This window comes from Pandoraea sp. XJJ-1 (assembly GCF_026802345.1).
In the GTDB taxonomy this organism is placed as follows: Bacteria; Pseudomonadota; Gammaproteobacteria; order Burkholderiales; family Burkholderiaceae; genus Pandoraea; species Pandoraea cepalis.
Genome location: NZ_CP113827.1, coordinates 2,869,244 through 2,926,914, shown reverse-complemented (window position 1 = coordinate 2,926,914; position 57,671 = coordinate 2,869,244). Strand labels below are relative to the sequence as shown.

The 57,671-nt window shown below is 64.4% G+C and carries 44 protein-coding genes and 2 tRNA genes (2 of these 46 running past the window's edge); 24 read left to right on the top strand and 22 right to left on the bottom strand.

Features of this window, described 5'->3' with window-relative positions:
- A protein-coding gene (cphA, locus tag OYT13_RS13260; RefSeq protein ID WP_268566361.1) for a cyanophycin synthetase crosses the window boundary here: on the bottom strand, positions 1–1,462 show its 5' portion. Its footprint begins 1,115 nt before the window's first position; only the first 1,462 of its 2,577 coding nucleotides appear in the window; its start codon is at positions 1,460–1,462; its stop codon lies off the left edge, out of view.
- A 152-nt stretch (positions 1,463–1,614) separates the two neighbouring features.
- Complete coding sequence (gene cphA / locus OYT13_RS13255; protein ID WP_150562925.1) at positions 1,615–4,245, bottom strand: cyanophycin synthetase; 2,631 nt, start codon at positions 4,243–4,245, stop codon at positions 1,615–1,617.
- Positions 4,246–4,542: 297 nt separating this feature from the next.
- Here cphA (OYT13_RS13255) and OYT13_RS13250 point away from each other — a divergent pair, with 297 nt between their 5' ends.
- The 3 genes from OYT13_RS13250 to OYT13_RS13240 all read left to right on the top strand — a co-directional run bounded on the left by OYT13_RS13250 (position 4,543) and on the right by OYT13_RS13240 (position 8,427).
- Positions 4,543–6,945: a cyanophycin metabolism-associated ABC transporter gene (locus OYT13_RS13250; protein WP_017234170.1), complete on the top strand. Its 2,403-nt coding sequence runs from the start codon at positions 4,543–4,545 to the stop codon at positions 6,943–6,945.
- A gap of 18 nt (positions 6,946–6,963) precedes the next feature.
- Positions 6,964–7,431 carry a cyanophycin metabolism-associated DUF1854 family protein gene (locus OYT13_RS13245; RefSeq protein ID WP_017234169.1) on the top strand — a complete coding sequence of 156 codons (468 nt, stop codon included), beginning with the start codon at positions 6,964–6,966 and terminating at the stop codon, positions 7,429–7,431.
- A gap of 78 nt (positions 7,432–7,509) precedes the next feature.
- Positions 7,510–8,427, top strand: coding sequence for a recombination-associated protein RdgC (locus tag OYT13_RS13240; RefSeq protein WP_026131992.1), 918 nt, complete (start codon positions 7,510–7,512; stop codon positions 8,425–8,427).
- Positions 8,428–8,523: 96 nt separating this feature from the next.
- On the opposite strand, the gene OYT13_RS13235 is transcribed toward OYT13_RS13240, so the two are convergent.
- Complete coding sequence (locus OYT13_RS13235) at positions 8,524–9,228, bottom strand: SDR family oxidoreductase (RefSeq protein WP_268566360.1); 705 nt, start codon at positions 9,226–9,228, stop codon at positions 8,524–8,526.
- A 224-nt stretch (positions 9,229–9,452) separates the two neighbouring features.
- Between OYT13_RS13235 and OYT13_RS13230 the strand changes: the two genes are divergently transcribed.
- On the top strand, positions 9,453–10,055 hold the full coding sequence (locus OYT13_RS13230) for a TetR/AcrR family transcriptional regulator (RefSeq protein ID WP_017234166.1): 603 nt from the start codon (positions 9,453–9,455) through the stop codon (positions 10,053–10,055).
- 60 nt (positions 10,056–10,115) lie between these two features.
- Here the strand turns inward: OYT13_RS13230 and OYT13_RS13225 are convergent, their stop codons facing one another.
- Positions 10,116–11,021 carry a LysR family transcriptional regulator gene (locus OYT13_RS13225; RefSeq protein ID WP_017234165.1) on the bottom strand — a complete coding sequence of 302 codons (906 nt, stop codon included), beginning with the start codon at positions 11,019–11,021 and terminating at the stop codon, positions 10,116–10,118.
- 181 nt (positions 11,022–11,202) lie between these two features.
- On the opposite strand from OYT13_RS13225, the gene OYT13_RS13220 reads away from it, so the two are divergent.
- Positions 11,203–11,919, top strand: coding sequence for an SDR family oxidoreductase (locus tag OYT13_RS13220; protein WP_174975046.1), 717 nt, complete (start codon positions 11,203–11,205; stop codon positions 11,917–11,919).
- A gap of 471 nt (positions 11,920–12,390) precedes the next feature.
- Here OYT13_RS13220 and OYT13_RS13215 read toward each other — a convergent pair whose 3' ends face one another.
- A complete protein-coding gene (locus OYT13_RS13215; RefSeq protein WP_017234163.1) occupies positions 12,391–12,579 on the bottom strand; it encodes a hypothetical protein in 189 nt (62 codons plus the stop codon).
- A gap of 349 nt (positions 12,580–12,928) precedes the next feature.
- Between OYT13_RS13215 and minC the strand changes: the two genes are divergently transcribed.
- Genes minC through minE form a run of 3 tightly spaced genes read left to right on the top strand, consistent with a single transcriptional unit; the run spans position 12,929 to position 14,804 of the window.
- Positions 12,929–13,681 (top strand): septum site-determining protein MinC, encoded by a 753-nt coding sequence (minC, locus tag OYT13_RS13210; RefSeq protein ID WP_017234162.1) that lies wholly within the window; start codon positions 12,929–12,931, stop codon positions 13,679–13,681.
- 43 nt (positions 13,682–13,724) lie between these two features.
- A complete protein-coding gene (minD, locus tag OYT13_RS13205) occupies positions 13,725–14,540 on the top strand; it encodes a septum site-determining protein MinD (RefSeq protein WP_017234161.1) in 816 nt (271 codons plus the stop codon).
- A 9-nt stretch (positions 14,541–14,549) separates the two neighbouring features.
- Entirely contained in the window at positions 14,550–14,804 is a 255-nt protein-coding gene (gene minE / locus OYT13_RS13200) for a cell division topological specificity factor MinE (protein ID WP_017234160.1), read from the top strand.
- Positions 14,805–14,988: 184 nt separating this feature from the next.
- Here minE and OYT13_RS13195 read toward each other — a convergent pair whose 3' ends face one another.
- The 7 genes from OYT13_RS13195 to OYT13_RS13165 all read right to left on the bottom strand — a co-directional run bounded on the left by OYT13_RS13195 (position 14,989) and on the right by OYT13_RS13165 (position 25,148).
- A complete protein-coding gene (locus OYT13_RS13195) occupies positions 14,989–15,987 on the bottom strand; it encodes a DUF1571 domain-containing protein (RefSeq protein ID WP_017234159.1) in 999 nt (332 codons plus the stop codon).
- Between the two features lie 14 nt (positions 15,988–16,001).
- Positions 16,002–17,717: an AMP-binding protein gene (locus OYT13_RS13190; protein ID WP_150562929.1), complete on the bottom strand. Its 1,716-nt coding sequence runs from the start codon at positions 17,715–17,717 to the stop codon at positions 16,002–16,004.
- A 117-nt stretch (positions 17,718–17,834) separates the two neighbouring features.
- On the bottom strand, positions 17,835–19,154 hold the full coding sequence (locus OYT13_RS13185; RefSeq protein ID WP_017234157.1) for an acetyl-CoA C-acetyltransferase: 1,320 nt from the start codon (positions 19,152–19,154) through the stop codon (positions 17,835–17,837).
- Complete coding sequence (locus tag OYT13_RS13180) at positions 19,151–20,098, bottom strand: MaoC/PaaZ C-terminal domain-containing protein (protein WP_261938472.1); 948 nt, start codon at positions 20,096–20,098, stop codon at positions 19,151–19,153. The genes OYT13_RS13185 and OYT13_RS13180 overlap by 4 nt, the downstream gene beginning before the upstream one ends.
- A gap of 2 nt (positions 20,099–20,100) precedes the next feature.
- A complete protein-coding gene (locus OYT13_RS13175) occupies positions 20,101–21,552 on the bottom strand; it encodes a 3-oxoacyl-ACP reductase (protein ID WP_268566359.1) in 1,452 nt (483 codons plus the stop codon).
- A gap of 45 nt (positions 21,553–21,597) precedes the next feature.
- Entirely contained in the window at positions 21,598–24,096 is a 2,499-nt protein-coding gene (locus tag OYT13_RS13170) for an acyl-CoA dehydrogenase (RefSeq protein ID WP_442796493.1), read from the bottom strand.
- A gap of 182 nt (positions 24,097–24,278) precedes the next feature.
- The gene (locus OYT13_RS13165; RefSeq protein ID WP_442796492.1) at positions 24,279–25,148 is read right to left on the bottom strand and encodes a TetR/AcrR family transcriptional regulator; all 870 of its coding nucleotides are present in this window, start codon (positions 25,146–25,148) and stop codon (positions 24,279–24,281) included.
- A gap of 404 nt (positions 25,149–25,552) precedes the next feature.
- Between OYT13_RS13165 and tig the strand changes: the two genes are divergently transcribed.
- From tig to OYT13_RS13125, 8 genes are all read left to right on the top strand, one after another.
- Complete coding sequence (tig, locus tag OYT13_RS13160) at positions 25,553–26,893, top strand: trigger factor (protein WP_268566356.1); 1,341 nt, start codon at positions 25,553–25,555, stop codon at positions 26,891–26,893.
- A 126-nt stretch (positions 26,894–27,019) separates the two neighbouring features.
- Entirely contained in the window at positions 27,020–27,673 is a 654-nt protein-coding gene (gene clpP / locus OYT13_RS13155; RefSeq protein ID WP_026131988.1) for an ATP-dependent Clp endopeptidase proteolytic subunit ClpP, read from the top strand.
- 236 nt (positions 27,674–27,909) lie between these two features.
- Positions 27,910–29,190: an ATP-dependent Clp protease ATP-binding subunit ClpX gene (clpX, locus tag OYT13_RS13150; protein ID WP_017234150.1), complete on the top strand. Its 1,281-nt coding sequence runs from the start codon at positions 27,910–27,912 to the stop codon at positions 29,188–29,190.
- 196 nt (positions 29,191–29,386) lie between these two features.
- Positions 29,387–31,807, top strand: a complete 2,421-nt coding sequence (gene lon / locus OYT13_RS13145; RefSeq protein WP_026131987.1) for an endopeptidase La — start codon at positions 29,387–29,389, stop codon at positions 31,805–31,807.
- Positions 31,808–32,109: 302 nt separating this feature from the next.
- Positions 32,110–32,382 carry an HU family DNA-binding protein gene (locus OYT13_RS13140; protein ID WP_017234148.1) on the top strand — a complete coding sequence of 91 codons (273 nt, stop codon included), beginning with the start codon at positions 32,110–32,112 and terminating at the stop codon, positions 32,380–32,382.
- A gap of 56 nt (positions 32,383–32,438) precedes the next feature.
- Positions 32,439–32,514: transfer RNA gene (locus OYT13_RS13135), tRNA-Val, on the top strand.
- A 14-nt stretch (positions 32,515–32,528) separates the two neighbouring features.
- Positions 32,529–32,605: transfer RNA gene (locus OYT13_RS13130), tRNA-Asp, on the top strand.
- Between the two features lie 82 nt (positions 32,606–32,687).
- On the top strand, positions 32,688–34,610 hold the full coding sequence (locus OYT13_RS13125; RefSeq protein WP_017234147.1) for a SurA N-terminal domain-containing protein: 1,923 nt from the start codon (positions 32,688–32,690) through the stop codon (positions 34,608–34,610).
- 59 nt (positions 34,611–34,669) lie between these two features.
- Here OYT13_RS13125 and OYT13_RS13120 read toward each other — a convergent pair whose 3' ends face one another.
- On the bottom strand, positions 34,670–35,317 hold the full coding sequence (locus tag OYT13_RS13120) for an arylesterase (protein WP_017234146.1): 648 nt from the start codon (positions 35,315–35,317) through the stop codon (positions 34,670–34,672).
- 52 nt (positions 35,318–35,369) lie between these two features.
- Here OYT13_RS13120 and OYT13_RS13115 point away from each other — a divergent pair, with 52 nt between their 5' ends.
- Complete coding sequence (locus tag OYT13_RS13115) at positions 35,370–36,092, top strand: ABC transporter ATP-binding protein (protein ID WP_017234145.1); 723 nt, start codon at positions 35,370–35,372, stop codon at positions 36,090–36,092.
- Positions 36,093–36,115: 23 nt separating this feature from the next.
- Here OYT13_RS13115 and pgi read toward each other — a convergent pair whose 3' ends face one another.
- The 3 genes from pgi to OYT13_RS13100 all read right to left on the bottom strand — a co-directional run bounded on the left by pgi (position 36,116) and on the right by OYT13_RS13100 (position 41,204).
- The gene (gene pgi, locus OYT13_RS13110) at positions 36,116–37,798 is read right to left on the bottom strand and encodes a glucose-6-phosphate isomerase (RefSeq protein ID WP_268566355.1); all 1,683 of its coding nucleotides are present in this window, start codon (positions 37,796–37,798) and stop codon (positions 36,116–36,118) included.
- 105 nt (positions 37,799–37,903) lie between these two features.
- Complete coding sequence (locus OYT13_RS13105) at positions 37,904–39,634, bottom strand: NAD(P)H-hydrate dehydratase (protein ID WP_268566354.1); 1,731 nt, start codon at positions 39,632–39,634, stop codon at positions 37,904–37,906.
- Positions 39,635–39,929: 295 nt separating this feature from the next.
- Positions 39,930–41,204, bottom strand: coding sequence for a D-amino acid dehydrogenase (locus tag OYT13_RS13100; RefSeq protein ID WP_017234776.1), 1,275 nt, complete (start codon positions 41,202–41,204; stop codon positions 39,930–39,932).
- 253 nt (positions 41,205–41,457) lie between these two features.
- Here OYT13_RS13100 and purL point away from each other — a divergent pair, with 253 nt between their 5' ends.
- Positions 41,458–45,489, top strand: a complete 4,032-nt coding sequence (gene purL / locus OYT13_RS13095; RefSeq protein WP_268566353.1) for a phosphoribosylformylglycinamidine synthase — start codon at positions 41,458–41,460, stop codon at positions 45,487–45,489.
- 107 nt (positions 45,490–45,596) lie between these two features.
- Here purL and OYT13_RS13090 read toward each other — a convergent pair whose 3' ends face one another.
- The 6 genes from OYT13_RS13090 to OYT13_RS13065 all read right to left on the bottom strand — a co-directional run bounded on the left by OYT13_RS13090 (position 45,597) and on the right by OYT13_RS13065 (position 50,187).
- Positions 45,597–46,391, bottom strand: coding sequence for a peptidylprolyl isomerase (locus tag OYT13_RS13090; protein ID WP_017234778.1), 795 nt, complete (start codon positions 46,389–46,391; stop codon positions 45,597–45,599).
- A 70-nt stretch (positions 46,392–46,461) separates the two neighbouring features.
- Positions 46,462–46,725: a BolA family protein gene (locus OYT13_RS13085; protein ID WP_017234779.1), complete on the bottom strand. Its 264-nt coding sequence runs from the start codon at positions 46,723–46,725 to the stop codon at positions 46,462–46,464.
- A gap of 22 nt (positions 46,726–46,747) precedes the next feature.
- Complete coding sequence (locus OYT13_RS13080; protein ID WP_017234780.1) at positions 46,748–47,281, bottom strand: septation protein A; 534 nt, start codon at positions 47,279–47,281, stop codon at positions 46,748–46,750.
- Between the two features lie 203 nt (positions 47,282–47,484).
- Positions 47,485–47,904 carry a YgiW/YdeI family stress tolerance OB fold protein gene (locus OYT13_RS13075; protein WP_017234781.1) on the bottom strand — a complete coding sequence of 140 codons (420 nt, stop codon included), beginning with the start codon at positions 47,902–47,904 and terminating at the stop codon, positions 47,485–47,487.
- 179 nt (positions 47,905–48,083) lie between these two features.
- Positions 48,084–48,506: a peptide-methionine (R)-S-oxide reductase MsrB gene (gene msrB, locus OYT13_RS13070; RefSeq protein WP_017234782.1), complete on the bottom strand. Its 423-nt coding sequence runs from the start codon at positions 48,504–48,506 to the stop codon at positions 48,084–48,086.
- Between the two features lie 163 nt (positions 48,507–48,669).
- On the bottom strand, positions 48,670–50,187 hold the full coding sequence (locus OYT13_RS13065) for a protein adenylyltransferase SelO (protein WP_268566352.1): 1,518 nt from the start codon (positions 50,185–50,187) through the stop codon (positions 48,670–48,672).
- Between the two features lie 278 nt (positions 50,188–50,465).
- On the opposite strand from OYT13_RS13065, the gene OYT13_RS13060 reads away from it, so the two are divergent.
- From OYT13_RS13060 to OYT13_RS13035, 6 genes are all read left to right on the top strand, one after another.
- Positions 50,466–52,094, top strand: a complete 1,629-nt coding sequence (locus tag OYT13_RS13060; protein WP_150562941.1) for a 3-(methylthio)propionyl-CoA ligase — start codon at positions 50,466–50,468, stop codon at positions 52,092–52,094.
- A gap of 291 nt (positions 52,095–52,385) precedes the next feature.
- The gene (locus tag OYT13_RS13055) at positions 52,386–53,300 is read left to right on the top strand and encodes a branched-chain amino acid ABC transporter permease (protein WP_150563003.1); all 915 of its coding nucleotides are present in this window, start codon (positions 52,386–52,388) and stop codon (positions 53,298–53,300) included.
- Positions 53,300–54,580: a branched-chain amino acid ABC transporter permease gene (locus tag OYT13_RS13050; protein WP_150562942.1), complete on the top strand. Its 1,281-nt coding sequence runs from the start codon at positions 53,300–53,302 to the stop codon at positions 54,578–54,580. The genes OYT13_RS13055 and OYT13_RS13050 overlap by 1 nt, the downstream gene beginning before the upstream one ends.
- Complete coding sequence (locus tag OYT13_RS13045; RefSeq protein ID WP_268566351.1) at positions 54,577–55,410, top strand: ABC transporter ATP-binding protein; 834 nt, start codon at positions 54,577–54,579, stop codon at positions 55,408–55,410. Before OYT13_RS13050 ends, OYT13_RS13045 begins: the two co-directional genes overlap by 4 nt.
- Positions 55,403–56,125 (top strand): ABC transporter ATP-binding protein, encoded by a 723-nt coding sequence (locus tag OYT13_RS13040; RefSeq protein WP_261938480.1) that lies wholly within the window; start codon positions 55,403–55,405, stop codon positions 56,123–56,125. Before OYT13_RS13045 ends, OYT13_RS13040 begins: the two co-directional genes overlap by 8 nt.
- Before the next feature lie 113 nt (positions 56,126–56,238).
- Positions 56,239–57,671, top strand: the 5' portion of a protein-coding gene (locus OYT13_RS13035) for a 3-hydroxyacyl-CoA dehydrogenase NAD-binding domain-containing protein (RefSeq protein WP_261938481.1). It continues 664 nt past the right edge of the window; 1,433 of the gene's 2,097 nt are visible here — the first part of the coding sequence; it begins with the start codon at positions 56,239–56,241; the stop codon falls past the right edge of the window.

The window sequence follows — 57,671 nt, the reverse complement described above, 5'->3', positions numbered from 1 at the left end:
TCAGGCGCACCGTGGTGGTCTTGCCGTTCGTGCCGGAGACGGCCACGAGCGGAATGCGGCCATCGTCACCGTCGTCGAACATCGTCGAGACGATGGCTTCGCCAACTGCGCGGCCCTTGCCGTAAGACGGCTGCAAGTGCATGCGCAGGCCCGGCGCGGCGTTGACTTCCACGATGCCGCCCGCCTGATCTTCGAACGGCTTGATGACGGTCTCGCACACGGCATCGACACCGGCGATGTCCAGCCCCACCTGCTGCGCAGCGGCGATGGCGCGCGCGGCGATTTCCGGATGGACGTCGTCGGTCACGTCGGTGGCCGTGCCGCCGGTCGACAGGTTGGCGTTGTTGCGCAGCACGATTCGCGCACCGGCCGCTGGCACGGAGTCGGCGTTCAACCCCTGCTTGGCAAGCGTGGCGAGTGCGATGTCGTCGAAACGAATCTTGGTGAGCGAGGTCGCATGGCCTTCGCCACGGCGTGGATCGGCATTGACCGTCTCGACCAACTGGCGCACGGTGTGCACGCCGTCGCCGGTCACTTGCGGCGGATCGCGGCGGGCAGCGGCGACCAGCTTGTTGCCGATCACGAGCAAACGGAAATCGTGCCCAGGAATGTAGCGCTCGATGATGACGTCGCGGCTGATGTCCTGCGCGGCTTCGAACGCTTTCTCGATCTCTTCGCGCGTGCGCAGACGCACGGCCACGCCCTTGCCCTGGTTGCCGTCGCGCGGTTTGACAACGACCGGCGCGTCGATTTCCTGCACCAGCTTCCACGCGGCTTCGATATCGCGCACGGTGCCGCCCAGCGGGACCGGCACGCCGGCGGCGTGCAGCAACGTCTTGGTCAGATCCTTGTCTTGCGCAATCGATTCGGCCACGGCCGACGTGCGGTCGGTCTCCGCCGCCTGAATGCGGCGTTGCTTGCTGCCCCAGCCGAACTGCACCATCGAGCCTTCGGTCAGGCGGCGATACGGAATGCCGCGTGCGACGGCGGCATCCACGATCGAGCCGGTCGACGGGCCGAGGCGCACGTCTTCATCGAGATCGCGCAGGCGATAGAGCGCATCGGCCAGGTCGAACGGGCCGTCGTCGAGGGCGGCGTGGATCAGTTGCTGCGCCAGTTCGAAGGCGAGGCGTCCGACAGGTTCTTCGCTGTACTGCACCACCACCTGGAACGTACCGGGTTCGATGGTCTGCGTCGTTTGGCTGAACGTGACCGGACACCCTGCAGCGGCCTGCAAATGCAGAGCCGTCGTGGCGAGGGCGTCTGCCAGCGACACCGGACGCTCTTCGGCGTCAGGCGTCAGCGCGGGCAGTTCGGGAAAGCGTGCACGCAGGCGAGCCTCGAAACCGGCCAGATTGCCGATCGAGTATTCCAGATCGGTGCACGTCACGATCGCCTCGATGGCGGTGTGACGGCTCCAGAGGTTGGGCCCGCGCAATGCGCGGATACGGGAGACTTCCATAAATTGCAATCCCTGTCTGTCCACTTCGCGTCCCTGTATGGCGGTGGGTTGGCGAGAAAAACGACTGTGGCTTGGGTATTCGGTAACGGGCTAAATAGGCGAGGGGACGGCGGCAGATAACCCTGCACGCCGCCACTCGCGGCTCACGTCGGTCAGGCCGCCAGCGCACGCATCGGCTGGCCCATCCACTGATGCACCAGATCGAGCATCGCGGCCGCTCCGCCTTCGTCGGCTTGCAACACGAGCAGGTCACCGCTCACGAGCTGGGCGAGCGCCGCTTCGGCAGCGGCACGTCGCTCGCCGGCGTCGATCACCTGCACCTTGCGCTCGGCATCGATGCCCGCGCGCAGTTGCGCACGCGACTCGGCCAGCGGGCGCTTGCGCTCGACGCTCAGGTCGTCGCACAGCACGACGTGCTCGAACGTCTGCGCCAGCAGTTTGCCCTCGGCTTGCAGGTCGTCGTCCATCCGGTCGACGCCGGGGCCGTACACCACCATGCGCCGCTCGGCGGGCAGGGTCGCCAGTGCCGCGGCCAGCGCCGTGAGCGCCGGGGCGTTATGGGCGTCGTCGACAATGACCGTCGCGCCTTGCTTTTCAAACAGCGTGAAGCGGCCCGGGGCGTCGACCTGCCCCACGTCGAACGTGGTCACGCCGGTGCGCAGGACGTCGAGCGTCACGCCCATCGACCAGGCGGCTGCGACAGCCGCGAGTACGTTTTCGATCTGGAAGCCGACACGGCCGGCATAGGTCAGCGGCATCGTGGCCGTCGCGCCGAGCGTGGTTTCCTCGGTACCGTTGGCCAGCATGACATCGCCATTGCGCACAAACACCGCGCGCTTGCCCGCCGCGCGATGCGCCACGATGGCCGGCAGGTGATCATCCAGCCCGAAGAAGATCACGTCGCCATCGCACAGCTCAGCCATTTCCACGACGAGCGGATCGCGCGCGTTGAGCACGGCCACGCCGTCGGGCAGTACCACGTCGATCTGGGTGCGCAATACGCTGAACATCCGGTCGACGTCTTCGACGAAATACTGGCCCAGATGATCCGGCCGGTCGATGTTCGTCACGATACCGACCTGGCAGCGGTCGTACGCGAGGCCTTCCGAGAGGATGGCGGTGTTGTCGTTCTCAAAGACGGCTGCCGTCACGCTGGCATTCATCAGGACACGGTGCGCGGCGTCCCAGTTGGCACGGTCGCCGGCTTGCACCAGGCGCTTGTCGAGGAACAGGCCGTCGCTGCATGCGAGGCCGGTACGCTCGCCCGCGAGTTGCAGCAGGTGCGTGAGCAGGCGCGCGGTCACGGTCTTGCCGTTCGTGCCGGTAATGCCGACGACCGGAATGCGCCCGGCGTCGCCATCGGGGAACAGATGGTCGACGATGGCGCGACCGACGGGGCGCGGCACGCCATCGGCCGGCTTCAGATGCATGAGCAGGCCCGGGCCGGCGTTGACTTCGACGATGGCGCCACGCTGTTCGACCAGCGGGCGCGAAATGTCTTCCGCCACAAGATCGACGCCGGCGATGTCCAGACCGACGATGCGGGCGGCCAGCGACGCATGCGCCGCCACGCTCGGATGCACGCGGTCGGTGACATCGAACGCGACGTTGCCGTTGCGCTGGATCAGCACGTTCTTGCCCTCGGGCGGCACGGCATCGGCGTCGAAGCCCTGGCGCTTGAGTTCTAGGCGAGCCGACGAGTCGATGCGCACGCGATTGAGCGGCTGATCTTCGGCGCTGCCGCGGCGCGGGTCGCTGTTGATCTGTAATTCGATGAGTTCCGAGACGGTGTGCTGGCCGTCGCCGACCACCGTGGCCAGTTCCCCCATGGCCGCAGCCACGACGCGCCCGCCCACGACCAGCAGACGGTGTTCCAGACCCGGCACGAATCGCTCGACGATCACGCCGCTGCCCTCTTCCAGCGCGACTTCGAATGCCGTGACGACTTCGTCGCGCGTGGTGAGATTGATGAACACGCCGCGGCCGTGGTTGCCGTCGTATGGCTTCACGACGACCGGCAGGCCGATGTCTTCGGCGGCTTCCCACGCATCGTCGGCGTTCTCGACCAGACGGCCTTCCGGCACGGGCACGCCGCACGATTCAAGCAGTTGCTTCGTGAGATCCTTGTCGCGCGAGATGCTCTCGGCGATCGCGGGGGTACGGTCTGTTTCGGCGGTCCAGATGCGACGGGCGGCGGCACCGTAGCCCAGTTGCACCAGATTGCCGTCGGACAGGCGAATATGGGGGATGTCGCGGTCGTCGGCGGCGTCGACAATGCACGCCGTGCTTGGGCCGAGGCAGTGTTTGTCGACCAGGCCGCGCAACGTTTCCACTGCGGCATCGACATCGTAGGGGCGGTCTTCGATGGCCGCCATGACCAGATCGCGGGCCGCGAACAGCGCGGCGCGGGTCACCTCTTCGTGCCAGGCCCGCACGATCACTTTATAGACGCCTGAGATCGGGGTTTCACGCGCCTTGCCGAAGCCCCCGGGCATGCCGGCGAGGTTTTGCAGCTCGAGCGTGACGTGCTCGAGAATATGGCCGGGCCAGGTGCCTTCACGCAGTCGCTGAAGGAAGCCGCCGCGCTCGCCGATGCTGCAACGGTGCTCGACGAGGGACGGCAGCCATGCCGACAGTCGCTCGGGGAATCCAGGGATCTTATTGGACGGGAACGCTTCGAGTTCGCCGATATCGACCCATGCCTCAAGCACCGGCCGATATGTCCACATATTCGGGCCGCGCAGCGACAGGACATCGAAAATCTCAATGTCTTTCTTTTTCATACTCAAGGCAAATTCACGCATCAAGGCGGGGTTCGGAGAAGCTGGTCAGGCCGCTTTCAGGCGGCACGGCCGCTTGCGCTCGTGCAGTTAACTGGTTACTTAACGTAAGAATCCGTAAACGGTTGACCGTCGCAACAATATTTCCATGCTGCACCGTGTCATCGCGGAACTCCACGCCGCAAAAGGCGTCGCTGTGGTTATACTTGCGGCAATTTCGCGGACTGACAGGGAAAGTCCGCCTCGCTATTTCCTCGTTTGCCTCGATGTCCGCCCCTTGAGGACACGTCTGCCGCAGCAATGACCGACATCCCCACTTCGACAGCGCCCCCCGCGGCGGCCCCGACTGCCCCTTTCGAGGGTGGCCCTTCCGGCGCGGCTGCCGAGTCCTGGTATTCCGACGTCGCTTCGCAACTGGCCGACGACGAAACCGTACTGACCTGGTTGACGGTCGATCTCGACGCACAACTGCATTTCGCGCATGGCGTGGTGGTTGCGACCGAGCGCCGGATCCTGGCGCTCGACGCGCGTCGAGACGCGCATGCGCAAACGGGCAGCCAGCCGGGTTGGCAGTCGTGGCCCTATCGCGCCGACCTGTCGCTGACACATACCGATCATGCGGGCGTTGGGACGCTGGAATTGTGCGACGCGCGCGAAAAGCTGGCGAGCTGGCGCTATACGCTGGGCCATAATCCGGCCGCGCTGACGCTGTTGGACACGGTGTTACGGCAGCGCGACGCGCGGGTGGCGGGCCATACCGCCAGCGAGGTACCGAACGAAGTGGGCACCTGCCCGATCTGTCAGGCGGAACTGCCGCCGGGTGCCGACGAGTGTCCGCAATGCAACCCGGAAGTCGAGCCCCCACCGTCGACATGGGCATTGCTGCGCCTGTGGCGGTTCGCGCGGCCATACCGCTTCCAGTTGCTGGCCGGCTTCCTGCTCACGCTCTGCGCCACCGGGGCCACGTTGATCCCGCCGTATCTGACGATGCCGCTCATGGACAACGTGCTGATCCCGTTCCAGAACGGCAAGCCGATCGATTACCACCTGGTGGGAATTTATTTGTCGGGCCTGATGGGGGCGGGCGTGGTCGCCTGGATATTGGGCTGGGCGCGTACGTATCTGCTGGCCAAGGTGTCGGAGCGCATCGGTGCCGATCTGCGCACCGCGACATACTCGCATCTGTTGCGCCTCTCGCTGGAGTATTTCGGCGGCAAGCGCACGGGCGACCTGATGGCGCGTATCGGCTCGGAAAGCGACCGCATCTGCGTGTTCCTCTCGCTGCACCTGCTCGACTTCGCCACCGACGTGCTGATGATCGTCATGACGTCGGTGATTCTGGTGTCGATCAATCCCTGGCTGGCTGCCGTCACGCTGTTGCCACTGCCGTTCATCGCCTGGCTGATCCATCTGGTTCGTGACCGTTTGCGCCACGGCTTCGAGAAGGTCGACCGGATCTGGTCGGAAATCACCAACGTGCTGGCCGATACCATTCCGGGCATTCGCGTGGTGAAGGCATTCGCTCAGGAAAACCGCGAGGTCGCGCGCTTCAAGGAAGCCAATCGTCACAACCTGGTGGTCAACGACCGTGTGAACAAGGTGTGGTCGCTGTTCTCGCCGACGGTCACGTTCCTCACCGAGGTGGGGCTGCTCGTCGTGTGGATCTTCGGCATCTGGCAGGTCTCGAAGCACGAGATCACCGTCGGGGTGCTCACCGCGTTCCTCACCTATATCAGCCGCTTCTACACGCGTCTCGATTCGATGAGCCGTATCGTGTCGGTCACGCAGAAGGCCGCGGCCGGTGCGAAGCGCATCTTCGATATTCTCGATCACGTCTCGAACGTTCCCGAGCCGGTCAACCCGGTGCACCTGAAGGAAGTAAAGGGTGCCATCGATCTGCGCGACATCGGTTTCCGCTACGGCAACCGAGCGGTGATCCGGGGCATGGACCTGCGCATCGCGCCGGGAGAGATGATCGGTCTGGTGGGGCACAGCGGTTCGGGCAAGAGCACGCTGGTCAACCTGATCTGCCGTTTCTACGACGTGTCCGAAGGTTCGATCCAGATCGACGGCGTGGACATTCGCGCGTTGCCGGTATCGGACTTCCGCCGCAACGTCGGTCTGGTGTTGCAGGAACCGTTTCTGTTCTTCGGCACCATTGCCGAGAATATCGCCTACGGCAAGCCGGAGGCGACGCGCGCCGAGATCGTGGCGGCCGCGCGCGCCGCACACGCGCATGAGTTCATCCTGCGTCTGCCGCACGGTTACGATTCGCTTGTCGGGGAGCGCGGACAGGCGCTGTCGGGCGGCGAGCGTCAACGCATCTCGATCGCTCGCGCCCTGCTGATCGACCCGCGCATCCTGATTCTCGACGAGGCGACGTCGTCGGTCGATACGGCCACCGAGAAGGAAATTCAGAAAGCGCTGGACAACCTCGTCAAGGGCCGCACGACGATCGCCATTGCACACCGGTTGTCGACGCTGCGCAAGGCCGACCGGCTGGTGGTGCTCGATCGCGGCAAGATCGTCGAAGTGGGCAACCACGATGCGCTGATGGCCCGCGAAGGCGCTTACTACACGCTGTACCAGGCCCAGCAACGCAACGTCGACACGGATATCGACGCGGCACTCGAGACGGTCGAAGCCGCCGCCGTGCTGGCGGCCGTGACCGCGGCACCGGCCCAGCCGCTTTCCGCCAACTGAACGTTCGCGAAGACACTCATGCAGATTGATTTCACCTTGTCTCGTAACGCCTTCGGCCGCCTGGTGCTGACCGACGCGGCTGGCGTCTCTCATGAAGGCGTGGTGCCCGTGCGCGCGTTTCCGATTGCGGCGCCGCAGGACGGCCTCGCGCTTGTGAGTCAGGAGGGGCGCGAACTGGTCTGGCTCGACTCGCTCGACGGACTGCCCGCCGCGATGCGCGCGCTGTTGCAGGACGAACTCGCCGCACGCGAATTCATGCCGGAGGTGTTGCGCATCAAGAGCGTTTCGACCTACGCGACGCCCAGCACATGGACCGTCGAGACGAATCGCGGCGAGGCGGCGTTCGTGTTGCGCGGCGAAGAGGACATTCGGCGCCTGGGCGGGCAGACGTTGCTCATTACCGATAACCACGGTATTCACTTCCTGATTCGGGACACCGGCACGCTCGACAAGCCGAGCCGGAAGATCCTCGATCGCTTTCTCTGACACGATGCGCGTTGCCGAATTTCGCCGTGCCGCCCGGCACTGGTAAAATCTCGGCTTTTGCTTTTTGCGGTGATGCCGATGTGGTTCAAGAATCTTCAGTTGCACCGAATTCCTGCCGGTTGGTCCATGAGCGTCGCGCAAATGGAAACGGCATTGGAGAAGCACGCCTTCTGCGAAGGCGGTAGCCTCGAAATGCAAGTGCAGGGCTGGGCGCCGCCGCGTGAGGGGGGCGAACTGGTGCACAGCATCAACCGTCAGTTTCTGCTCGCCTATCGTGCCGAGAAGAAGCTGCTGCCGTCCACCGTCGTGAATCAGGTCACCCGCGCCAAGGCGGTCGAGTTGGAAGAGCAGCAAGGCTTCAAGCCGGGCCGCAAGCAGATGCGTGAGCTCAAGGAGCAGGTCACCGACGAACTGCTGCCGCGTGCATTCGGCATTCGCCGCGACACGCGCGTGTGGATCGACCCGGCCAATCGCTGGCTCGTGATCGACGCCGCGTCGCCCGCCAAGGCCGACGAAGTGCGCAGCCTGCTCCTCAAGACGCTCGACATCACGCTCGAGAACGTGGAACTCAACGAGGCGCCCGTGGCAATGATGACCTCGTGGCTCGCGGGCAATGACGCGCCGGGCGGCTTCACCGTCGACCAGGACGTGGAGTTGCGCTCGAATACCGACGAGAAGGCGGCAGTGCGCTATGTGCGCCACCCACTCGACGGGGCGGACGTGCGTCAGCATATCGAGGCTGGCAAGCGCTGCACCAGGCTGGCGATGACGTGGAACGACCGGATCTCCTTCGTGCTGACCGACGCTTTCGTCATCAAACGTGTGACGCCGCTCGACGTCATCAAGGATGCCGCCGATCCGACGGCCGAAGGCGAAGCCGAGAAGTTCGACGCCGACATCGCGCTCATGACCGGTGAGCTCGCCCGCATGCTCGACGATCTGGTCGAGGCGCTGGGCGGCGAGCGTCAAATGGGTCAGATGGACAAGGCCGCCTGAAGCGCAGGCGTCGCTTGCCGCAGGACGACGAACGCCGCGAGGCCCCTGAGGGTGTCGCGGCGTTTTTTCGTGGCGTGCCGGGTTGAGCGTTGGTGGCTACGCCGCCGGTTCCTGCAGGTACGCGCCCAGCGACAGCGCTTGCTTGACTTGTCGCGTGCCTTCGTCGACGCAGACCTCCTCTTCGCCTGCCTCGATGGCGTCGTAAGCCTGACGCACCACGTCGGCCGGGTCGAGCTTGTCGGCGTCGAACCCCCGAGTCAGGTCGGTATCGATGTAACCTGCGTGCAAACCGACCACCTGCGTATTTTGGGCACGCAACGCGTTGCGCAAGCCATTGGTCAGCGACCACGCGGCCGACTTCGTGATGGAGTATTCAGGCAGCGCGTCTGCGCTGATCCAACTCACGATCGACAGGACATTGAGCAGTGCGCCACCGCCGTTGCGTCCCAGGGCCGGGGCGAACGCCTGCGTCATGCCGAGTACGCCGAACAGGTTCGTCTCCAGCGTCTCGCGCAGCAGCTCGGTGGCGCCCGGGCCGGTCAGCCCTTCGGTGAGGCGTGCAATCCCCGCGTTGTTGATGAGCAGCGTGACGTCGCCCGCCAGACTTGCCGCAGCCGCCACCGCCTCCGGGTCGTTGACGTCGAGCTTGACCGGGATGACCCCCGGCAGCGTGACCTTCGACGGATCGCGCGACCCGGCGTACACCTTCTTCGCGCCACGTTCGAGCGCCTGTTTCGCAAACGCCAATCCCAGGCCACGGTTGGCGCCGGTCACGAATACCACGGCATCTTTGATCTTCATTTCAGAACTCCAGCAGGGTCATCGAGTCACGTCGACCCTGTGGAAGACGTGAGCGTTGGGTTATACTTCATGACGATGGTGATCGTAATCGTCATCGTTGACGCATTGTGCCGAGTCTGGCATCGATATGTCAATGGTGATCGTCATTGTCTTTGTCGATGACGACGATAGTTCGATGGTGAGAGCGCGTCTGGACGAGCGTTGCGAGTCCTGAGGAGCGGGGGATGGGAATTTCAAGAGAGCAGGCTGCGGAAAACCGCGAGGCGATCGTCGCGGCGGCGGAACGGCTGTTTCGTGAGCACGGCGTTGACGCCGTGGGGCTGACGGCGCTGATGAAGGCCGCGGGGTTCACGCAGGGGGGCTTCTACAACCACTTCAAGTCGAAGGACGCACTGGTTGCGGCCGTGATGTCGCGCGCGGTGGCGGCGAGCAACGGGTTGCTGGCAGGCGGCGACGCGGCGGCGGAGGCGGTGTTGTCGCCCACGGCGCGCGTCGAGCGGTATCTGTCGATGGCGCACCGCGATGACGTGGCGTGTGGCTGCCCGATGGCTGGATTTGCGGGGGATGCCCCGCGCATCGGCGACGAAGCGCAAGCATGGTACGCGAAGGGGCTGGCCGACATGATCGAGCGAATGACGCAGGCCGGTATCGAGCAAGGCCTGAGTCGGGCGCACGCGAATCGGGCGGCGATGGCGCGCTTCGCGCAAATGGTGGGCACGCTCGTGCTGTCGCGCGCGGTCGTCAGCGCAGATCCGGCGCTCTCGGAGGCATTGCTGGCCGCCGGACGTGACGCGCTCAACGGACGCGACACCGACGGCGTCAAGTGAAAGCCGCGAGGCAGCGCGCCGTGGGGGAGACACGCCAGACGCTGCGCAAGGCGTGAATCCCTAGTGCTGGGGCCAGCGCCATGCGGCGCGCAACCCGTCCCGTAGAAAGTCAACGAAGGCGCGTGTGCGCGGTGCGAGATGCCGGCTGTGCGGATACACGGCATGCAGCGGCGACGCCGGCATTTGCAGCGAGGGCAATACGCGCGCAAGACGTCCCGCCTGGATATCGTCCCCCACGTCCCAGATGGATTTCTGTGTGATGCCCGCACCGTGCAGCGCCAATTCGTGCGCGGTATCCCCATCGTCGACAACGTAGGTATCGCGGACCTGGATGCGCAACGTTTCGGATTGCCACACGAATCGCCAGTCGCCGTGCGGCGCGTGGCCGAACAGAATGCAGTCATGCTGTTGCAGATCGCCAGCGTCATGTGGCGTGCCACGCCGCGCCAGATAGGTCGGAGACGCGACCAGCACGCGGTAGTTCGGGGCGAGTTCCTGCGCGACGAGGCTGGAATCGGGCAGGGTGCCGACGCGGATGGCCACGTCGATGCCGTGCGCGACCAGATCGACCCATAGGTCGCTGAGTTCGAGATGCACTTTCAGGGCGGGATGCCGTTCGCGAAACGCGACCAGCAGCGGCGCCAGATGACGACGGCCGAAGGCGCGCGGCGCGCTGATGCGAAGCACGCCACCGACGGTGCCCGCCTGTCGCGTCATCAGCCGCTCGGTCTCGGCAATTTCCGCGAGGATTCGCTGGCAGCACGTATGAAACACCTGCCCTTCGTCGGTGAGCGCCTGTTTGCGGGTGGTGCGATTGAGCAGGCGAACGCCAAGGCGCTGCTCGAGCAGCCCGAGCCGCTTGCTCACGACGGCAAGCGACAGCCCCATCTCCCGCGCGGCGGCCGACATGCTGCCCGTGGTAACGACACGGTCGAATACGGTGAGATCCAGCGTCTGGTCGATCATCTTGTGCAGATTCTCAATGAATTGCAGATAGTCATTCAGTTTTCAACGGGATTATCGTTCCATGAGATGAGTATCACAATAGCGCCGTGACATCGCGTGCCGGGGCTGGACGGTCAATCCACCGGCGGCCACCGGCAGGTGGCGCGATTCCGCCCTCGTTCCGATCGTTTTCAGGAGTTTCATCATGTTCAATTTCGAAGGTCAGCGTGTGTTGGTCATCGGCGGCAGCTCCGGCATTGGTCGTGCCGCCGCCCAGGCGTTCGCCAAGGCAGGCGCGGCCGTGACCATTGCCTCGCGTAGTCAGGCGAAGCTCGACGACGCGCTTGCCACGCTAGGCCCGACCGCCCGCGCTCTGGTACTGGACACGGAAGACGCGGCTGCCGTCGAACGGTGCTTCGCCGACCACGCCCCCTGGCAACACGTGGTCGTCTCGGCCGCGCAAACCCCGACCGGGCAGGTGCGCAAGCTCTCGCTGGACGACGCGCATGCCGCCTTTGACAGCAAGTTTTGGGGCAGTTACCACGTCGCGCGCTATGCGCGCATTGAAGACGGCGGTTCGCTCACGCTGACGTCGGGCTTTCTGAGCGTGCGCCCGAGCACGTCGTCGGTCGTTCAAGGCGCAATCAACGCCGCCATCGAGGCGCTGGCGCGAGGGCTGGCACTGGAACTGTCACCCGTGCGTGTGAACACCGTCTCGCCGGGGCTCACCGTCACGCCGCTATGGGACAAGCTGTCAGAGGCCGATCGCGAGGCGATGTATCGCAACGCGGCGGAGCGCTTGCCCGCGCGCCGTGTGGTCGCTGCGGAGGACGTGGCCAACACGATTCTTTATCTGGCGGGCACGCCGAGTGCCACGGGTTCGACCGTGCTGATCGACGCGGGCGGTGCGATCGCCTGACGGCGAGCCTCTCGACGATGCGAATCCTGCGTCTCGACGGCAAAAATGCCATTAAAAAGCGAACGATATGTTGCGTCGCAGCAGGTGAGCAACGCGATGATGTCGAGGCGCTTGATGTCGCGCAAACACGGTATACCCGGATCACTTTCGGGTACCTATTTCGATAGGGATTGCCTAGAATGAAAGCGTGCCATCCCGCCATGTCGAAGTTAGGAGGCCGCTATGCTGACAGGGAGCTTGATTGCCATGTTGATCATCGTGCTGGTCGTCGGCGCGGCGGTTGCGTGGCTCGTTGATCGCAATTGGTGCCGGGAGCATCCGGCGGCGCGACACACGTGGCGGCGTCACTCTCGGGACGTCCGGCACGGTTGAGCGCGCAGGTATCGAGGGGGCGATCCCCTCACCCAATGAAAAGCCCGCCTTCCGGCGGGCTTTTACATCTTACGGACACCTCAACAGCACGCTGGGCGCTCAGGCAACGGCCTGAAGGACATACTTGCCCTGGACGGTCAGTCGCGGGGACTTCTCACCCGACGCCAACTCTTCCCATTCGATCAATTTGCTTTCGAGCAATGACTCGAGGTCCAGGCGATCATGCTCCACTTGCTCAGGAGCGTCCTTGACCAGCATCAGGGTGGCAAATTCATGATGACTCAGCATCGTCGTCTCCCGGTTTGCGGTTCCACAGGGGGTCCCTCGTCAGGGAATTTAAGGATAGGTCACGAATATGGCACTTGCGCGACAAAATTCGCACTTTCGATGCTGCTTCGCAGCACGTCTTTTACGACACTTTCCCACTGCCAGCATAGCCCTTCCTCATGTCACTGGCATGTCAGCAGCCCCCGTTCCTTACTGTCGGAACCGTTGGTTCATGATACAAAATGCTGCAATGCGACAACAGTGATTTTCCCGTCAATGACGGAGGCGACCCGTTGATTTGCGGTTGGCGTCTCGTCAAGGGACGGTAGAATGGCCCAATTTGCCAGCAATTCGCGCACAACAACCTGACATGCCGCAAAAGAAAACCCCGTACTTCGAGTTACGCAGCGGTGCCATCGATACCCTGCATTTCGTGGTCAAGACGCCGCAACTGGAGACGCTGCGCACCGAACTGTCGCAACGTTTCGAAGCGACCCCGGAGTTTTTTGCCGGCGACACGGTCGCCATCGACGTTCGACGCCTGACCGGCGACGAGCGCGTTGCCGTGCCCGCGTTGGCCGACATGCTGGCCGAATTCCGCATGAAGCCGATCGGGGTGGTCGCCAACGCCGAGCAAGCCGAGTGGGCGGTGGTGGAAGGACTGCCACGGCTCGACAGCCACGAGCGGCGCCTGTCGCGTCCGGCCCGGGAGAGCGAGGCGCCAGCCGAGACGGCGGTCGAGCCAGCCCAGGCGGTATCGGAACCGGTGGTGCCTGACGCCGTTGCCGTCCCTTCGACCATCATTGACAAGCCGTTGCGTTCGGGCCAGCAGGTCTACGCGAAGGGCGATCTGATCATCCTCGATTTGGTCAGTTATGGGGCCGAGGTGATCGCGGAAGGTAATATCCACATTTACGCACCGCTGCGGGGGCGGGCGCTGGCAGGCGTGAAGGGCAAGCTCGATGCTCGCATCTTCTGTACCTGCCTCGAGCCCGAGCTGATTTCCATCGCCGGTATCTACCGGACCGGTGAGCATGCACTGCCGCCTGATGTGCAGGGGCGTTCTGTGCAGGTGCGGCTGGTAGACGACAAACTGATTTTCGAGCCCCTCGGGCTCAAATGATTCGTAGCTAAATTCATCCTCAAGTTTGGGAAGGCATCGACAGATGGCAAAAGTGATTGTGGTGACCTCTGGCAAGGGTGGCGTCGGCAAGACGACGACCAGCGCCAGCTTTTCCGCCGGCCTCGCCTTGCAGGGGCACAAGACGGCAGTCATCGATTTCGACGTCGGCCTGCGCAATCTCGACCTCATCATGGGTTGCGAGCGCCGCGTCGTGTACGACCTGATCAATGTGATTCAAGGCGAAGCGAACCTCAATCAGGCGCTCATCAAGGACAAGGCCTGCGAGAACCTGTTCATCCTGCCCGCGTCGCAGACGCGCGACAAGGACGCCCTCACGCAAGCCGGCGTCGAGAAGGTCATCAAGGATCTGGCCGACATGGGATTCGAATACATCGTGTGCGATTCGCCGGCCGGTATCGAATCGGGCGCGCTGCTCGCCATGCATTTCGCCGACGAGGCGCTCGTGGTGACGAACCCCGAAGTGTCGTCGGTGCGCGATTCGGACCGCATTCTGGGCATTCTCTCGTCGAAGACGAAGCGCGCCATCGAAGGCGGCGAGCCGATCAAGGAGCACCTGCTCATCACGCGTTACAACCCGAAGCGGGTCAACGACGGTCAGATGCTGTCGCTCGACGACATTCAGGAAATCCTGCGAATCAAGCTCATCGGCGTGATTCCGGAGTCGGAGTCTGTGCTGCATGCCTCGAACCAGGGCACGCCGGCCATTCATCTCGACGGCACCGACGTGGCTGACGCGTATCGCGACGTGGTGAGCCGTTTCAAGGGCGAAGACAAGCCAATGCGCTTTACCGACTATCAAAAGCCGGGACTGTTGCAGCGTATTTTCGGCTCGAAGTAAGGAGTGCCCATGTCATTCCTGTCTTTCCTCCTGGGGGAGAAGAAAAAGACCGCTTCCGTCGCCAAAGAGCGCCTGCAGATCATTCTGGCGCACGAACGCGCGGGCTCGTCGCCGCCGGCGGACTACCTGCCGGCGTTGCAACGTGAGCTGGTCGCCGTCATCTCCAAGTACGTCAAGATCGCACAAGACGACATCAAGGTCAGCGTTGAGCACCAGGACAACCTGGAAGTGCTCGAAGTGAAGATCGAACTGCCGCAGACCTGATCGGCCCCGGCAGGCCGGCGTTGCTGCGAGCTCGCGACCTCGCGGATGCCGGCATCCGATGTGCGCATGGGCGAAAGCCCGCCACCTCCGTTCAGAGGCAGCGGGCTTTCGTCGTTCATTTGTCGCGCACCGTCACACCGATGCGATCCACCGGTGCCAGTCGTCGCCGACATCAAGTGGGCAATCAGAACTTATAGTCGGGATTTTTCGGATCGAACGTTGCGTCGGTCCACGAGGCCTTGCGCACCTTCTCGAAGCGCATTTCCTCGACCTTCTGTCCCGACGCATTCCACGCTTCGATACCGCGCGGACGACCGGTCGTCAGGTCGAGCAGCACGCGCGACTTGTACGCGTAATGTTGCGGTGGACCGGCGGGGGCGTCCCATTCCAGAGCTAGCACGCGCATGCCATTCGATTCGGATACCGAAATTCTTGCGGGCGTCGCGGGGAGTCCTTCGGCGTGGAAGCTGCGGCCGTCATGCGCAATTCGCTCGGCAATGAACGCGAAGCCCAGATCGCGCACGGTGTGGTTGGACTGCGAGCGCGCAAGCGGGCCGTCGATACTGCTCCAGATCGATGCGAAGCCGAAAATGCCACCGAGATGGCCGTACATCTCCTTGAGATTCTTCGTCTCGTCATAAATGATTTCCTGACCCGCGTGGGCGCCGCCCGGCAGCCATTTCGCATAGATCTGCAACGGCGTCTCGCGAATCTTCACGAGCATGCGGTCGGGCGTGGTTTGCCACTGGTCATTGATACGTTCATGACGTGTTAGCTCGTACTGGTATTCGGGCAGCGCGGCCGACTCCGTCTTCAGAAACCGCACGAGCGCGTCGGCGTGGATCGCCTGCATGCGAGCGACGATCCGGTCGTCGCTCAGCTTCGCCAACTCGCCGGACTTGATCGTGTGGGACAGCCATTGGGCTTGCGCGGCGACAGGCATGGCGGCCAGCTTGGCGACCTCGGCATCCGCGACAGCGGTGTTTGCCGTCGCGTGGGGCGTGGGCGGTGCCGCAGGGGCGGAGGACGTGACGGCCGATAGGCCTGCATCCGACGAGACGTTGCTCTGGGCGAGGGCATTCGACGCACTCAGCGCGCCGGCAACGAGCACCGTGGGTGTCAAGGCGATGGCCAGTGCGACGCGGCCGAGGCGGCCGGCGTGAAACGCGTGGTGCTTGGGCATGTTGTTCGTCTCCCTTACGCGTGACCGAGCGGCGCGCGCAGTTCGCGCCGCAGAATCTTGCCGACGGTCGACTTGGGCAGTTCGCCGTCACGGAATTCGACGATGCGCGGCACCTTGTACGCCGTCAGGTGTTCGCGGCAGTGGGCGAGCAAAATCTCGGTGGTCACCCCGGGGTCTTTTGCGACGACCACGAGCTTTACGCGCTCGCCGGCAACCGGATCGGGCACGCCGACCACCGCGGCTTCCCGAACCCCTGGGTGAAGCATCACGACGTCCTCGATTTCGTTCGGGTAGACGTTGAAACCCGACACGAGAATCATGTCCTTCTTGCGGTCGATGAGCCGTACGTAACCGCGCGCGTCCATCACGCCGACGTCACCTGTCATCAGCCAGCCGTCGGCGTCGAACGTGTTGGCAGTGTCTTCCGGGCGCTGCCAATAGCCGCGCATGACTTGCGGCCCCCGCACGCATAACTCCCCCGGCTCGCCGAGATCGGCCCACGTGCCGTCATCGCGCTTGAAGCGCACGTCGGTCGACGGGGCGGGCAGACCGATGGATCCGGTGAAATCGACCTCGTCCATATGCGAGAGGTCGACCGGGTTCATCGTGACGATGGGCGAGCATTCGGTGAGGCCGTAGCCCTCGATGATCGGCTTGCCGGTGACCTGTTTCCATCGCTCGGCAATGGCACGTTGCGTTGCCATGCCACCGGCAAGCGAGAGCTTCAGCCGGGAGAAGTCGCGCGCACAGAAGTCCTGGTTCTCGAGCAGACCGTTGAACAGAGTGTTCACGCCCGTGACGCCGGTGAATGTCTCGTTGCGGATGATGTAGACGACTTTCTTCACATCGCGCGGATTTGCAATCAGGATGTTGCGCCCCCCCAGGCTCATGAACACCAGGCAGTTCACCGTGAGCGACAGGATGTGATACATGGGCAGCAGCGACAGATTCACCTCGATGTCCCCGTCGAGCTGGCCGGCGGCCCATGCCTCGGTTTGCAACAGGTTGGCCAGCACGTTCCCGTGCGTCAGCATCGCCCCCTTGGCCACGCCGGTCGTGCCCCCCGTGTATTGAAGGAAGGCGAGGTCGTCGCGCGCGAGGGGCACCGGCGCAGGCGTGTGCTTTGCGCCCTCGGCGAGCGCTCGGCGCAGCGGGATCGCCTGCGGAAGATCGTAGGGCGGCACTTGCTTCGCGATTCGCCGCATGAGGAAGTTGACGAGGCGTCCCTTGACGTTCAGGCCGGTGCCGAGCAAGTCGCCGATCTGCGTGACGAGCACGTGGCGCACCTCGGTGCCAGGGATCGCGTCCTGCACGGTTTTCGCGAAGTTCTCAAACGCGACGATCGTACGTGCGCCGCTGTCCTGCAATTGATGTTTGAGTTCGCGAACGGTGTACAGGGGATTGACGTTGACGACCACGGCCCCGGCGATCAGCGTGCCGAACAGGCCGATCGGGTACTGGAAGCAATTGGGCATCATGAGCGCCACGCGCTCTCCCTTCTGCACGCCGTGGGCTTGCAGCCACGCGGCAAAGGCATACGCCTGGCGGGCGACCTCGCCATAGGTGATTTCGCTCCCCAGACTCACGAACGCAATGCGTTCGCGGTACTTGTCGATCCATTCGTCGAACGCCTGCACCAGCGACGTGTAGCGTGTCGTATCGATGTCGGCGGGAACGCCAGGCGGGTAAGCATCTAGCCACACGCGTTCGTGCTGAACAGCTGAGTCCATCGTTGTCTCCCTTGAGGTCTTTTGGCACGGGCACCCGAGATCAGGCGGTGGCTCTGTTGGCGACTCGCCTGCTGCGGCGGGGCCGTGCTTGTGACTGCCCCTGTAACGTCGTCTGCGTTATCGTTCCAGCATGGCGACCACGCCTTGTCCGCCGGCCGCGCAAATCGAGATGAGGCCACGCCCGCCGCCACGCTCGGCGAGCTGTTTGGCGAGGGTGGCAAGCAGGCGTGCACCGGTGGCCGCGAACGGATGCCCGCAGGCAAGCGAACTGCCATTCACGTTCAGCCGCTGCCGCTCGATGGTGCCCAGCGGCGCGGCGAGGCCCAGCCGATCGCGGCAGTATTGCGGGTCTTCCCACGCTTTCAATGTGCAAAGCACCTGCGCCGCGAACGCCTCGTGAATTTCGTAGAAGTCGAAGTCCTGCAGCGTGAGGCCGGCCTGGGCGAGCATGCGTGGCACGGCGTACGCCGGCGCCATGAGCAGTCCTTCGCGCCGGGTTTCATCGGGATGAAAGAAGTCGACGGCCGCGGTTTGCGAGTACGTCAGATAAGCGAGCACGGGAATGTCGTGCGCGTGTGCCCAGTCTTCGCTCGCGAGCAGCACGCACGAGGCGCCGTCCGTCAGCGGGGTCGAGTTGCCCGCCGTGAGCGTGCCCGCGGCACTGCGATCGAACACCGGCTTGAGGGCGTTCAAGGTCTCCAGCGTGACGTCGGGGCGCAGGTTGTTGTCGCGTTGCAGGCCGCGAAACGGCGTCATCAGATCGAGGAAGAACCCGCGTTCATACGCGGCGGTCAGATGTTGATGGCTCGCGAGCGTGAGTTCGTCCTGTGCGGCGCGCTCGATTTGCCAGCGCTTGGCCATCTGCTCGCAATGCTCACCCATCGACAACCCGGTGCGTGGTTCGCCGTTACGAGGTAGCGCCGGCTTGAACAACATGCCGGGACGCGCCTTCGCTAGCGCACCGAGCTTGCCCCCAGCGCTGCGCTGTCGGTTGGCCTCCAGCAGAATCCTGCGCAGTGTCTCGTTCACGGCGATCGGGGCGTCCGAGGCGGTGTCGACCCCGCCGGCGATCGCCACGTCGATCTGGCCGAGCGCAATTTTGTTGCCGGTCAGGATGGCGGCCTCGAGGCCCGTGCCGCACGCTTGCTGAACATCGTAGGCGGGCGTTTGCGGGGCGAGCGTCGTCGACAGGACGGATTCGCGCGTCAGGTTGAAATCGCGCGCGTGTTTGAGCACGGCCCCCGCGGCGACTTCCCCCAGGCGCTGATCATGCAGCGCAAACCGGTCGACGAGTCCCTGAATCGCGGCGGTGAGCATGTCCTGATTTGACGCCGTGGCATATGCCGTGTTGGCGCGCGCAAACGGGATGCGGTTGCCGCCGAGAATGGCAACGCGGCGCAAGGCGGGGGGCGGCGCGGTAGGCGTGAAGGCGCTCATGAAGGGTCCGGGTCGAGGGGGGAAGACGACACGGTCGGCGCGTGTTGCCACCGTCCGCGCAGATGGGGCACCGTGCCTGCCGCGTCGCGCAATTCGAAGGCGCCGCCGCAAGCATCGCGCCAGAGCGTGACATCGCCCGGCAGCGGCAGCGGCCTTTTGAACTCCACGAGCAGATCGAGGCAGGGCGCGTCGGCCGGTAACACGGCCGCTAGGCTTCGGGCGAAGCTCCACATGCCGTGAATGATGGGGTGCGCAAAGCCGAACAGCCGGGCCGTGACCGGCCAGAGATGGATCGGGTTGTAATCGCCGGACACCCGCGCGTACTGGCGGCCAAGGTCGCCCGGCACATGCCATGCGGCGGTCTTCGCGAGCGATGGGTCGGCGCCCAACGCGGCGCGATACGGTGCGCCGAGCGGGTCGGGCACACCGGTGCGCAGGTATCCGCTCTCTCCCGACCACACGACAACCCCATCGCGTCGCGCCGTGGTGAGGACCGTAAAGACCTGTCCCTTGTCATGGGCGAACAGCGGGCCGCACCGGACATCCAGATCGAGCCGCTCTCCCGGCGTGAGCGAAGCGTGCTGACGAATGCGATTATCCAGATGCACCATGCCGAGCATGGCGAACGGAAATGCGCGGTCGGTCATCAGCAACATATGCAGCGGGAAGGCGAGCAGATGCGGCCACGTGGGTGGCACCCCGTGCGCCGCGGTGAAGCCGCACAAGCGCGCGTAACGGGCGATGGCGTCGGCGTCGAGCGTGACATTGCGTCGCGCGAATGCCAAGGGTGGGAGCCGTTGCGCGTTCGCTGGCTTGCGGGACGAGAGCAGTGCCCGCAGAAACAGCGTGTGCGGGGAGGGCAGGCGTGTGACGTCGATCGGGGCGAGCCCGGCGTCCGACGGCAACGCCTTGCCAAGCGGATCGCGAGGGCGGTCGTTGGGCATGGTCATGCACCTAGCAGGCTCTGGCCGCACACGCGCACCACCTGTCCGGTCAATGCGCCCGATGCGGGGTGCGCCAGCCAGGCAATGGCCTGCGCCACGTCGACCGGCTGGCCGCCCTGGCCGAGGGAGTTCATCCGGCGCCCGGCTTCGCGAATGGCGAACGGCACAGCGGCAGTCATCTGCGTCTCAATGAAGCCGGGAGCGACGGCATTGATGCTGATGTGGCGCTCGGCGAGCACCGGCGACCAGGCTTCGATCATGCCAATCACCGCCGCCTTCGACGCCGCGTAGTTGGTCTGCCCCCGATTTCCCGCAATGCCGCTGATCGACGCCACACCGACGATCCGGCTGTTGGCGCGCAGCACCCCAGCATCGAGCAGCGCCTGATTGAGGCGTTGCGGCGCACCGACATTGATGTCGAGCACGCTCTGCCATTGCGCTTCGCTCATGCGCACGAGCGTCTTGTCGCGCGTGATGCCGGCGTTGTGCACGAGGATGTCAAGGCCGCGTGGCGCATGCGTGGCCAGATGCGCGAGCAATGTCGCCCCCGCTTCGGGCGCGGCAATGTCGCACGTGAGCGCGCTGCCGTCGAGACGCATCGCCACAGCCTCGAGCGCGCTCTGTGCTTGCGCGATGTCGACGCACACGACATGCGCGCCGTCGTGTGCCAGCACGGTGGCGATCGCTTCGCCGATGCCGCGCGCCGCGCCTGTCACAACGGCGACCTGTCCGGCGAGTGGACGATCGTCGTGAGTCGGCGGCGTTGTGAATACCGGCGCTTGCAGGGTGATGGCCTGACCGCTTACGTAGGCGGCGCGCGGCGAGAGAAAGAAGCGCAGCGTGGAGTGCAGGGCGTCCCGAGCGTGCGGCGCGACGTAGAGCAACTGCGCCGTGGCCCCGCGCTTGAGTTCCTTGGCGAGCGATCGCACGAAGCCTTCGAGCGCGCGCTGCGCCACGCTGGCCTGGGGTGTCGGTGCCAGCGCGGGCGGCACGCCCAGCACGAGCACGCGGGCGCATCGGTCGAGGCAGGCGAGGGTGTCATGGAAGAACGTATAGAGCGCGCTGAGCCCGTCGGTGCTGGCGATGGCGCTCGCATCGAACAGCAACGCCTTGGCACGTACGCCTTCGCTGGGATTGAAGCGTCCGCTCATCGTACCCGCCTGGTTGGCGTGCGGGATCCAGTCGAGTCGCTCGGCGTGCGCAAGGCTAGACATGCCGAGCCGATGCAGCTCTCGTGCGAGGTCCGGCAACAGCGGGGCGTCGCCCGCGCCGCCCACGACCGCGGGCGGTGTGGGCATGGCGCGTGGCGACGCATCGGTGTCTGCCTCGGTGCGGCTGTCGTCGCGCGACGGCATCCGCTCGAGCGGCACGGGGCGCGGTAGCCCCAGCGCATTGGCCAGGCGGCTGCCCACGGCGGAGTTGGCGAAAGCCAGATATCGGTCGGACGTCGTCACGGCGCGGAAATCCTCAGAGTGATAGGCAGCGGCAGGCGGGCGAGCTCACGGCGTGAGCGCTTCGTCGGCCGCTTCCTGTTGCTGGGCGTGCTGCATGTCGGCAAGGCGACCGAAGTCGGGCGGGAAATCGTCGACGGCCACGGCCCGCGCCGCAAAGTCGGCGTACTGCGCCAGCACCTGGCGCTCGCCGTCGCTCACGAGATGCAGATGCGCGGCCTGCTCCACCCACTCGGAGAATTCGGGCAGGCTTTGGGGCATCGTCGGCAGGCGGCCCTCCTTGACCGCCGTGCGCAAACGCTGCTCGATGGCGGTGACCTGCGGCGTCATCTGGAAAACGATCTCCCCGTAAGCCAGACCGTCGATTTCGGGGCGCGGCGAATAGCTGCCGGTGATGAGGCGCTCGCGCGCGTCGCCCGGCGTTTGCATCAACTCGGCGACCTGAGTGGCCAGCGCATCGGACGGTTTGGCATAGGGCAGGCCGAGCGGCATGAGTTTCCAGCGCATCCACCAGGCGACGGCGCGCGACGGATAGTTTGCAAGCACGCCTTCGAACGCCTCGCGTGCCTGCCAGAGCGCGTCCTGCGCGGCCCAGTGCACCAGTGGCAGATCGGCGGTGGGGCGGCCTTCGTCTTCGTAACGCTTGAGCGTCGCCGTCAACAGGAACAATTGAGAGAGGATGTCGCCGAGCCGGCCCGTGAGGCGCTCGCGCCGCTTGAGCGAGCCGCCGAGCACCGCCATCGAGACGTCGGATGCAATGGCGAGCAGCGTCGATAGACGATTCGCGGCGCGGTAGTACCCATGCAACTCCGGCGCGGCGTTCGACGGCACGGCGGAGAAGCGCGCATGCGTGATGCCGTGCAGGGCACCGCGCACGATGTTGCTCGTGACGAAGCTCAGATGGCCGAAGAGGGCGTCGTCGAAGGCGCGCACGGCCGCTGCTCGATCCGCCGTTTGCGCGGCGCTCAGCTCCTTGAGCACGTACGGATGGCAGCGGATCGCGCCCTGACCGAAGATCATCAGGCAGCGCGTCATGATGTTGGCGCCCTCCACTGTGATCGATACCGGGATCTGCTGGTAGGCGCGGGCAAGGAAGTTGTTCGGGCCCATGCAGATGCCTTTGCCCGCGACGACATCCATGCCGTCGTTCACCACTTTGCGGGCGCGTTCGGTCACGTGGTATTTCGCAATGGCGGAGATCACCGAGGGCTTCTCGCCAAGATCGACGGCGAGCGCTGCCATGCGGCGTGCGGCGTCCATCGCGTAAAGGTTGCCGGCCATGCGCGCAAGCGCCTCCTGCACCCCTTCGAACTTCCCGATCGGCGTGCGGAATTGACGCCGTACCGCCGCATAAGCCCCCGTGGCACGCACGGCAAGCTTCGAGTAGCCGACGTTCGAGGAGGGCAACGAAATCGCACGGCCCGCCGCGAGACACTCCATCAACATGCGCCAGCCTTTGCCGACCTGTGCCTGGCCGCCGATCACCCAGTCGAGCGGAATGAAGACGTCCTTGCCGGCATTCGGGCCGTTCTGAAAGACGGCGTTCAGCGGCCAGTGGCGACGCCCGATCACCACGCCCGGATGGTGCGTGGGAATCAGTGCGCAGGTGATGCCTGGGGCGTCGTCGTCACCAAGCAGGTGGTCGGGATCGAGGGCTCGGAAGGCGAGGCCGAGCACCGTCGCGATCGGCCCCAGGGTGATGTAGCGCTTGCTCCACGTGACACGGAACCCAAGCGTTTCGCGGCCCTCGTGAACGCCTCGGCAGACAATGCCGACGTCGGGGATGGCGGCGGCGTCCGAACCCGCGTATGGGCTCGTGAGTGCGAAGCAAGGGACTTCGTCCCCCTTCGCCAGGCGCGGCAGATAGTAGTTCTTCTGGGCTTCGGTGCCATAGTGAAGCAGCAGTTCGGCGGGGCCGAGCGAGTTCGGTACCATGACCGAAACGGCGGCCGCCGAGCAACGCGAAGCGAGCTTCATCACCACTTGAGAGTGCGCGTACGCGGAGAATTCGAGGCCACCGTAGCGCTTGGGGATAATCATTCCCAGAAAGCCGGCATCCTTCGCGTATTGCCATGCGTTTGGCGGCAGGTCCTGCCAGACCTGGGTGCTTTCCCAGTCGTTGGACAGGTCGCACAGGTGTTCGACCTCGGTGTCCAGGAAGGCCTGCTCTTCGGCGGACAAGGTGGGCGCGGGCAGCGCCATGAATTTTTTCCAGTCGGGACGGCCGGAGAACAAATCCGCATCCCACCAGACGGTGCCGGCTTCGATGGCGTCTTTCTCCGTCTCGGACATCTCCGGCATGATCGTGCGGAATTTGGCGAGCAGCGGTGCGGTGATCCAAGCGCGCCGCAGCGGGCCAATGCTGAGGACCAGTGCCGGCAAGACGAAGATGACGGCGAGCAAGACGGTCGCCACCGCCCCCGTCAGCCCGCTCACCGCGCCTGCGCCCACCCACACCACAGTCGCCAACAACCACTGCCAGGCGTGCGCACGATAAAAGAGCAGGGCGCTTACGCCCGCGACCCACGCAAGAATCCATAGAGCCATCATGCTGTCCTCCCTCTCGGTTCACCCTCCCGGCCGGGGTTGCCGTAGCACAGGTAGGGGACGCCTCAGCGTCGATTGGGCCTCGCCTCCCGATTGGCGTTCGGGCGTCTGTTCAGGTTTGGCCTTCGTGTTCGATCGTCGTCGACTGGCTCGGACCTTCTCCGGCTGTCGGTGATCGGTATTCAGGCATTGGCGAGCGAGCGGTCGTCGGCGCCGGGGATCCGAGGCGCGGCATTCGCTTCTGCGGTTGTCGTGGGCGGGGCGGCGACGTGTCCGGCGTCGCGTGGGGGCGTAATGCCCGCGGCCTTCGCCAGCGCGAAGACGTCGGCGAAGCTCGCCAGTTGTTCCTCGCCCGGCATCGGCGCCCTGAGCGCCGCGACCATGAGGGCCGTGAGCCGTGCCACGACCTGCAGGTCGCCCATCGCCTGGCCTTGGGCGAACGTGTCGATCAGTCGAGCGGTGTCGCTGCTCGCGAGCACGCCGGACAGGGCCTGAAGCGCGAAGTGCAGACGCCAGCCCAGTTCCTGACGCGGCAGCTCAGGCAACGCGCGGGCGAAGGCGTCAAAGAAGCGCTCGAAGACGGGGGCGTAATGCTGCTGCAAATAGTCCCGGATGAACGGCGACGGATCGGCGTACACCCGCCCGAGCAGGCGCAGGAACGCTGGGCCGCCGATATCGCGATGATGCGAGATGGCAAGGGCGGGGATGAACATTGCCCCCAGCACGTGTTCGCACGTGAGCTGCGGTGCCGGCCACTCGGCTTCGGCGCGCGTCAGCAGCGCGAGCCGCTCGTCGTTGAGCCGGTCGAGCCGACGCGCCAACATGGCCTGGAGCAAGGTCTCCTTGCTGCCGAAGTGATAGTTGACGGCGGCCAGGTTGACGTCGGCTCGCGACGTGATCTGACGCAAGGACATCGCTTCGTAGCCGTATTCGATGAAAAGGTCTTCCGCGGCATCGAGGATGCGTAGCTTGGTGTCGCCGACGTGCCGGCCGGCGGAAAGGCGTGGGCTCACGAAGCACCTCCAGTGTGATGCGGCGCGAGGCCGCGCCATCGGATGGAACCGATGTTTCATTCAAACGTACGAATGAATCCTAAGCCGTAAGTGGGCTTCCCCCAAGATCTTTTTCTGGACGCGATCCTCTAAAGCGTAATGCCGGCCTGTACCGACCTGTTGCGACATGCCCGGCAGGGCGGGCGGCGTCGGGAAGGCACGTGAAGGCAAAATGGTCCGATTTCCCTGATATCGGGGCGGAAAGTCTGGAGGCGGGGCAATAGTTTGCTAAAATGTTCCGCTTTGTGTTCAAAACCGTTTTGGCGCTACCCCGCATGTCGGGGGCGGAGGGAAGCCGGCGTCGCAACGTCGGTTCCGGCCCAAGGTTGATTAACTGACAGGGTCCGCTTGTGGCATTCCCTCGCCGCAACACAGAACGACCCTCTGGAAGGACGAATATCCTCATGACTATCGCTGTTGAAAACCTCGGCAAGCTCGAGCGTCGCTTTACCATCGCCCTGCCCAAGCAGGAAGTCGAAAAAGAAGTTGCGGCACGCATTCAGAAGCTGTCGAAGACGGTGCGTATGCCGGGCTTCCGCCCGGGCAAGGTGCCCCTGAAGATGGTCACCCAGCAGTACGGTGGTCAGGTCGAAGCCGAAGTCGTGAGCGACAAGGTCGGCCAGCAATTCTTCGACATCAGCAAGGAACAGGATCTGCGCGTCGCGGGTCAGCCGCGCTTCGCGCCGAAGGTCGACGCGGGCGAGGCCGAGTACGCATTCGATGCCACGTTCGAGATCTACCCGGAAGTCAAGATCGGTGACCTGGCCACGGCCGAGGTGAGCCGTACCACGACGGACGTCTCGGAAGCCGAGATCGACCGCACCATCGACATCCTGCGCAAGCAGCGCGTGCACTACCACGTGCGCGGCGAAGTCGGCGCCCACGGCGACGGCGGCTCGGTCGAAGCCAAGGACGGCGACCGCGTGACGGTCGACTTCGTTGGCAAGATCGACGGGGAAGCGTTCGCCGGCGGCAGCGCCGAAGACTTTGTGTTCGTGCTGGGCGAAGGCCGCATGCTGCCTGAGTTCGAGACGGCCACGCTGGGCCTGAAGGTGGGCGATTCGAAGGATTTCGAACTCAAGTTCCCCGACGAGTACCACGGCAAGGAAGTGGCCGGCAAGACCGCTACGTTCACCGTGACGCTGAAGAAGGTCGAGTGGGCGCACCTGCCTGAAGTCGACGGCGAGTTCGCCAAGTCGCTCGGCATCGCTGACGGCAGCATGGAAAAGATGCGCTCCGATATCAAGGAAAACCTGTCGCGCGAAGTGAAGCGTCGTACGCAGGCCTTGCTCAAGGATCAGGTGATGAACGCGCTGATCTCGGTGTCGGAGCTCGACGTGCCGAACGCATTGGTCGCACAGGACCAGGAGCGCCTGGTGGCAATGGCCCGTCAGGATTTGACGCAACGCGGCGTGCCGAACGCCGGCAACGTGCCGATTCCGGCGGAAATGTTCAAGGAGCAAGCCGAGCGTCGCGTGAAGCTGGGTCTGATTCTGGCCGAGCTGGTCAAGCAGAATGACCTGCAAGCCAAGCCGGAGCAAATCAAGGCCGAAGTCGAAGAGTTCGCGAAGAGCTACGAAGACCCGCAAGAAGTCGTCCGCTGGTACTATGGCGATCAGCAGCGCATGGCGGAAATGGAAGGTTTCGTCGTCGAGAACAACGTGGTCGAATTCGTCCTGGGTAAGGCCAAGGTGACCGACAAGCAGGTCAGTTTCGAAGAGCTGGCCGGCAACTCGCAAGCCTGATCGAACGCGACACGACCGATTGAACCGCCGCGGCCGCAATGCCGTGGCGGTTCTTTTCCAAATGGCCTCCGGGCCTCCTCCCTGCGGCGCGCAAAACCATCTCGATAGAAGGGTCGAACCGATATGATTACCCGTTCCGAATTGCTCGCCCAACTCGCCTCCCCGACGTACAACTCCGCACTCGAGACGCAAGGCCTTGGCCTCGTGCCGATGGTCGTCGAGCAAAGTGGTCGTGGCGAGCGCGCTTACGATATTTACTCGCGACTCCTCAAGGAGCGCATCATTTTCCTGGTGGGCGAGGTCAACGACCAGAGCGCCAACCTCGTCGTCGCACAGTTGCTGTTCCTCGAGAGCGAAAATCCGGACAAGGAAATCTCGATGTACATCAATTCGCCGGGCGGTTCCGTCTCGGCGGGCCTGGCGATTTACGACACGATGAAGTTCGTCAAGCCGGCGGTCTCGACGCTGTGCCTGGGCATGGCGGCGAGCATGGGCGCATTTCTGCTGGCGGCCGGTGAGAAGGGCAAGCGCTTCGCGCTGCCGAACGCGCGCATCATGATTCACCAACCGCTGGGCGGCGCTCGCGGTCAGGCGTCGGACATCGAGATCCACGCCAGGGAAATCCTGCTGCTCAAGGATCGGTTGAATCGACTGTTGGCCGACAACACCGGCCAGTCGCTCGAGGTCATCGCGCGCGACACCGATCGCGACAACTTCAAGTCGGCGGCCGATGCCGTCGAGTATGGGTTGATCGACCGCGTGCTCGAAAAGCGTCCCTGATTCGGTTTCGAGTTCGAGAGCGCGCAACGACAAAAGGTTGGCGCGACACCGGGCGGCGTCGTTTTTGAAAGCCAGGTGTTCGTGCCAAGTCTTTGTCGTAAAAGGGAAATTATTGCCGATGCGGCTGGGTCACACGCTCGCACGGCATGGCGTTACAATGGGATTCACGTATGCCGCGTTTGCCGCCCCCGGCGGGGGACGACCGGGGCGCAAATTGCTAGCAGGCTGACACAGATATGGTGGATAAAAAAAGCACTTCCAACGGCGAAAAGCTGCTCTACTGCTCGTTCTGCGGAAAGAGTCAGCACGAGGTCAAGAAGCTCATCGCGGGGCCGTCGGTCTTCATTTGCGACGAGTGCATCGATCTGTGCAATGAGATTATCCGCGACGAGGCCGCTGCGGCCGAAGACGAGAGCGGCAGCGGCGGCAAGTCCGATCTGCCGTCGCCGCTGGAAATTCGCGAGAGTCTCGATCAGTATGTGATCGGTCAGGACCGTGCCAAGAAGATTCTGGCCGTGGCGGTCTACAACCATTACAAGCGACTGAAGCACCTCGGCGACAAGCGCGACGAAGTCGAACTCGCCAAGAGCAACATCCTGCTCATCGGGCCGACCGGCTCGGGCAAGACATTGCTCGCGCAAACGCTCGCCCGCCTGCTCAACGTGCCCTTCGTGATTGCCGACGCCACCACGCTGACCGAAGCCGGTTACGTGGGGGAAGACGTCGAAAACATCATCCAGAAGCTGCTGCAGAACTGCAATTACGAGATCGAGCAGGCGCAGAAGGGCATCGTCTATATTGATGAAATCGACAAGATCAGCCGCAAGTCGGACAATCCGTCGATTACGCGCGACGTGTCGGGCGAGGGCGTGCAGCAGGCGCTGCTCAAGCTGGTCGAAGGCACGATGGCGTCGGTGCCGCCGCAAGGCGGTCGCAAGCACCCGAACCAGGATTTCATCCAGGTCGACACGACGAACATCCTGTTCATCTGCGGCGGAGCGTTCGATGGTCTCGAGAAGATCATCATGAACCGTACCGAGAAGACAGGCATCGGATTCGGTGCAACGGTCAAGACCGGTGAAGAGCGCGACGCCAGCGAGTTGCTGCGTGACGTCGAGCCGGAAGATCTGATCAAGTTTGGCCTGATTCCGGAGCTGATCGGTCGTCTGCCGGTGGTTGCCACGCTGGGCAAGCTTGACGAGGACGCGCTGGTGACGATCCTCGTCGAGCCCAAGAACGCGCTGGTCAAGCAATATCAGCGCTTGTTCCTGATGGAAGGCGTGGAACTGGAGATTCGGCCGGCCGCGATGCACGCGGTGGCGCGCAAGGCCATCAAGCGCAAGACGGGCGCGCGCGGCTTGCGCTCGATCATCGAGCAGGCCTTGCTCGAAGTGATGTACGAGCTCCCGTCGCTAAAGGGCGTCACCAAGGTGATCCTCGACGAAAACGCGATCAGCGGCGACGGGAAACCGCTTTTGATTTACCAGGAGTCGCCCAAGGTTGCCGGCTCCAATTGAACGGTCAACTCAGCGCTACCCGAAGCCGTTCATGGAAACATGGACGGCTTTTTTTCCTTCATACTAGTGCCGCGGGCAATGAAACCCCGAGCGGTGCAACTTACCGGCGAAAGGGCTGTTCCACTCCCCCTTGTAATTCCCGTCGGCGGCCTCAATTAGCTGGAACACAACGGTATCGTTAAATATGGGGAACGAGATGTCAGGCACCCAAATCCTCCCGCCCGAAGCGATTCAACTGCCCCTGTTGCCTTTGCGCGACGTGGTCGTGTTTCCGCACATGGTGATTCCCCTTTTCGTGGGGCGTCCAAAATCGATTAAAGCGCTTGAAACCGCCATGGAAGGCGGCAAGCACATCATGCTCGTCGCCCAGAAGGCGGCGGCCAAGGATGAGCCCACGTCGAAGGATCTCTACGAGATCGGCTGCGTGGCGAACATTCTGCAAATGCTCAAATTGCCCGATGGCACCGTCAAGGTGCTCGTCGAAGGGATTCAGCGCGCCCGCACCCTGAGTGTGGACGAAGAGGAAACCCAGTTCACGTCGGAAGTGATGCCGCTCGAACCGGACGACGGCAACTCGCCGGAATCCGAGGCGCTGCGCCGCGCGATCGTGGCCCAGTTCGATCAGTATGTGAAGCTCAACAAGAAGATTCCGCCGGAGATCCTGACGTCGCTCTCGGGTATCGACGAGGCGGGTCGTCTGGCGGACACGATCGCCGCCCACCTGCCGCTCAAGCTGGAGCAGAAACAGAACATCCTGGAAATGTTCCCGGTCATCGAGCGTCTCGAGCACCTGCTCGCGCAGCTCGAGAGCGAGATCGACATTCTTCAGGTGGAAAAGCGTATCCGTGGCCGCGTGAAGCGCCAGATGGAGAAGAGCCAGCGCGAGTACTACCTGAACGAACAGGTCAAGGCGATCCAGAAGGAGTTGGGCGAGGGTGAAGAAGGCGCGGATCTCGAAGAGCTCGAGAAGCGGATCAAGGCCGCGCATCTGCCCAAGGAAGCCAAGAAGAAGGCTGACGCCGAACTCAAGAAGCTCAAGCTGATGTCGCCGATGTCGGCCGAGGCGACCGTCGTGCGTAACTATATCGACACGCTGGTCGGTCTGCCGTGGCGCAAGAAGAGCAAGGTCAACAACGACCTGTCGAACGCCGAGAAGGTGCTCGACGAGGATCACTTCGGCCTGGAGAAGGTCAAGGAACGCATCCTTGAGTATCTTGCCGTGCAACAGCGCGTCGAGAAGGTCAAGGCACCGATCCTGTGCCTGGTGGGGCCCCCCGGTGTGGGCAAGACCTCGCTCGGTCAGTCGATCGCGCGTGCGACGAACCGCAAGTTCGTGCGCATGGCGTTGGGCGGCGTGCGTGACGAGGCCGAGATTCGCGGTCACCGTCGTACGTATATCGGGTCGATGCCGGGCAAAATCCTGCAGAGTCTGTCGAAGGTGGCCGTACGCAATCCGCTGTTCCTGCTCGACGAAGTGGACAAGATGGGCATGGATTTTCGCGGGGATCCGAGTTCGGCGCTGCTCGAAGTGCTCGACCCCGAGCAGAACCACACGTTCTCGGACCATTACGTCGAAGTCGACTTCGATCTGTCGGACGTGATGTTCGTGGCCACGTCGAACTCGCTGAACATTCCGGCGCCGCTGCTCGACCGTATGGAAGTGATTCGCCTGTCGGGCTACACGGAAGACGAGAAGGTCAACATTGCCCAGCGTTATCTGCTGCCCAAGCAGAAGAAGAACAACGGGCTGAAGGAAGGCGAGATCGATCTGGCCGAAGCGGCGATTCGCGACATCATCCGCTACTACACGCGCGAAGCGGGTGTGCGTTCGCTCGAGCGTGAGATCTCGAAGATCTGCCGTAAGGTCGTGAAGATGCTGTTGCTCAAGAAGGTTGACGGTACGTCGATCAAGGTCGATGCGGGCAATCTCGACAACTTCCTGGGCGTGCGCAAGTTTGACTTCGGTCTGGCCATGAAGGAAAACCAGATCGGTCAGGTCACGGGTCTGGCGTGGACGGAAGTGGGCGGCGATCTGCTGACCATCGAAGCCGCGTTGATGCCGGGCAAGGGCAACATCATTCGGACGGGTTCGCTCGGCGACGTGATGAAGGAGTCGGTCGAGGCCGCGCGCTCTGTCGTGCGTTCGCGTGCGCGCCGCCTCGGGGTGACGGATGAGCAGTTCGAGAAGAAGGACATCCACATCCACGTGCCGGAAGGGGCGACGCCTAAGGATGGTCCGTCTGCCGGTATCGCCATGACGACGGCGCTGGTCTCGGTGCTCACCGGTATTCCGGTGCGTGCGAATGTGGCGATGACCGGTGAGATCACGCTGCGCGGTGAAGTGTTGCCGATCGGCGGTCTCAAGGAGAAGTTGCTGGCGGCTCACCGTGGTGGCATCAAGCTCGTGTTGATTCCGGAGGAGAACGTGAAGGATCTCGCAGAGATTCCGGATACGGTCAAGAACGCGCTGGAGATCGTGCCGGTGCGCTGGATCGACAAGGTGCTTGAGCTGGCGTTGGAGCATGCACCGACGCCGCTGCCCGAGGAAGAGGCGAAGGCCGCGCCTGTCACGCCGAATGCGGATGCCAGCGGCAAGCAGGAAGTCATCAAGCACTGACGATAATTTTTCGTGTAGTGGGCAACGGGCGGATTGGCCGCTGATCGCTACGCGGGAAGTGCGTAAATAGCCCGGGGGTTTCCCCGGGCTTTTTTTTGTTCAGGCGATGCGCTCGAAAATGACACCGGGGAAGCGCAGATTCAGGAGTGCTTCCTAAGCCGCCCAAAGGGCGCAAAACGGCTTGACATCAGGGTTTCCGGCTTGTCTAATGGCAAAGCCGACGGACCTAGCAGATCAAAGTCAAGGCGCGCAAAGAGCGCCTCCGCGGCTCAATCGCCTACTATCCTTGCAAGGGGGTTACAGTGAACAAGACGGAACTGATCGATCATATCGCGGGTGAAGCAGACATCTCGAAAGCGGCTGCCGGTCGGGCACTTGAAGCATTGGTGGGTGCGGTAAAAAAATCGCTTAAGAAGGGAGACAGCGTGACGTTGGTCGGCTTCGGCACCTTCCTCGTGGCCAAGCGTGCGGCGCGTACCGGACGCAATCCGCGCACGGGGGCCGCGATCAAGATCAAGGCAGCGAAGGTTCCGAAATTTCGCCCTGGCAAAGTATTGAAAGATACGTTAAACTAATCAGCTTCCCTGTTTCGGCGGGGAGTTGCAGCAAGAACAACACTTGAATCGGGAACGGGTGCTTAGCTCAGTTGGTAGAGCGGCGCCCTTACAAGGCGTAGGTCGGGGGTTCGAGCCCCTCAGCACCCACCAGTTCCAGATCTTGGGGAGCGGTAGTTCAGTTGGTTAGAATACCGGCCTGTCACGCCGGGGGTCGCGGGTTCGAGCCCCGTCCGCTCCGCCAAATTGTGAAAAGGCGAACTTCGGTTCGCCTTTTTTGCCATATGGCGTCTTAAGACGCATCCAGACGACTATTCCGATTTCGTATGTTCGACTTCATCCGCCGTCATCAACGATTGGTTCTCATCTTCCTGACGGTGTTGATCGTGCCGTCGTTCGTGGTGTTTGGCGTACATGGCTGGCAGGAATACGCCGCAGACGCCAGCACCATCGCCAAGGTCGGCGATCAAACCGTGACACGTCAGGAATACGACAGTGTGCTTCGCGCGCAGACCGAGCGCATGCAACAGATGTTTGGCGGCGCTGTCGATCCCAACCAGATCAACACCCCCGAAATGCGCGCCGCGGTGCTGGATAACCTGATCCAGCAGAAGCTGCTCACGCAGGAAACGCTCAAGAAGAATCTCTCGGTGCCCGATGCCCAGGTGCGTGAGGCGCTGCTCGCCATTCCGGCGATTGCGCAGTTGCGCCGCCCGGATGGTTCCATCGATGAAGCGAAGTACGCGCAATTGCTTTCTGCGCAAAACCTCACGCCGCAGCGCCTTGAAGCGCAAATTCGCTTCGAGCTGGCGTCGAACCAATTGCCGTCGAGCGTGCAGGCGAGCGCCATGCTGCCGAAGACGGTGCTCGAACGCTTCGCGCAACTGCGTGCTCAACAGCGTGACGTCTCGGTGCTGACCTTCCCGGTCACGGACTACGCCGGCAAGATCGTACCGACGCAGCCGCAGATTCAGGCGTATTACGATGCGCACAAGGCCGCCTTCCAGACGCCCGAATCGGCTGAGATCCAGTATGTCGTGCTCGACCCGAAGGCCATGCCGGCTTCGGCACAGACGCCCGCGAGCGATGACGTGCTGCGCAAGATGTACCAGGACAACCTGAAGCAATACACCACGCCGGAGCAGCGCCGCGCATCGCACATCCTGATCGCGTCGCCCGCCGACGCATCGCCGGCCGATCACGCCAAGGCGAAGGCGAAGGCCGACGCGCTGCTCGCCGAGATCAAGAAGCATCCGGATGATTTTGCCAAGCTGGCCAGCGCCGATTCGGAAGACCCGGGCTCGAAGGCCAACGGCGGCGATCTGGGCTTCTTCGCACGCGACGCAATGGTCAAGCCGTTTGCCGATGCCACGTTCGCGCTCAAGCACGAGGGTGACGTGAGCGATGTCGTGAAGAGCGATTTCGGTTATCACATCATCAAGCTGACCGGCATCAAGCCCGAGCAGACCAAGTCGTTCGATGAAGTGAAGGCGCAGCTTGCCGATCAGTATCGACAGCAGGAGTCGGCGAAGGCCTATGCGAAGTTGGCCGACCAGTTCACCAACGCCGTGTACGAACAACCCGACAGCGTGCAGCCGGCGGCCGACAAGCTCAACCTGAAGGTGCAGACGGCCACGGTCACGCGGACGCCGGATCCGTCGCAGGCGAAACTCCCGATCGGCAATGAGAAGTTACTCAAGGCCGTGTTTGGCGACGAAGCGCTCAAGAACAAGCGCAACACCGAGGCGGTGGATGTGGGTCAGGGCGTACTGGTGTCGGCGCACGTGGTGACTTATCACCCGGCCGCCACGCCGCCGCTCGCGCAGATCGAGGCGCAAGTCAAAGAGAAGGTCGTGGCCGATCTGGCCGAGCAGGCAGCGACGACGGCCGGCCAGGCCAAGCTCGAAGCGCTCAAGAAGGGGGGCGACGCCGCATTCGGCGCTGCGCAAACCGTATCGCGAGACAACCCTGGCAAGCTGCCGGCGACGGCCCTGGGGGCAATCTTCAGTGCCGATACGACCCGGTTGCCGGCGTATGTCGGTGTCGCGTTGGGCGAAGGTCAGGGCTACGCCGTGTATCGCATCGGCAAGGTCACGCAGCCGGCCGAGCAGGACGCGCAGCATCTTGCCGCCGAGGCGCAGCAACTCAACCAACTGGCGGCGCAGGCCGAATGGAACGCCTGGCTGGGCGACCTGCGTGCGCGCTCGAAGGTGAAGATCGTGAACGATGTCACCAAGTCGGGGGCCTGAATGGGCGGCCGGCACCATCGCTGAATGAAACGAGAAACGCGGCCAACCGGCCGCGTTTTTTATGTGCCGGACGTCTTCGGCGTTCGTGGTTGCGCGGGGCGCGAGGGCGCCTTGCCGGCGGGCTTGAGAAGTGGTTTGACCGTCGGCCAGACATTCTGCAGGATTTGCGGGTGCGCCTTGGCCAGAGGGTGAATCTGATCCTGCTGGAACCAGTCGGGGTGTTCAATGACACCCGCCAACAGGAACGGCACGTAGCCCGTTTTTTCCTGCTTGGCCACCAGCGAAAACATCGTGAAGAACTGCTCGCTGTAGTCGAGCCCGTAGTTAGGCGGAATGCGCATGCCGACGACGATCACACGGCTGCCTGCCTTGCGTGCCGCGCCGATCATCTCGCGCAGATTGCTGCGTGTGAGGTCGAGTGAAATGCCGCGCAGCGCGTCGTTGCCGCCGAGTTCCAGGATCGTGATGGCGGGATGATAGCGTTCGAGCAGCGGCGCGAGGCGCGCGCGTCCGCCGCTCGTCGTGTCGCCGCTGATGCTCGCGTTCACGACGTTATAATCAAACCCGCTTCGCGTGATCGTCTGCTGCATCAGATTGACCCAGCCGGTGCCGCGCGCGATGCCATATTCCGCCGAAAGGCTGTCGCCGACGACCAAAATCGTTGGCGTCCCCGAACTTGCCGCGTGCGCCGCGGTCCCTGACAGCATGCACCCGCCTACGAGGGCGGAGGCGGCCATTTTCAAGAACTCTCTTCTAACCATGTCGTTTTCCGAAAACGTGATTGAGGTGCGGGGGCTGGGCAAACGGTTGCGCGACGCGACCGGCGAGCTGGTCATTCTGCAGGATATCGATGTCAGTGTCGCCAAAGGTCAAAGCGTGGCCATCGTCGGCGCGTCGGGGTCCGGCAAGTCTACGTTGCTAGGCCTGATGGCGGGGCTCGACACGGCAAGCGACGGCAGTATCACGCTGCTGGGCAAGTCGCTCGGCGATCTCGACGAAGAGGGCCGGGCCGCGTTGCGACGCGGTGCCGTCGGTTTCGTCTTTCAATCGTTTCAACTGATGCCGCACCTCACCGCGCTCGAGAACGTGATGCTGCCGCTCGAGTTGCTGGGTGAGACACGCGACGTGCGCGATCGTGCCATCAAGTTGCTTGATCAAGTGGGGCTGGGCTCGCGTCTGGCGCATTATCCGAAGCAGCTCTCCGGCGGCGAACAGCAGCGCGTGGCGCTGGCGCGTGCTTTCGTCACCGAACCCGCCATACTGTTTGCCGACGAACCGACGGGCAGTCTGGACACGGCGACGGGGGAGCGCGTGATCGACCTGATGTTCTCGCTCAACAAGGCGCGTGGCGCAACGCTGGTGCTCGTGACACATGATCAGGCGATCGCGCAGCGTTGCGACACGACAGTGCAACTCGCCGGCGGACGAAGGATCGATGGCCCGTCGGACGCACGAGACGCAGGGTCGAAAACGCCGCAGTGATGTTGCCGCGGCGATCGCGCGTTTCAGTGCTTGCGTTTCAGGGCGTCGCCTGCAAGGCGAATCAACGACGTGGTCGAGGCGTCGTGCGCGTCGGGCGTGAGCAAGTCCGGATCGGCGAGTTCGGGCTCGATGGCGCGGCTCAGCGTCTTGCCCAGTTCAACCCCCCACTGGTCGAACGGATTGATGTTCCAGATGGCGGCCTGCACGAACACCTTGTGCTCATAGAGCGCGATCAGCGCACCCAGGCGCTCGGGCGACAATTGATCGATCACGAGCGTGTTGCTCGGACGATTGCCGTCGAAGCGGCGTTGTGCGCCCAGCGGTCCTCCAGCTTGTTCCGCCGTGGCCATCGAGCCGCCTTGCAGCAACGCTTCGCTTTGCGCGAAGCAATTGGCGAGCAGCTTGCGGTGATGATCGAGATAGGCGGGCGCATCGTATTGCGGATTCAGGACGGCGATGAAGTCCACCGGCACCAGCGTGGTGCCCTGGTGCAACATCTGAAAGTAGGCATGCTGACCGTTCGTGCCTGGCTCGCCCCATAGGATCGGCGCGGTTTGCCACGAGACAGGCGTCCCGTCGAGCTGCACCGACTTGCCATTGCTCTCCATGTCCAACTGCTGCAGATACGGCGGCAGTTTCTGCAATGCGTCGGTATACGGCGCGATGGAAATCGTCTGGGCGTCGAAGAAATTCCGGTACCAGATGCCGAGCAGGCCAAGCAGCACCGGCATGTTGGACTCGAGTGGCGCACTGCGAAAGTGTTCGTCCATGGCATGCGCACCGGCGAGCAACGCGTCGAAATGCTGCGGGCCGAGATAGAGCATGATGATGAGCCCGATCGACGACCACAGCGAATACCGCCCGCCGACCCACTCGCCAAACTCGAACACGTTCTCGCGGTGAATGCCGAAGCGCATCGCTTCCTCGGCATTCGTCGACACCGCCACGAAGTGCTTGCCGAGTTCGCCCTCAGGAATGCCATGCGCGACAAACCAGGCGCGAATCGTGCGCGCGTTGGTCATGGTTTCGAGCGTGGTGAAGGTCTTCGAGCACACCACGACGAGCGTGGTTTCGGGGTCGAGCGAGGGCAGCGTGCGTGCCAGTTCGGTGGGATCGATGTTGGCGATGAAGTGCGCGCTCAGATCTCGCCGCCCGTAGACGGCTAGCGCGTCGCACACCATGCGCGGACCCAGGTCCGATCCGCCGATCCCGACATTGATGAGATGTCGAATGGGCTTGCCCGTCGCACCGACCCAGCGCCCGTCGCGCACGCTTTCGCTGAAAGCACGCATGCGCGAAAGGGTCTCGCGCACCCCGCGGCTGACGTCGCCGGCCGCGTCGCGAAAGGCCATGTCCTGCGGTGCGCGCAGCGCAACGTGCAACGCCGCGCGGTTTTCCGTGATGTTGACGGCGTCGCCGGCCCACATCGCATCGCGCTTGGCCGGCAGGCCGCACTCGCGCGCGAGTTGTGCGAGCAGCGTGCGTGTTGTGCCGGTAATGCGGTTCTTCGAGTAATCGAGATACAGACCGGCCGCACGCAATGAGAATTGTTCGACGCGTGCGTGGGCGCCGGTGCTCGCGAACCAGTCGCGCATGTGCTGCGCGGCAATGTCGTCGCGGTGCGTGAGCAGGGTACGCCAGGCAGGGAGTTGATCCAGACGAGTGGAAGGCGCGGATGGCTTGTACGGCATGTGCGATAAGGACATTTCGATAAAGCGGAGTATAACGGGAGTCGTCGCGAAATCACGTAGAAACGCGACGGTGGACGACCATCTGGCGGTCCTGCATCCTCGTGAAGCGAGATGTCAGGGCTAGCCGGCCGGCGCCGTGCGGCGCGTTTGCGTGCTTCGCTTGGCGCACCCCGCCTCGTTCAGCAAGTCAGCCAGTTCGGCGCGCATGGCGGGCAAAAGTTCACTTGCGGTCAGTCCAGCGGGACCGGCCCCTGCGGCGGCGCACCGTTCCGCAGCCCGGCCGTGCAGCCAGACCGCGGCCAGTGCGGCTTGCGGCGCTGGCATACCCTGCGCGAGCAGCGCACCGATCGCGCCCGTGAGTACGTCGCCCGTGCCCGCCGTCGCCAGCCCGGCATTGCCCGTCGTATTGATCCAGGCGTGCGTTCCGTCGTCGATGACGCTGCCTGAGCCCTTGAGCACAATCGTTGCGTCGAAGCGTTGGGCGAGCGCCCGTGCGCAAGCCAGCCGATCCGATTGAACGCGCGCGACGTCGCCCCCCGCCAGGCGCGCCGCTTCGAGCGGATGCGGTGTCAGGACGGTGGGACCGGCGCGACGGCGCACGCGCTCGGCGAGCGCGGGCTCGGCGGCCAGCAGATTGAGGGCGTCGGCATCGATGACCAGGGGCGTGTCGTCCAGGGCGAGCGCGCGCGACAGGCACGCGGCCGATGCGGCGGAGGTCCCGAGCCCGGGGCCGACGGAGACGGCCTGCATCGTCGCGAGGTCAAGGTTTTCCGCATGACGCAGCATCAGTTCGGGATGCTGCGGATCCCAGGCGGGTGCATCGTGCGCGACGAAGCCCACATAGACACGTCCCGCGCCCGTCATCAATCCGGCACGCGCGCAAAGCAGCGGCGCACCGATCATGCCTTCATGGCCGCCCAGCACCGCCAGCGATCCATAGCTTCCCTTGTGCGATGCATGATGACGCTGCGGCAAATGCGCACCGAACGCGGCCGGCGCGCTCGTCGCGATGGCTTGGCCGTCGGGGCGTCCGGACCGCACCGCGGCCAGCACCTCGTCCGTTCCCAGGGTGGCAATGAGCACGTCCCCGGCAACGTCGCGCCCCATCCCGGTGAGCAGCCCGGGGCTGGCGCCCAGCATTGCCATCGTAACGTCGGCGTGTATGACCGGTCCGTCGACGACGCCGGTGGCCGCCGCCAGTCCGCTGGGAATGTCGATGGCGAGCACCGGTGTGCCCTGTGCGTGGGCCTCGACGATGTGCGCAACGAGCGCCGCGGCGGGGCCGTCGAGAGGGCGCGTCAGGCCGACGCCGAAGAGGCCGTCGACAATCCAGGCGTAGCCCGAGGAGGGTTGAGGCCAGAGGGCCGGGGCAGGCTGGATGGGTACGCCGGCGGAGAGGGCGTGGGCGTGCGCCCAGCGGGCGTCGTCGGTTGACGGCGCTCCAAGTTGCCACACATCGACACGCACCCCGCGCCGATGCAATTCGCGCGCCGCAACGTAAGCGTCGCCCCCGTTGTTGCCGGGCCCTGCGAGCAACAACACGGGTTGACGTCCCGCGCTCGCGAGCGCGGGCAATCGACCGATGAGCCACTCGGCGACGGCGGCCCCGGCGCGGGCCATGAGCGTATGGGCAGGGAGTTGGGCGGCAGCGGCTCGCTCGACCTCGCGCAGCGTGTCGGGAAGCCATAAGTCGAGGGTATCGCGCGCGCATGCGGCAGTGGATGACGTCGCACAATCGTGTGGCGACCCGATGGATCGTGTCAGGGGATCCACGCCGACAGTGGCGCTGGCAGCGGCAGGGGCGTCAGCAGCAGCGGCAGCAGGGGCGTCGGCGCGCAATGAATCGGACATGACAGACAAGGCTCCCGGTATCGAGGGGCGGCGAACGCTGCACATCGTCGCATGCCGGCATCGACGGCTTGGGCGCGGTGTGTTCTGCGGGCCATTCGGAGATTATGCCCTCAACGCAACATTCTGCCTGCCGGTGTGAATCTGGACGCGGTGTCGGTGGTTTACGACAAGGCCCTGCCGGACCGGGGCTGGCTACCGACGATGCCGGCCTGTGAACGCGCTTACGAGCGTCGGGCCGGGCCAGCCCTCGTCATGGGGTGGCCCGCAGGCATCCTCGCACGCCAGCATGCGTATATCAGTGCGCGTAACGAGCGAGTGTCAGACCGTTCAGATCGATTTCCGGCGTTTGTCCGGAGATGACGTCGGCGAGCACGCGACCGGAACCGCAGGCCATCGCCCAGCCGGTCGAACCGTGGCCGACGTTCAGGAAGATGCCGGGCAGCGGCGTCGCGCCGAGCACGGGCGGGCCGTCGGGGAGCATCGGACGTGCGCCGACCCAGGCGCGCGCCTCCCGGTACTTGCCTGCACCCGGGAACCAGTCCGTCGCCACTTTGTAGAGCGTGGCGATGGCGCGCTCGCGCAGCACGAGTTCGGAATCGCCCAGTTCGGCCGTGCCTGCAATGCGCAGACGGTTGCCTTGCGGGGTGATGGCGGTCTTGTACGACTCGTCCATGACGGCGATGCGAGGGCTGAACAGTTCGGTCTTGACCGGCACCGTGATCGAATACCCTTTGATCGGCCAGAGCGGCAGGTCAATGCCCAGCGGACGCAGCAGCGCCGTGCTGGCCACGCCGGCCGCGATCACGACGGCATCGGCGTCGAGTGCCGTGCGATGCGCAAGCTGCGCGGTGCTGGCCGTCTCGACGGTGACCCCCGATCGCCCCACGTTCGGACGCACCGACAGCACCGTCGTCTCGGTCGCGAGCGTGACGCCCATCTCGCGGGCGATCTGGGCGAGGCGCTTGGTAAAGAGCGGGCAGTTGCCGGTCTCGTCACGCGGCAGGTGCAGGCCACCCGCCAGTTGGGCGTCGGTCGAAATCGCTGGTTCGAGCTTGCGGCACTCGTCGGCCGTGAGCAAGCGGTGCGGCACTTCGTTCTCGGCGAGCATGGCGCGCGCCGGTTCGTTCATTTTGACGTCGCGTTCGGTGCGGAACAGTTGCAGATAGCCTTGCGTGTGCTCGTACTCGAAGACATGGGTCTCGCGCAGTGCATGCAGGCAGCGCTGGCTATAGAACGCGAGACGCTGCATCCGCTCGCGGTTGGCGCGGTAGCGTTCGAGTTTGCATTCACGCAGCCAACGGGCGGCCCAGCGCCAAGTGCCGGCCGACAGGCCCGGCCGGAAGATAAGCGGGCTGGCCGAGCTGAACAGATGGCCGAGCAGCTTGCGCGGCATGCCCGGCGCTGCCCATGGCGTGACGTAGCCGGGCGCGATGACGCCGGCGTTGCCGAAGCTGCTCTCTTGCGCCACCGTGCTGTTGCGCTCGACTAGCGTGACCGTATGCCCCGCGGCGGCCAGATAGTAGGCGGTGCACGTACCAATGACCCCGCCGCCGATAACGATGACCTTCATTCCCAACCGTCTGGTGTGTGGCGAACGCCCGTACGTTCGCTTGTTAGTGTCGTTTTATGCCGTGCCGCACCCGAATGCCGGTTTCGCGGCCCGTGTAGATGACGGGGCGCATAGGTTACCAGAGAGACGCCCTCGCAGGGCGAGAGGCTCCCCATAATGCGTGTGGCGCACTCGGGTATAACCCGGGGTAAGCAGGGTATAATCTCGCTTTGTCGTTCCCCCGCGTTTTGAACGCCTCGCCTTCCGTCCTTCCATGACTCACATTGCCTGCTTCGCCGGCGCCTTGGCGCTCTCCGAATTCCGCCAGCAACGTCTTCTGCAGACCCTGCAAGCCATCGACAGTTCGATCGTGCGTGTCGACGCCCGCTACGTGCATCTCGTGGCCAGCGCCGAACCGCTGTCGAGCGAAGACGTGGCCCGCGTCGCCGGTCTGCTCACCTATGGTGAGCCGGTGCGTGAAGAGCCGGTGGGCGACCAGGTGCTCGTGATCCCGCGTCTGGGCACGATTTCCCCCTGGGCGAGCAAGGCGACGGATATCGCCCGCAACTGCGGCATCGATCACGTGCGCCGTATCGAGCGCGCGGTCGAATACACGATCGGTGTGAAGTCGGGCCTTCTTGGCGGCAAGAAGTCGCTGGCGGCCGATGTCCTGGCGCGCGTGGCCGGCGTGCTGCACGACCGCATGACCGAGACGGTCGTGGCCACGCGCCACGACGCCGAGGCGCTCTTCGTCGAGTTGCCGGCCAAGCCGCTGCAGACGATCGACGTCATCGGCGTGGGCCGCAGCGCCCTCGAAGCCGCCAACCGGGATCTGGGTCTCGCGCTGGCCGACGACGAAATCGATTATCTGGTCGACGCCTTCACGAGCCTGAAGCGCAATCCGACCGATGTGGAACTGATGATGTTCGCGCAGGCCAACAGCGAGCATTGCCGTCACAAGATCTTCAATGCGCAATGGACCATCGACGGTCAGGCGCAGGACAAGTCGCTGTTCCAGATGATCAAGAACACGCACCAACTGCACCCGCAGGGGACGGTGGTGGCCTATTCGGACAATGCTTCGGTGATGGAAGGCGCCGAAGTCGAGCGCTGGTATCCGCGTGGCGCCGACGGCCAGTATGGCCGCAGCGTTGAACTCACGCACACGCTGATGAAGGTGGAGACGCACAACCACCCGACGGCCATTTCGCCGTTTCCGGGGGCGTCGACGGGGGCGGGCGGCGAGATCCGCGACGAGGGCGCGACCGGCCGCGGCTCCACGCCGAAGTCGGGTCTGACCGGCTTCACCGTGTCGAATCTGGCGCTGCCGGACGCGCGCGAATCGTGGGAGAACGATCTCGACGTGGCGGTGCCGCCGTCGCTGCGCAATCCCGGCGATACGGGCGCCGACTATGGCCGCCCGGACCGCATTGCGTCGCCGTTGCAAATTATGGTCGACGGCCCGCTGGGCGGCGCCGCGTTCAACAACGAATTCGGCCGTCCGATTCTCGGCGGCTATTTCCGTACGTACGAGCAGAACGTGGCCGGCCGCGTGCGCGGCTATCACAAGCCGATCATGATCGCGGGCGGCATGGGCAACATCGCCGCGCAGCACACCCACAAACACAATCTGCCGGCCGGAACGCTGCTCATTCAGATCGGCGGCCCGGGCATGCGTATCGGCATGGGCGGCGGTGCCGCCAGCTCGATGGCCACCGGCACGAACACGGCCGAGCTCGACTTCGACTCGGTGCAGCGCGGCAATCCGGAAATCGAGCGTCGCGCGCAGGAAGTGATCAATGCGTGCTGGCGTCAGGGGGAAGCCAACCCGATCCTGTCGATTCACGACGTGGGCGCGGGCGGTCTGTCGAATGCGTTCCCGGAACTGGTCGACGGCGCCGACAAGGGCGCGCGCTTCGATCTGCGTCAGGTGCAGCTCGAAGAGTCGGGCATGTCCCCGGCGGAAATCTGGAGTAACGAAGCGCAGGAGCGTTATGTCCTGGCGATCGCGCCGGACAGCTTCCCGGCCTTCCAGGCGATCTGCCAACGCGAGCGTTGCCCGGTGGCGGTGGTCGGTATCGCCACCGATGAGCGTCAACTGAAGCTGGTCGATGCGATGCATCCGGAGTCGCCGGACCCGGTCGACATGCCGATGGACGTGCTGCTCGGCAAACCGCCGCGCATGCATCGCGACGTCACGCGTGTGGCGACGACGCTCCCGCCGGTGGACGTGACGGGCCTGTCGCTCGACGACGTGGCACGTGCCGTACTGCGTCACCCGACGGTGGCCAGCAAGTCGTTCCTCATCACGATTGGCGACCGTACCGTGGGCGGCTTGACGGCCCGCGACCAGATGGTCGGCCCGTGGCAGGTGCCGGTGGCCGATTGCGCCATTTCGCTGATGGACTACACGGGCTATCGTGGCGAAGCCATGACGATGGGCGAGCGCACGCCGCTGGCCGTGATCGACGCGCCGGCGTCCGGTCGCATGGCGGTTGGCGAAGCCATCACCAACATTGCGGCGGCGCCGATTGCGTCGCTCGACCAGATCAAGCTGTCGGCCAACTGGATGGCCGCGTGCGGCGCCGAAGGGGAAGACGCTGCGTTGTTCGATACGGTCAAGGCGGTCGGCATGGAACTGTGCCCGGCGCTGGGCCTGTCGATTCCCGTCGGCAAGGATTCGCTGTCGATGCGCACCAAGTGGGAAGACGCCGGCCGCAGCAAGGACGTGGTCGCGCCGGTGTCGCTGATCGTCTCGGCCTTCGCACCGATCGAGGATGTGCGCGGTCATCTCACGCCGCAACTGCGCTCGGTCGCGCAAGTGGGCGAGACGGTGCTGATCGCCATTGATTTGGGTCGCAACAAGAACCGTCTGGGCGGCAGTATCCTCGCGCAGGTCACACAGCAGATCGGTGACGTCGTGCCGGACCTGGACGATCCGGCCGATCTCCAACGCTTCTTCGACGCCATCCAGACACTGAACCGCGACGGCAAGCTCCTGGCGTATCACGATCGTTCGGACGGCGGCCTCTTCGCGACCGTGGCGGAAATGGCGTTTGCGGGCCACGTTGGCGTCTCGCTCAATGTCGACATGCTCACGCTCGACGACGGCTTCGAATCCGATTACGGCGATGCCAAGGATTGGGCCAAGCAGACGGTGGGCCGTCGCGAAGACAAGACGCTGCGCGCGCTTTTCTCGGAAGAACTTGGCGGGGTGATCCAGGTGCGCGCCTCGGAGCGCGATGCGGTGTTGCAAATGCTGCGTGAAGCCGGATTGTCCGCCTGCTCGCACGTGATCGGCAAGCCGAACACGAATGACGTCATCGAAATCTATCGCGATGCAAAGAAGGTGTTTGGCGCGCCGCGCGCGGCGCTGCAACGCGAGTGGTCGGAAGTGAGCTGGCGCATCGCGCGTCTGCGCGATAACCCGGCCGCGGCCGATGCGGAATACGAAACCCTCAACGACACGAGCGACCCCGGTCTCTCGCCGAAGCTCACGTTCGATGCCAGCGAAGACGTCGCGGCCCCGTTCATCGCGACGGGCGTGCGTCCGAAGATGGCCATCCTGCGCGAGCAGGGCGTGAATTCGCATCTGGAAATGGCCTACGTGCTGGACAAGGCCGGCTTCGATACCTACGACGTGCACATGAGCGATTTGCTCGCCGGCCGTCACTCGCTCGAAGCGTTCAAGGGCTTCATCGCCTGCGGTGGATTCTCGTACGGCGATACGCTCGGGGCGGGCGAGGGTTGGGCCAAGACGATTCTGTTCAATCCGGCGCTGGCCGAACAGTTCGCCGGCTTTTTCAACCGTGCCGACACGTTCGCACTGGGCGTGTGCAATGGTTGCCAGATGATGAGCAACCTGTCGAACCTGATCCCGGGGGCGGCGGCCTGGCCGAAGTTCACGTACAACCAGTCGAAGTACGAGGCGCGGCTTACGCAGGTGGAAGTGCTGGATTCGCCGTCGCTGTTCTTCAAGGACATGGCCGGCTCGCAACTGCCGATCGTGATCGCGCACGGCGAGGGCTATGCCAACTTCGGTCAGCAAGGAAACATCGATCAGGCGATTGCCGCCGTGCGTTTCGTCGACCATCGGGGACAGCCGACCGAGCAGTATCCGTTCAACCCGAACGGTTCGCCGCGCGGCCTGACGGCGGTGACCACGGGCGACGGGCGCTTCACGGTGATGATGCCGCACCCGGAGCGCGTGTTCCGCACGGTGCAGATGAGCTGGGCGCCCGAGCAGTGGGGCGAGGACAGCCCGTGGATGCGCATGTTCCGCAACGCGCGCCGCTGGGTGGCTTAAGCGACGATATTCTGCACGTCAGCGCGTGTGGAATACCACGCTGGAAACGAAAATCCCGCCGGAAGGCGGGATTTTCGTTTCAAAGCCGAACCGATAGCCGGTAACGCTTACTGGATCTTGGCCTTCTTCTCGAGGCCGTCGATGAAGCCTTGCAGCTTCTCTTCCTGCATTTGCTGCACGAGCTGCGGCTTGACATCGTTGAGCGCCGGGATCTGCGCGTCGCGAACGTCGTCCAGTTCGATCACGTGATAACCGAACTGCGTTTTGACCGGCGTCTGCGAGTACTGACCCTTTTGCAGTTTTTGCAGGGCGTCGGAGAACTCGGGCACGTAGGCGTTGGCCGGTGACCAGTCGAGATCGCCGCCGTTCTGTGCCGAACCGGGGTCCTTCGAGTACTGCTTGGCGAGGTCGGCGAACTTCGCGCCGCCCTTGAGCTTCGCGATGATGTCCTTGGCGGTGTCTTCGCTCGGCACCAGAATGTGACGGGCGTGATATTCCTTGTCGCCGAACTGCTTCTTGAGCTGGTCATAACGCGCCTGAACCTCGGCGTCGGTGACCGGCGAGGTCTTCTGGAAGTCAGCGATCAGGGCGCGAATCAGCACGCCTTGCTCGGCCAGCTTGAGCTGCGCCTTGACGTCCGGCTTGGCAGCCAGTCCGCTGCTGACGGCCGCTTGCGCGAGGATCTCGCGCTTGACCAGCTCTTCGCGCACTTGCTGTTGCAGTTGCGGCGAGTTCGGCTGACCCTGTCGGACCATTTCACGCACCATGGCGTCGGCACGAGACACGGGCACCGGCGTGCCATTCACGACGGCGACGTTCTGAGCGAGAGCGGGGAGGGAGACGGCGGTCAGCGACACGGCGGCGCCGAGCGCCAGTGCCGTGCGGGCGAGTTTCAATGCCATGCTGTTTTTCCTAACGAATGACGAAGGCAAGGTTAATCGACGGGGGATACGTCGCATGGTCGCATGCGAGTTACGCTTCGCCGGGGGCGAGCGCAACGATGGCGAGGGCGTGAATGCCGTTTTGCATCAAATCGGCTAGCGCATCATACACCAGGCGGTGCCGCGCCACGCGGTTACGTCCGGCAAACGCTGCAGACACGATTCTGACGTTGTAATGCCCGCCCGACGTCGCGCCGGCATGACCGGCGTGACGGGCGCTGTCGTTCTCAAGGGCGAATTCCAGGGGGGCGAGCGCCGCGGTGAGGCGCGCTTCGATTTGCTGTTCCATGGTCATGGCTGTGACTTCCTGACGGACGTTATTCGTCCTGCTTGATGTACTTCGAGAGCCACAGGCTCTGCACGACGATGAACACGACCATCAGGCCCATGCCGCCGAAGAGCTTGAAGTTGACCCATGTATCGGTCGAGTAATGGTAGGCGATGACCAGATTCAGCGCGCCCATTGCGAGGAAGAACAGCGCCCAGCTGAAATTCACCGCCCGCCACAGGGGGTCGGGCAATGCCATCTGCTTTTCCATCATGGCGCGAATCAGATTCTTGTCGAAGATGAGTTCGGCGACGAACAGGGTGATCGAGAAGAGCCAGTAAAGCGCCGTGGGCTTCCACTTGATGAAGGTCTCGTCGTGCAGCAACATGGTCGCGCCGCCGAACACCACGATGATCGCCAGACTCACCCACTGCATGGGCTCGACCTTGCGGTGACGCAGCCACATCCAGATGACTTGCGCAATCGTCGTCGCGATCGCGATGCCGGTGGCGACATAGATGCCGGCAAACTTGAAGGCGACGAAAAACAAGATGACCGGTAACAGGTCGAAAAAGAATTTCATGAAGTCTCGACTCGGGGGCTTCGGGAGAAATCGCCCTCGGGCAACAGGCGCCGGGGCAAACCCACATTATATTTCAAAGGCCCGTGGTGGGACGCTGTACATCGCCAAATGCGCGTCGCGGCGTCTGTGCCGCCGCTTCACCCCGGCTTGCCTCCGGTTCGCGGGGTCGCGGGATCGCTTCCCGAGGCCGGCGGCCGCGTGCCTTACGGCAGGATGTCGATGCGCTTGACGTCGATATCGTTGGCGCGAAGGTGATGGCGGTCGACTTCGCCGGTGATGCGCACGCGCGTCTTGTCGTTGATCTGGTGGCCGGGCGGCAGGTATTTGTCGTCGAGTTCGATGACGATGGTCCGGCCCGTGTCGTCGCGGAACGTGTAGTGCTCATGCCGGAGTCGGTTGACGATGTAGCCCTCGATGACGGTCATGGCATCGTCGGGGGCGGCCAGTGCCTGACCGACGGTCGCGACATGCGGCATGGCCGATGGCACGACCACGCTGCCGGTCGTCGCAACACTGGCCGCCGGGCCCATGTACTGCGCGATGGCTGGCGCGGCACTCAAGGTGCCGAACGATGCCGCTGCAGAGAAAAGCAGGGGTGCGAAGCGAATTGTCGGACGGGTCATCGGCGGCGTTTCCTGTGTTCCATTGAGGGAGCGCCAGCTTAGCAGACGGGCGCGTCACGCCGGGACGCCCGCCCGCGAGGGATGTCCCAAAGCGCGCGGCGCCCGCTGCAAATTGATCGAATTCACGGATCGGGCGCGTTGAAGCGGCGCGCTGACGGGACGCCGAGGGGATTCTCGGGTCAGTCGTCGACCGGCTTGTCGGCCTGGCCGTCCTTGTCCTCGAAGTCGAGCGACGCCGAGTTGATGCAATAGCGCAGTCCAGTCGGCTGCGGGCCGTCTTCGAACACATGTCCGAGGTGGGCGTCGCAGTTGTGGCACCGCACCTCCACGCGCACCATGCCGTGGCTGTAATCCATCACCTCGTCGATGCCGGATTTGTCGATGGGCTTCGCATAGCTCGGCCAGCCGCAACCCGCATCGAACTTCTCCGTCGATTCGAACAACGGCGCGCCGCAGCAGATGCAGCGGTAGGTGCCGTCTTGCCAATGATCCCAGTAACGGCCGGTGAAGGCGCGTTCGGTGGCAGCATGACGCGTGACCTGGTATTCGACGTCGTCGAGTTGGGCACGCCAGTCGGCGTCGCTTTTTTCCACTTTGCTCATGAATGAGAGTCTCCTGATGGGCGGCGGCCCCGGTGTTGCCGCCGCGCGTCGTCTATGGTCAGACCTGGCCCAGATGGGGGCGACGCGCCGTTTTGCAATGCGTGACACCTCGCTGATGCATCGCTGACGCCCGCGTCCCGTCGGTGCCGCGCCGTGCCGTCGATCAAGACGAGCAACTGACCTCGAGTTGCCCGGCCCAGTCGGGCGGCAGCTCGGCATAGCGTTCGAATTCGGGCTGTTCGTCGTAGGGGTGCGAGAGCACCTTGAGCAACGTGTCGACTTCCGAAAAGTCCTTTTCGCGCGCACGCCGGATTGCAATCTCCGCCAGATGATTGCGCAGGATGTACTTCGGATTGACAAGCCGCATCGCGACCGCACGCTTCGCGTCGGTGCTGGCCTCGTGGCGCAGTCGCGCGCGGTAATCCATGGCCCAGGCATCGAAGCCGGCACGATCGATGAACATGTCGCGCAGCGGCGTGTCGGCGGCCGGGTTCTCCAGCTCAAGCCCCGCCAGTGTGCGGAACAGGTGCGTGAAGTCGACCCGTCCCTCGTGCATCAGCTTGAACAGACGGTTGATGAGCGCTTCGTCGTCGGCATGCGATTCGCGCAATCCGAGCTTCGCACGCATGCGCAGATCGATCTCCTCGGCGAACCGGGTCTTGAACGCGGGCAGCACCGACTGCGCCTGCTCGATCGCCGCCTCGCCCTCGCCGAACAGCGGCAACAGGGCCTGGGCGAGACAGAAGAGGTTCCAGTACGCCACGTTCGGCTGTGCCTGATAGGCGTAGCGTCCCTGCGCGTCGGAGTGATTGCAGATGTGATGCGCGTTGAAGCCGTCGAGGAAGCCGAACGGGCCGTAATCGATCGTCAGACCGAGGATCGACATGTTGTCGGTGTTCATCACGCCGTGACAGAAGCCCACGGCCTGCCAGTGCGCGACCAGTTCGGCCGTCGCATCGCACACGGCACTGAGCAGAGCGAGGTACGGATTGGCCTCGTCGCGGCAATGGGGGTAGTGATGATCGATCGTGAAATCAGCCAGCTGACGCAGCGCGCCATACTGATCGCCTGCCCAGAAATGTTCGAAGTGTCCGAATCGGACGAAGCTGGGCGACAAACGCGTGACCACGGCCGCCGTCTCGATGGTTTCGCGACGCACCGGGGCATCGGAGCCGATCACGCATAGGGCGCGCGTGGTCGGCACGCCGAGATGGAACATGGCCTCCGAGCCGAGGAACTCGCGAATCGACGAACGCAGCACGGCGCGTCCGTCACCCATGCGCGAGTAGGGCGTGAGTCCGCCGCCCTTGATCTGGATTTCCCAGCGCCCGCCGGGGCCGTCCGACTCGCCGAGCAGCAGTGCCCGGCCGTCGCCCAATTGGCCGGCCCACACGCCGAACTGGTGGCCCGAATACACGCTGGCGAGCGGATCGCCGCCGGGCAGCGGCGTATTGCCGGCGAACGTGGTCACGAACTCGGGATCGCGTGCGGCTTCGGGCGACCAGCCGAGCAGGCGGGCCGCGTCGGCGGAAAAGCCGACCAGGTACGGCGCGGGCAACGCCTGTGGCGCGAGGCGCGTGTAGAAGTCGGGGCCGAGTGCGGCAAAACGGTTCGACAACGACAGCGGTCCGTAGGGCTTGAGTGAGGCGGAAACAGCGGCGGAGCGGTCGGTAGCCGGCATTGGGGACGTTCCTGAAGGTGAACAAACATTCTACTTGAGGTGTCCGTCGCGTGCTGCCGGCGTGCGGCCGCGCACGCGCGTGCGCCTGTGCTGCGGCGCACAAGCGATCGGCGTTGACCCGGCGCGCGCGCGCGTCAAGAATGATTCAGCGCGATTCGGTGAAGCGCGCCCAACGACGTGCTTCAGACGTGTCGACTGGCGAAGCACGAAATCACGACCGTCGTCCCACGACGTACTCCGTCATACAGGCTGTCCCGACTTTTCTGGAGATTCGACGCATGGCAACACCGCTTCTCGGCCAGATGATGGCTGCGCCGCTCCTGATTTCCACATTGCTCACCCATGCCGCGCGTCATCACGGCGATACCGAAATCGTGTCGCGTCGCATCGAAGGCGACATCCACCGTTATACCTGGCGTGACGTCGAGCACCGGTCCCGCCAACTCGCGCAGGCGCTGCGCCGGCTGGGCGTGGGCGACGGCGAGCGCGTGGGCACCTTGGCGTGGAACGGCTATCGCCACCTCGAGCTGTATTACGCCGTCTCCGGCATGGGCAGCGTGGTGCATACGGTGAACCCGCGCCTGTTTCCTGAGCAGATCGCCTACATCGTCAATCACGCCGAAGATCGGTATGTGGCCTTCGACATCAACTTCATTGGGCTGATCGAGACTATCGCGCCACAGTGCCCCGGCGTGCAGGGCTGGATTGCGATGACCGATCGCGCGCATCTGCCGACATCGAGTTTGGCGCTACTGTGCTACGAGGATCTTATCGGCGTTGAAGACGGCGACTTCCCGTGGCCGTCGATGGACGAGAACACGGCCTCGGGACTTTGCTATACGTCGGGCACGACGGGCCACCCGAAAGGCGTGCTCTACAGTCATCGCTCGACGGTGTTGCATGCCTTCGGTGCAGCGCTCCCCGACGCGATGGCCATGTCGGCGCGTGACGCCGTTTTGCCCGTGGTGCCGATGTTTCACGTCAATGCATGGGGGCTACCGTATTCGAGCGCGTTGGTCGGTGCGAAGCTGGTTTTCCCCGGCAAGGATTTGGACGGCAAGTCGCTGTATGAACTCTTCGAAGCGGAGGGCGTTACGTTTTCCGCCGGCGTGCCGACGGTCTGGCTGGGATTGCTCACGCATGTGAAATCGATCGGCGCGCGCTTCTCGACGCTCGAGCGCACGGTGATCGGGGGTTCGGCGTGCCCGCCGGCCATGTTGCACACGTTCGAGACCGACTACGGGGTGCGCGTCATCCATGCGTGGGGCATGAGTGAGATGTCGCCGCTGGGCACGCTGTGCCATCTGCGCAAGCATCATCGCGACCTGCCGGCCGAGGCGCAGCAGCATATTCTCGAGAAGCAGGGGACGGCGATCTACGGCGTCGATCTCAAAATCGTGGGCCCCGACGGCAAAGAACTGCCGTGGGACGGCAAGGCGTTTGGCGATCTGTACGCGCGCGGGCCATGGGTGCTGGATCGTTACTTCCGCTCGGATACCCCGCCGCTGGTCGACGGCTGGTTCCCCACGGGCGACGTGGCCACGATCGATCCTGAGGGATACGTGCAGATCACGGATCGCAGCAAGGATGTGATCAAGTCGGGGGGCGAGTGGATCAGTTCCATCGACGTGGAAAACGTCGCGATGGCGCATCCCGAGATCCACGAGGCGGCCTGCATCGCGATTCGTCACCCGAAATGGGAGGAGCGGCCGCTGCTGGTGGTCGTTCGCAAGCCCGGCTCGACGCTCACACGCGAGGACGTGCTGGCGTTCTACCAAGGCCGGGTCGTGAAATGGTGGATCCCTGACGATGTGGTCTTCGTCGACGAGATTCCCCACACGGCAACCGGCAAGATGCTCAAGCTCAAATTGCGAGAGGCGTTCCGCGATTATCAGGCGGCATCCTAGGCGTCGTGTTGCCGTCTCCGGGGTGGGGGGCGTCGGCCGAGAACCCGCTCGGAAACGTCTCACCTGGCACGCGGATGGCGCCCGAAATCCAGCATTGACGCCGTTTTTCGGGCGATCCCGCACCGCCGTGGTCGCCCGTCCCCTCTATAATGTCAGCCTGAAATTCCTCTGGATGCGGCCGTCTCAGCCGCGTCGTTCATTGGTCTTCCCGAAGGAGATGCAGTGCATCTGCTGAGTGCCACGGCCGGCCTCGTGCTTGTGAATGGCGTGAGCTACGGCCTGCTGCTGTTCATGCTGTCGAGCGGACTCACGCTGATTTTCAGCATGCTGGGCGTGCTGAACTTCGCGCATGCCAGCTTCTACATGCTTGGGGCGTACTTTGCCTACACGTTCTCGGCAGCGGTCGGGTTCTGGCCGGCGCTGTTCGCCGCGCCGCTGATCGTTGGCCTGATCGGGGCTGCGTTCGAGCGCGGCGTGTTGCGGCGATTGCGTGCGCGCGGTGCGTTGGCGGAGTTGCTGGCGACGTTCGGCCTCGCGTATATCGTGGTGGAGCTGGTCCAACTCGCATGGGGCCGCGGCCCGGTCGATTACGGCGTACCAACGGTCTTCGAAGGCGTGCTCGTTCATGTGGCGGGCATCGCGGTGCCCGCGTACCGGCTGTTTCTGATGGGGCTTGCGTGCGCCATTGCCCTGCTCGTGTGGGGCGTGTTTCGCGCGACGCGGGCGGGGTGGATACTGCAGGCCGCCCTATCGCAGCCAGCGATGACCCAGGCCCTCGGTTACGACGTGCCTGCGCTTTACACAGGCGTTTTCGCCTGTGGCGCGGCGCTGGCGGCGCTTGCGGGGGCGGCGGGGGGCAACGTGCTGGTGACCGAGCCGGGCATGGCGGCAACGGTCGGCAGCGTGGTGTTTGTCGTGGTCGTGGTCGGCGGGCTGGGTTCGCTGGGCGGGGCGTTTGCGGCGTCGTTGCTGATCGGCCTGCTCCAGACATGGGCCGTGACGAGCGATGCGAGCCTCGCACGGTGGTTGGCGCAGAGCCCTGGGGGAACCGACGGCACCGCTGGTGCTGCGGGTGCCGTCATGAAAGCCGTGGCGCCCCTGTCGCACCTGACCGTGGCGCAGCTCGCGCCAGCGGTGCCGTATCTGCTGATGGTGGCGGTGCTGTTATGGCGTCCGCGCGGGCTTTTCGGCGTGCGGGAGGGGTAATGGACAATGTGATCGCCCGTTCGCCGGTGGCGCCGCCTGTATCCTGGCGCCGCCACCTGGGCGCGTGGTCGGCCTTTGCCGCCATCCTCGGCCTGGCGCCGTGGTGCTTTCCTTCCGATGGGGCGCTCACCCTGATGACGCAGATGGGGACCGCGGCCATTCTGGCGCTGTCGTTCAATCTGCTGCTCGGTTCGACCGGCTTGTTGAGCTTTTGTCATGCGACGTATGCGGGTGTTGGGGCGTATGCGGGCGTGTGGTGCATGAATCGTATTGGGGCGCACGGGCTGCCGGTGTCGATGGCCCTCGTGCCGTTCGCCGGTGCGCTCGCGGCAGGTGTGGCGGGCGCTACGCTCGGTTACGTCACGACACGACGCGCGGGAATGACGTTCGCGATGATTACACTGGGCGTGGCGGAGCTTGTCTGGGTCATGGCCGGGATGCTGCCCGAGTGGTTCGGCGGCGAGCGCGGCATTCCGACCGACCGCACGCTCGGTGCGGCGTGGTTCGGGGTGACGTTTGCAACGCAGCGCGAGGTCTACGGGCTGGTTGCCGTTTGGGTGTTCGTCTGCGCAGCCTTGATGTACGGCATCACGCGCACGCCGCTGGGGTTCCTGGCGCGCGCCGTGCGCGACAATGCGGCGCGGGTCGCTTTCCTTGGGCCATCGGCATCGGCGGTGCGCTACCGCATGCAGATCCTGGCGGCGGCTTTCGCGGGGGTGGCGGGCGCGCTGGGCGCATTGAATTTCGAACTGGTCAGCGCCGACGCCTTCAGTCTTGAGCGCTCCGGCGTCGTACTCGTCTTCACGGTGCTTGGCGGGACGATGTACTTCGCGGGGCCGATATTGGGCGCCGTCGTCGGTGTGTTCGCGACGGTGATGCTGGCAACACTGACGCGCGCCTGGCAGCTCTATCTCGGGTTGGGATTCCTCGCCGTCGTGCTGTTCGCGCCGGGCGGCATCGCCGGATTGATCGCGGCACACGGGCGCGCCTGGCGCACCGGCATGGCACGTGCGTTGTGGCGCCCCTACGCGGTGGTCTGTGTCGGTCTGGCGATGTGCACCGGCGGGCTGATCGGCATCGTCGAAATGACTTACGGCGCGCGCCTTGCGAGCGACGCCGGGCCGGAGGCGGTGGGGGGCTTCGGCGCATACGCAGGGCCGGGGGCTTGGGCGCTGGCAACCGTGGCGCTCGTGGCGGGGGCGGTGGTCGTCGCGCGCGCCGGGCATTGGTTGCGCCACACGGCGGCGGGCGCCCAACACTCGGTGGAGGACCGGCAATGACGCAAGCGGTGACGCAAGCGGCGAGGCCAACCCTTCCGTCTGGCGCGGCACTCAGCGTGCGAGGCGTGCGCAAATCGTTCGGGCCCACGTCGGTGCTGTGCGGCGTCGATCTGACGCTCATGCCCGGCGAGCGGCTTGCCATCATCGGGCCCAACGGCGCCGGCAAGAGCACGCTGTTCGACGTCATCACGGGCAGGACACGGCCCGACGACGGGCGTGTTCTGATGAACACCAGCGATGTCACCGGTCGGGCATCCCATGTCATCAGCCGGCTTGGCCTGTCGCGCAGTTTCCAGACGTCGCAGTTGTTCGGGCAAATGAGCGTCATTGATCATTTGCGTTGCGCCGGGCTCTGGCCGGAAGGTCATCGCTACACGTTCTGGCGGCGGATGCAGGGGCTGAGCGACGTCACACGGCGTAGCGAGCTGTGGTTGACGCGTCTCGGGCTGTCGGCGCGACGTGACGTGCCCGCGGCAGCCCTGAGCTACGCTGAGCAGCGCGTCCTGGAGATCGGGCTGTGCGCTGCATCGGCGGGCAGCGTCATGTTGCTCGACGAGCCGACGGCGGGGATGAGCCAGTCCGAGTCGGCACGGATGGTCGCGTTGATCGCCGACCTCAGTCGGGAGCGCTCGCTGTTGATGATCGAGCACGACATGCAGGTGGTCTTCTCGCTGGCCGACCGGATCGCCGTGCTGGTGCGCGGGGTCATCATCGCGTGCGATACGCCCGAGCGGATTCGTGCGCATCCCGACGTGCGTACGGCGTATCTCGGCGAATTTGCGGATGCCATCGATGAGACCGCCCGTGCCGGGGAGGCACGCGATGCTTGAGTTGATCGACGTGCGGGCCGGGTATGGCGGCAGCCGGGTGCTGCACGGGGTGACGATGCGCGTTGCGCCGGGCGAAATCGTGGCAGTGCTCGGGCGCAACGGGGCGGGGCGCTCCACGTTGGCGCGCGCGATCATGGGGCAGTTGCCGCGCGAGGGGGACATTCGCTGGCAGGGTCGATCGCTGACGTCGCTGGCACCGCATCAGATTGCGCGGCTGGGTGTTGGCTATGTGCCGGAAACGCGTGATGTGTTCGGGCCGCTGACCGTCACGCAGAATCTATGGCTCGGGCAGCGGGCCGGGAACGGGCGTACAGTGCGGCCAACGTCCGGCAACCATCGCGCACTTACACTGGCCCAGGCGTTCGAGCGCTTCGAAGAGCTGGCACCGCGACGCGATGCGCCAGCCGCATCGCTGTCCGGCGGCGAGCAGCAACTGCTTTCCCTGTGCCGGGCGATGATGGCCGGGCCCGATCTGCTGATCGTCGATGAGCCGACGGAAGGCCTCGCACCGCGTGTGGTTGCGCGCATTGGCCGGATTCTGACCGATTTGCGTGCAACCGGGGTCGCCATTCTGCTCATCGAGCAGAAGCTATCGCTCGCGCTCAGCTGCGCGCAGCGTGTCGCCGTGATGGGCCGGGGCGCACTAGTCTTCGAGGGCACGCCCGATAGGCTGGCGGAGGCTTGCGCGATACGCCGTGAATGGCTCGAGGTGTAGCGCTGCGCTAGAATCCACGGATCGTCTTGCCGCTGCTTGCCCACCCGCAGCGCGCCCAACGACGCACCGCGTCACCGCACATAGCCCCCAAGAATATAAGGAACGAGACAACGATGAGCACGGTTTATGAGGTTCGTGACGGCGTGGCCGTCATCACGCTGGACAATCCCCCGGTGAATGGCTTGGGACACGCCACGCGCTCCGGCATCGCCGACGGGCTCGCGAAAGCCCAGGCCGACGCTCAGGTGCGCGCCGTAGTACTGATCGGCGGTGGCAAGGCATTCTCCGGCGGGGCCGACATCCGCGAATTCAATACGCCGAAGGCAACCCAGAGCCCGCTGCTGGTCGAGGTGATCGCCGCGCTCGATGCCTGCGCGAAACCCGTTGTGGCGGCCGTGCATGCGGTGGCGATGGGGGGCGGACTCGAATTGGCGCTCGCCTGCCACTATCGCGTGGGGTTGCCCGGCGCGCAGATCGCGCTGCCCGAGGTCAAACTGGGCCTGCTGCCTGGCGCGGGGGGGACGCAGCGCCTGCCGCGTGCCATCGGTGTGGCGCGTGCGCTCGACATGGTGGTGACGGGGCGTGTGGTGAAGTCGGAAGCGCTCGTCGGTACGCTCTTCTCGACAATGTTCGAAGGCAACCGCGACGACCTGCTTGCGGGCGCCATCGCCTTCGCCGGCAACATCGCCTCGCAAGGCGGCGCGTTGCCGCGATTGCGTGACGTGGCGCTCGATGACGCCGACGGCTCGGCGCAGGCCGCGATCGATGCCGCACGTGAAAAGGTGCAACGCGAGCAACCGCATTTCCCCGCGCCGCAAAAATGCGTGGCTGCCGTCGAGGCGGCGCTTCAACGCCCGTTCGATGACGGTGTGAAGTTCGAGCGCGAGTGTTTTGTGGCGTTGGTGAGTTCGCCGGAGTCGAAGGCGCTGCGTCATGCGTTTCTCGGCGAGCGCGCGGCCGCCAAGATTGCGGACGTACCGGACGACACGCCGGTGCGCAACATCGAGCGCGTGGCCGTCATCGGGGCCGGGACGATGGGCAGCGGCATCGCCATGACCTTTGCCAACGCGGGAATTCCGGTGACGCTGGTCGACACGACCGACGCGGCGCTTGCCCGCGGTATCGAAGCGATACGAGGCAACTATGCGCGTGCAGTCACGCGTGGAAAGCTCACGGCAGACGACGCGCAGATGCGGCAGGCACGTATTCACGGCAGTACCGATTTCGCGTCGGTGGCCGATGCCGATCTGATTGTCGAAGCGGTGTTCGAGGAGATGGCCATCAAGCAGGTCGTTTTCCGTGAGCTCGACAAAGTGGCCAAGCCGGGGGCAATCCTGGCGTCGAACACGTCGACGCTCGATCTCGATGCCCTGGCCGCGACCACATCGCGGGCGCAGGACGTCGTCGGCATGCACTTCTTCAGCCCGGCGAACGTCATGCGCTTGCTCGAGGTCGTGCGCGGTGCGCAGACCGGCAAGGACGTGCTGGCAACGGTGATGAAGCTGGCCAAACGCATTGGGAAGCTTGCCGTGGTGGCACGCGTCTG

What these genes read in the sequence shown, in the direction of transcription:
- OYT13_RS13050 (WP_150562942.1), top strand. Translation starts at nt 53,300, where the DNA reads ATGGACAATGTGATCGCCCGTTCGCCGGTGGCGCCGCCTGTATCCTGG.
- OYT13_RS13080 (WP_017234780.1), bottom strand. Translation starts at nt 47,281, where the DNA reads ATGAAATTCTTTTTCGACCTGTTACCGGTCATCTTGTTTTTCGTCGCC.
- msrB (WP_017234782.1), bottom strand. Translation starts at nt 48,506, where the DNA reads ATGAGCAAAGTGGAAAAAAGCGACGCCGACTGGCGTGCCCAACTCGAC.
- minC (WP_017234162.1), top strand. Translation starts at nt 12,929, where the DNA reads ATGCCGCAAAAGAAAACCCCGTACTTCGAGTTACGCAGCGGTGCCATC.
- OYT13_RS13090 (WP_017234778.1), bottom strand. Translation starts at nt 46,391, where the DNA reads ATGGCATTGAAACTCGCCCGCACGGCACTGGCGCTCGGCGCCGCCGTG.
- purL (WP_268566353.1), top strand. Translation starts at nt 41,458, where the DNA reads ATGACTCACATTGCCTGCTTCGCCGGCGCCTTGGCGCTCTCCGAATTC.
- cphA (WP_150562925.1), bottom strand. Translation starts at nt 4,245, where the DNA reads ATGAAAAAGAAAGACATTGAGATTTTCGATGTCCTGTCGCTGCGCGGC.
- pgi (WP_268566355.1), bottom strand. Translation starts at nt 37,798, where the DNA reads ATGTCCTTATCGCACATGCCGTACAAGCCATCCGCGCCTTCCACTCGT.
- OYT13_RS13215 (WP_017234163.1), bottom strand. Translation starts at nt 12,579, where the DNA reads ATGCTGAGTCATCATGAATTTGCCACCCTGATGCTGGTCAAGGACGCT.
- tig (WP_268566356.1), top strand. Translation starts at nt 25,553, where the DNA reads ATGACTATCGCTGTTGAAAACCTCGGCAAGCTCGAGCGTCGCTTTACC.
- OYT13_RS13190 (WP_150562929.1), bottom strand. Translation starts at nt 17,717, where the DNA reads ATGGACTCAGCTGTTCAGCACGAACGCGTGTGGCTAGATGCTTACCCG.
- OYT13_RS13235 (WP_268566360.1), bottom strand. Translation starts at nt 9,228, where the DNA reads ATGAAGATCAAAGATGCCGTGGTATTCGTGACCGGCGCCAACCGTGGC.
- OYT13_RS13105 (WP_268566354.1), bottom strand. Translation starts at nt 39,634, where the DNA reads ATGTCCGATTCATTGCGCGCCGACGCCCCTGCTGCCGCTGCTGCTGAC.
- OYT13_RS13225 (WP_017234165.1), bottom strand. Translation starts at nt 11,021, where the DNA reads ATGATCGACCAGACGCTGGATCTCACCGTATTCGACCGTGTCGTTACC.
- OYT13_RS13125 (WP_017234147.1), top strand. Translation starts at nt 32,688, where the DNA reads ATGTTCGACTTCATCCGCCGTCATCAACGATTGGTTCTCATCTTCCTG.
- OYT13_RS13040 (WP_261938480.1), top strand. Translation starts at nt 55,403, where the DNA reads ATGCTTGAGTTGATCGACGTGCGGGCCGGGTATGGCGGCAGCCGGGTG.
- OYT13_RS13065 (WP_268566352.1), bottom strand. Translation starts at nt 50,187, where the DNA reads ATGCCGGCTACCGACCGCTCCGCCGCTGTTTCCGCCTCACTCAAGCCC.
- OYT13_RS13120 (WP_017234146.1), bottom strand. Translation starts at nt 35,317, where the DNA reads ATGCTGTCAGGGACCGCGGCGCACGCGGCAAGTTCGGGGACGCCAACG.
- OYT13_RS13165 (WP_442796492.1), bottom strand. Translation starts at nt 25,148, where the DNA reads ATGGCGCGGCCTCGCGCCGCATCACACTGGAGGTGCTTCGTGAGCCCA.
- OYT13_RS13115 (WP_017234145.1), top strand. Translation starts at nt 35,370, where the DNA reads ATGTCGTTTTCCGAAAACGTGATTGAGGTGCGGGGGCTGGGCAAACGG.
- OYT13_RS13085 (WP_017234779.1), bottom strand. Translation starts at nt 46,725, where the DNA reads ATGACCATGGAACAGCAAATCGAAGCGCGCCTCACCGCGGCGCTCGCC.
- OYT13_RS13230 (WP_017234166.1), top strand. Translation starts at nt 9,453, where the DNA reads ATGGGAATTTCAAGAGAGCAGGCTGCGGAAAACCGCGAGGCGATCGTC.
- OYT13_RS13245 (WP_017234169.1), top strand. Translation starts at nt 6,964, where the DNA reads ATGCAGATTGATTTCACCTTGTCTCGTAACGCCTTCGGCCGCCTGGTG.
- OYT13_RS13045 (WP_268566351.1), top strand. Translation starts at nt 54,577, where the DNA reads ATGACGCAAGCGGTGACGCAAGCGGCGAGGCCAACCCTTCCGTCTGGC.
- OYT13_RS13195 (WP_017234159.1), bottom strand. Translation starts at nt 15,987, where the DNA reads ATGCCCAAGCACCACGCGTTTCACGCCGGCCGCCTCGGCCGCGTCGCA.
- OYT13_RS13170 (WP_442796493.1), bottom strand. Translation starts at nt 24,096, where the DNA reads ATGGCTCTATGGATTCTTGCGTGGGTCGCGGGCGTAAGCGCCCTGCTC.
- minD (WP_017234161.1), top strand. Translation starts at nt 13,725, where the DNA reads ATGGCAAAAGTGATTGTGGTGACCTCTGGCAAGGGTGGCGTCGGCAAG.
- lon (WP_026131987.1), top strand. Translation starts at nt 29,387, where the DNA reads ATGTCAGGCACCCAAATCCTCCCGCCCGAAGCGATTCAACTGCCCCTG.
- OYT13_RS13180 (WP_261938472.1), bottom strand. Translation starts at nt 20,098, where the DNA reads ATGCCCAACGACCGCCCTCGCGATCCGCTTGGCAAGGCGTTGCCGTCG.
- OYT13_RS13100 (WP_017234776.1), bottom strand. Translation starts at nt 41,204, where the DNA reads ATGAAGGTCATCGTTATCGGCGGCGGGGTCATTGGTACGTGCACCGCC.
- OYT13_RS13075 (WP_017234781.1), bottom strand. Translation starts at nt 47,904, where the DNA reads ATGACCCGTCCGACAATTCGCTTCGCACCCCTGCTTTTCTCTGCAGCG.
- OYT13_RS13250 (WP_017234170.1), top strand. Translation starts at nt 4,543, where the DNA reads ATGACCGACATCCCCACTTCGACAGCGCCCCCCGCGGCGGCCCCGACT.
- OYT13_RS13055 (WP_150563003.1), top strand. Translation starts at nt 52,386, where the DNA reads ATGCTGTCGAGCGGACTCACGCTGATTTTCAGCATGCTGGGCGTGCTG.
- OYT13_RS13060 (WP_150562941.1), top strand. Translation starts at nt 50,466, where the DNA reads ATGGCAACACCGCTTCTCGGCCAGATGATGGCTGCGCCGCTCCTGATT.
- OYT13_RS13185 (WP_017234157.1), bottom strand. Translation starts at nt 19,154, where the DNA reads ATGAGCGCCTTCACGCCTACCGCGCCGCCCCCCGCCTTGCGCCGCGTT.
- clpX (WP_017234150.1), top strand. Translation starts at nt 27,910, where the DNA reads ATGGTGGATAAAAAAAGCACTTCCAACGGCGAAAAGCTGCTCTACTGC.
- minE (WP_017234160.1), top strand. Translation starts at nt 14,550, where the DNA reads ATGTCATTCCTGTCTTTCCTCCTGGGGGAGAAGAAAAAGACCGCTTCC.
- OYT13_RS13240 (WP_026131992.1), top strand. Translation starts at nt 7,510, where the DNA reads ATGTGGTTCAAGAATCTTCAGTTGCACCGAATTCCTGCCGGTTGGTCC.